This is a genomic window from Peribacillus sp. Aquil_B1, assembly GCF_022603275.1.
Classification (GTDB): Bacteria; Bacillota; Bacilli; order Bacillales; family DSM-1321; genus Peribacillus.
Map to the genome: position 1 here is coordinate 1 of NZ_JAKXEE010000004.1, position 57,671 is coordinate 57,671.

At 42.0% G+C, this 57,671-nt stretch carries 56 protein-coding genes, 2 rRNA genes, 1 pseudogene and 2 riboswitches (1 of these 61 running past the window's edge); of the genes and pseudogenes, 45 read left to right on the forward strand and 14 right to left on the reverse strand.

Going from position 1 to position 57,671, the window contains the following annotated elements:
• The 15 genes from MPH60_RS21305 to purD form a co-directional block, all read left to right on the forward strand.
• A 23S ribosomal RNA gene (locus tag MPH60_RS21305) occupies positions 1-119 on the forward strand; the annotation flags it as partial.
• Between the two features lie 64 nt (positions 120-183).
• A 5S ribosomal RNA gene (gene rrf / locus MPH60_RS21310) occupies positions 184-299 on the forward strand.
• Positions 300-812: 513 nt separating this feature from the next.
• On the forward strand, positions 813-1,013 hold the full coding sequence (locus tag MPH60_RS21315) for an NETI motif-containing protein (protein WP_095390347.1): 201 nt from the start codon (positions 813-815) through the stop codon (positions 1,011-1,013).
• Between the two features lie 74 nt (positions 1,014-1,087).
• A riboswitch (purine riboswitch) is annotated at positions 1,088-1,189 on the forward strand.
• A 179-nt stretch (positions 1,190-1,368) separates the two neighbouring features.
• Positions 1,369-1,857 carry a 5-(carboxyamino)imidazole ribonucleotide mutase gene (gene purE / locus MPH60_RS21320; RefSeq protein ID WP_076372819.1) on the forward strand — a complete coding sequence of 163 codons (489 nt, stop codon included), beginning with the start codon at positions 1,369-1,371 and terminating at the stop codon, positions 1,855-1,857.
• Positions 1,841-3,001: a 5-(carboxyamino)imidazole ribonucleotide synthase gene (purK, locus tag MPH60_RS21325; RefSeq protein WP_241590152.1), complete on the forward strand. Its 1,161-nt coding sequence runs from the start codon at positions 1,841-1,843 to the stop codon at positions 2,999-3,001. The genes purE and purK overlap by 17 nt, the downstream gene beginning before the upstream one ends.
• Complete coding sequence (purB, locus tag MPH60_RS21330; protein WP_034306123.1) at positions 2,998-4,290, forward strand: adenylosuccinate lyase; 1,293 nt, start codon at positions 2,998-3,000, stop codon at positions 4,288-4,290. The genes purK and purB overlap by 4 nt, the downstream gene beginning before the upstream one ends.
• Before the next feature lie 103 nt (positions 4,291-4,393).
• A complete protein-coding gene (gene purC, locus MPH60_RS21335) occupies positions 4,394-5,113 on the forward strand; it encodes a phosphoribosylaminoimidazolesuccinocarboxamide synthase (protein WP_241590151.1) in 720 nt (239 codons plus the stop codon).
• The gene (gene purS / locus MPH60_RS21340) at positions 5,106-5,360 is read left to right on the forward strand and encodes a phosphoribosylformylglycinamidine synthase subunit PurS (protein ID WP_034306118.1); all 255 of its coding nucleotides are present in this window, start codon (positions 5,106-5,108) and stop codon (positions 5,358-5,360) included. Before purC ends, purS begins: the two co-directional genes overlap by 8 nt.
• Positions 5,357-6,043 (forward strand): phosphoribosylformylglycinamidine synthase subunit PurQ, encoded by a 687-nt coding sequence (gene purQ, locus MPH60_RS21345; RefSeq protein WP_137018223.1) that lies wholly within the window; start codon positions 5,357-5,359, stop codon positions 6,041-6,043. The genes purS and purQ overlap by 4 nt, the downstream gene beginning before the upstream one ends.
• The gene (gene purL / locus MPH60_RS21350) at positions 6,027-8,246 is read left to right on the forward strand and encodes a phosphoribosylformylglycinamidine synthase subunit PurL (RefSeq protein WP_241590150.1); all 2,220 of its coding nucleotides are present in this window, start codon (positions 6,027-6,029) and stop codon (positions 8,244-8,246) included. Before purQ ends, purL begins: the two co-directional genes overlap by 17 nt.
• Positions 8,231-9,646: an amidophosphoribosyltransferase gene (purF, locus tag MPH60_RS21355; RefSeq protein ID WP_241590149.1), complete on the forward strand. Its 1,416-nt coding sequence runs from the start codon at positions 8,231-8,233 to the stop codon at positions 9,644-9,646. Before purL ends, purF begins: the two co-directional genes overlap by 16 nt.
• Before the next feature lie 42 nt (positions 9,647-9,688).
• Entirely contained in the window at positions 9,689-10,714 is a 1,026-nt protein-coding gene (purM, locus tag MPH60_RS21360) for a phosphoribosylformylglycinamidine cyclo-ligase (RefSeq protein WP_241590148.1), read from the forward strand.
• A complete protein-coding gene (purN, locus tag MPH60_RS21365) occupies positions 10,714-11,289 on the forward strand; it encodes a phosphoribosylglycinamide formyltransferase (protein ID WP_241590147.1) in 576 nt (191 codons plus the stop codon). Before purM ends, purN begins: the two co-directional genes overlap by 1 nt.
• An 18-nt stretch (positions 11,290-11,307) precedes the next feature.
• Entirely contained in the window at positions 11,308-12,843 is a 1,536-nt protein-coding gene (gene purH / locus MPH60_RS21370) for a bifunctional phosphoribosylaminoimidazolecarboxamide formyltransferase/IMP cyclohydrolase (protein WP_241590146.1), read from the forward strand.
• Positions 12,844-12,862: 19 nt separating this feature from the next.
• Positions 12,863-14,137, forward strand: coding sequence for a phosphoribosylamine--glycine ligase (purD, locus tag MPH60_RS21375; RefSeq protein ID WP_241590145.1), 1,275 nt, complete (start codon positions 12,863-12,865; stop codon positions 14,135-14,137).
• Positions 14,138-14,186: 49 nt separating this feature from the next.
• Here purD and MPH60_RS21380 read toward each other — a convergent pair whose 3' ends face one another.
• Positions 14,187-14,453, reverse strand: coding sequence for a YgaP-like transmembrane domain (locus MPH60_RS21380; RefSeq protein ID WP_241590144.1), 267 nt, complete (start codon positions 14,451-14,453; stop codon positions 14,187-14,189).
• 146 nt (positions 14,454-14,599) lie between these two features.
• Between MPH60_RS21380 and MPH60_RS21385 the strand changes: the two genes are divergently transcribed.
• The 16 genes from MPH60_RS21385 (at position 14,600) to MPH60_RS21460 (ending at position 32,708) form a co-directional block, all read left to right on the forward strand.
• Entirely contained in the window at positions 14,600-16,345 is a 1,746-nt protein-coding gene (locus MPH60_RS21385) for an adenine deaminase C-terminal domain-containing protein (RefSeq protein ID WP_241590143.1), read from the forward strand.
• A 43-nt stretch (positions 16,346-16,388) separates the two neighbouring features.
• Positions 16,389-17,426, forward strand: coding sequence for a DUF3048 domain-containing protein (locus MPH60_RS21390; RefSeq protein WP_241590142.1), 1,038 nt, complete (start codon positions 16,389-16,391; stop codon positions 17,424-17,426).
• Between the two features lie 26 nt (positions 17,427-17,452).
• A complete protein-coding gene (locus MPH60_RS21395) occupies positions 17,453-17,767 on the forward strand; it encodes a YerC/YecD family TrpR-related protein (protein ID WP_034306094.1) in 315 nt (104 codons plus the stop codon).
• 220 nt (positions 17,768-17,987) lie between these two features.
• Entirely contained in the window at positions 17,988-18,671 is a 684-nt protein-coding gene (locus tag MPH60_RS21400) for a heptaprenylglyceryl phosphate synthase (protein WP_063235730.1), read from the forward strand.
• A 61-nt stretch (positions 18,672-18,732) separates the two neighbouring features.
• Positions 18,733-20,979 (forward strand): DNA helicase PcrA, encoded by a 2,247-nt coding sequence (pcrA, locus tag MPH60_RS21405; RefSeq protein ID WP_241590141.1) that lies wholly within the window; start codon positions 18,733-18,735, stop codon positions 20,977-20,979.
• 101 nt (positions 20,980-21,080) lie between these two features.
• On the forward strand, positions 21,081-23,087 hold the full coding sequence (ligA, locus tag MPH60_RS21410) for an NAD-dependent DNA ligase LigA (protein WP_241590140.1): 2,007 nt from the start codon (positions 21,081-21,083) through the stop codon (positions 23,085-23,087).
• Positions 23,088-23,098: 11 nt separating this feature from the next.
• Positions 23,099-24,268, forward strand: coding sequence for a CamS family sex pheromone protein (locus MPH60_RS21415; RefSeq protein ID WP_241590139.1), 1,170 nt, complete (start codon positions 23,099-23,101; stop codon positions 24,266-24,268).
• 351 nt (positions 24,269-24,619) lie between these two features.
• Positions 24,620-24,910, forward strand: coding sequence for an Asp-tRNA(Asn)/Glu-tRNA(Gln) amidotransferase subunit GatC (gene gatC, locus MPH60_RS21420; RefSeq protein WP_137018236.1), 291 nt, complete (start codon positions 24,620-24,622; stop codon positions 24,908-24,910).
• A gap of 12 nt (positions 24,911-24,922) precedes the next feature.
• On the forward strand, positions 24,923-26,383 hold the full coding sequence (gene gatA, locus MPH60_RS21425; protein WP_241590138.1) for an Asp-tRNA(Asn)/Glu-tRNA(Gln) amidotransferase subunit GatA: 1,461 nt from the start codon (positions 24,923-24,925) through the stop codon (positions 26,381-26,383).
• A gap of 12 nt (positions 26,384-26,395) precedes the next feature.
• Positions 26,396-27,823, forward strand: a complete 1,428-nt coding sequence (gene gatB, locus MPH60_RS21430; protein ID WP_076372752.1) for an Asp-tRNA(Asn)/Glu-tRNA(Gln) amidotransferase subunit GatB — start codon at positions 26,396-26,398, stop codon at positions 27,821-27,823.
• A 166-nt stretch (positions 27,824-27,989) separates the two neighbouring features.
• A complete protein-coding gene (locus MPH60_RS21435; RefSeq protein ID WP_241590137.1) occupies positions 27,990-28,532 on the forward strand; it encodes an RNA polymerase sigma factor in 543 nt (180 codons plus the stop codon).
• Positions 28,529-28,996 (forward strand): hypothetical protein, encoded by a 468-nt coding sequence (locus tag MPH60_RS21440; protein ID WP_241590136.1) that lies wholly within the window; start codon positions 28,529-28,531, stop codon positions 28,994-28,996. Before MPH60_RS21435 ends, MPH60_RS21440 begins: the two co-directional genes overlap by 4 nt.
• Positions 28,989-30,053: a hypothetical protein gene (locus tag MPH60_RS21445; RefSeq protein WP_241590135.1), complete on the forward strand. Its 1,065-nt coding sequence runs from the start codon at positions 28,989-28,991 to the stop codon at positions 30,051-30,053. The genes MPH60_RS21440 and MPH60_RS21445 overlap by 8 nt, the downstream gene beginning before the upstream one ends.
• Positions 30,050-30,976: a LiaF transmembrane domain-containing protein gene (locus MPH60_RS21450; RefSeq protein WP_241590134.1), complete on the forward strand. Its 927-nt coding sequence runs from the start codon at positions 30,050-30,052 to the stop codon at positions 30,974-30,976. The genes MPH60_RS21445 and MPH60_RS21450 overlap by 4 nt, the downstream gene beginning before the upstream one ends.
• Before the next feature lie 179 nt (positions 30,977-31,155).
• Positions 31,156-32,070, forward strand: coding sequence for a diacylglycerol kinase (locus MPH60_RS21455; protein ID WP_241590133.1), 915 nt, complete (start codon positions 31,156-31,158; stop codon positions 32,068-32,070).
• 62 nt (positions 32,071-32,132) lie between these two features.
• Positions 32,133-32,708, forward strand: a complete 576-nt coding sequence (locus tag MPH60_RS21460; protein ID WP_241590132.1) for a GNAT family N-acetyltransferase — start codon at positions 32,133-32,135, stop codon at positions 32,706-32,708.
• Positions 32,709-32,752: 44 nt separating this feature from the next.
• Here MPH60_RS21460 and MPH60_RS21465 read toward each other — a convergent pair whose 3' ends face one another.
• Positions 32,753-32,971 carry a methionine aminopeptidase gene (locus tag MPH60_RS21465; RefSeq protein ID WP_101225004.1) on the reverse strand — a complete coding sequence of 73 codons (219 nt, stop codon included), beginning with the start codon at positions 32,969-32,971 and terminating at the stop codon, positions 32,753-32,755.
• Positions 32,972-33,160: 189 nt separating this feature from the next.
• Here MPH60_RS21465 and rlmD point away from each other — a divergent pair, with 189 nt between their 5' ends.
• Both rlmD and MPH60_RS21475 read left to right on the forward strand, forming a co-directional pair.
• On the forward strand, positions 33,161-34,531 hold the full coding sequence (gene rlmD / locus MPH60_RS21470; protein WP_241590131.1) for a 23S rRNA (uracil(1939)-C(5))-methyltransferase RlmD: 1,371 nt from the start codon (positions 33,161-33,163) through the stop codon (positions 34,529-34,531).
• Positions 34,532-34,656: 125 nt separating this feature from the next.
• Complete coding sequence (locus tag MPH60_RS21475) at positions 34,657-35,247, forward strand: YitT family protein (RefSeq protein WP_241590166.1); 591 nt, start codon at positions 34,657-34,659, stop codon at positions 35,245-35,247.
• 8 nt (positions 35,248-35,255) lie between these two features.
• On the opposite strand, the gene MPH60_RS21480 is transcribed toward MPH60_RS21475, so the two are convergent.
• The 4 genes from MPH60_RS21480 to MPH60_RS21495 form a co-directional block, all read right to left on the reverse strand.
• On the reverse strand, positions 35,256-36,116 hold the full coding sequence (locus tag MPH60_RS21480; RefSeq protein ID WP_241590130.1) for a DUF421 domain-containing protein: 861 nt from the start codon (positions 36,114-36,116) through the stop codon (positions 35,256-35,258).
• 30 nt (positions 36,117-36,146) lie between these two features.
• The gene (locus MPH60_RS21485) at positions 36,147-36,353 is read right to left on the reverse strand and encodes a DUF1657 domain-containing protein (RefSeq protein WP_187050408.1); all 207 of its coding nucleotides are present in this window, start codon (positions 36,351-36,353) and stop codon (positions 36,147-36,149) included.
• 198 nt (positions 36,354-36,551) lie between these two features.
• Positions 36,552-37,556: a stage V sporulation protein AD gene (gene spoVAD / locus MPH60_RS21490; protein ID WP_241590129.1), complete on the reverse strand. Its 1,005-nt coding sequence runs from the start codon at positions 37,554-37,556 to the stop codon at positions 36,552-36,554.
• 258 nt (positions 37,557-37,814) lie between these two features.
• The gene (locus MPH60_RS21495) at positions 37,815-38,018 is read right to left on the reverse strand and encodes a DUF1657 domain-containing protein (protein ID WP_241590128.1); all 204 of its coding nucleotides are present in this window, start codon (positions 38,016-38,018) and stop codon (positions 37,815-37,817) included.
• A 330-nt stretch (positions 38,019-38,348) separates the two neighbouring features.
• On the opposite strand from MPH60_RS21495, the gene MPH60_RS21500 reads away from it, so the two are divergent.
• Genes MPH60_RS21500 through MPH60_RS21510 form a run of 3 tightly spaced genes read left to right on the forward strand, consistent with a single transcriptional unit; the run spans position 38,349 to position 40,206 of the window.
• Entirely contained in the window at positions 38,349-38,660 is a 312-nt protein-coding gene (locus MPH60_RS21500; RefSeq protein WP_241590127.1) for a hypothetical protein, read from the forward strand.
• Positions 38,657-39,934 (forward strand): ammonium transporter, encoded by a 1,278-nt coding sequence (locus MPH60_RS21505; protein WP_241590126.1) that lies wholly within the window; start codon positions 38,657-38,659, stop codon positions 39,932-39,934. The genes MPH60_RS21500 and MPH60_RS21505 overlap by 4 nt, the downstream gene beginning before the upstream one ends.
• Positions 39,935-39,978: 44 nt before the next feature.
• Positions 39,979-40,206 carry a group-specific protein gene (locus tag MPH60_RS21510; protein ID WP_241590125.1) on the forward strand — a complete coding sequence of 76 codons (228 nt, stop codon included), beginning with the start codon at positions 39,979-39,981 and terminating at the stop codon, positions 40,204-40,206.
• Positions 40,207-40,484: 278 nt separating this feature from the next.
• Here the strand turns inward: MPH60_RS21510 and MPH60_RS21515 are convergent, their stop codons facing one another.
• Positions 40,485-40,922, reverse strand: a complete 438-nt coding sequence (locus MPH60_RS21515) for a hypothetical protein (RefSeq protein ID WP_241590124.1) — start codon at positions 40,920-40,922, stop codon at positions 40,485-40,487.
• A 249-nt stretch (positions 40,923-41,171) separates the two neighbouring features.
• Between MPH60_RS21515 and MPH60_RS21520 the strand changes: the two genes are divergently transcribed.
• From MPH60_RS21520 to MPH60_RS21540, 5 genes and pseudogenes are all read left to right on the forward strand, one after another.
• Complete coding sequence (locus MPH60_RS21520; RefSeq protein WP_241590123.1) at positions 41,172-41,828, forward strand: 5-bromo-4-chloroindolyl phosphate hydrolysis family protein; 657 nt, start codon at positions 41,172-41,174, stop codon at positions 41,826-41,828.
• A complete protein-coding gene (locus MPH60_RS21525; protein WP_241590122.1) occupies positions 41,825-42,997 on the forward strand; it encodes a toxic anion resistance protein in 1,173 nt (390 codons plus the stop codon). Before MPH60_RS21520 ends, MPH60_RS21525 begins: the two co-directional genes overlap by 4 nt.
• Before the next feature lie 11 nt (positions 42,998-43,008).
• Positions 43,009-43,578 (forward strand): nitroreductase family protein, encoded by a 570-nt coding sequence (locus MPH60_RS21530; RefSeq protein WP_241590121.1) that lies wholly within the window; start codon positions 43,009-43,011, stop codon positions 43,576-43,578.
• 623 nt (positions 43,579-44,201) lie between these two features.
• Positions 44,202-44,279 (forward strand): annotated as a pseudogene (locus tag MPH60_RS28005) (SEC-C metal-binding domain-containing protein); the annotation flags it as partial.
• Between the two features lie 319 nt (positions 44,280-44,598).
• Complete coding sequence (locus MPH60_RS21540; RefSeq protein ID WP_241590119.1) at positions 44,599-45,594, forward strand: S8 family peptidase; 996 nt, start codon at positions 44,599-44,601, stop codon at positions 45,592-45,594.
• A 51-nt stretch (positions 45,595-45,645) separates the two neighbouring features.
• On the opposite strand, the gene MPH60_RS21545 is transcribed toward MPH60_RS21540, so the two are convergent.
• The gene (locus MPH60_RS21545; protein ID WP_241590118.1) at positions 45,646-46,308 is read right to left on the reverse strand and encodes a YcnI family copper-binding membrane protein; all 663 of its coding nucleotides are present in this window, start codon (positions 46,306-46,308) and stop codon (positions 45,646-45,648) included.
• Between the two features lie 18 nt (positions 46,309-46,326).
• Positions 46,327-47,961: a copper resistance CopC/CopD family protein gene (locus MPH60_RS21550; protein ID WP_241590117.1), complete on the reverse strand. Its 1,635-nt coding sequence runs from the start codon at positions 47,959-47,961 to the stop codon at positions 46,327-46,329.
• A 297-nt stretch (positions 47,962-48,258) separates the two neighbouring features.
• Between MPH60_RS21550 and MPH60_RS21555 the strand changes: the two genes are divergently transcribed.
• On the forward strand, positions 48,259-49,785 hold the full coding sequence (locus MPH60_RS21555; protein WP_241590116.1) for a cadherin-like beta sandwich domain-containing protein: 1,527 nt from the start codon (positions 48,259-48,261) through the stop codon (positions 49,783-49,785).
• Between the two features lie 51 nt (positions 49,786-49,836).
• Here the strand turns inward: MPH60_RS21555 and MPH60_RS21560 are convergent, their stop codons facing one another.
• The 3 genes from MPH60_RS21560 to MPH60_RS21570 form a co-directional block, all read right to left on the reverse strand.
• The gene (locus tag MPH60_RS21560; protein WP_241590115.1) at positions 49,837-51,468 is read right to left on the reverse strand and encodes a PAS domain-containing sensor histidine kinase; all 1,632 of its coding nucleotides are present in this window, start codon (positions 51,466-51,468) and stop codon (positions 49,837-49,839) included.
• Between the two features lie 114 nt (positions 51,469-51,582).
• The gene (locus tag MPH60_RS21565) at positions 51,583-52,239 is read right to left on the reverse strand and encodes a TVP38/TMEM64 family protein (protein WP_241590114.1); all 657 of its coding nucleotides are present in this window, start codon (positions 52,237-52,239) and stop codon (positions 51,583-51,585) included.
• A 123-nt stretch (positions 52,240-52,362) separates the two neighbouring features.
• Positions 52,363-52,848: a QueT transporter family protein gene (locus tag MPH60_RS21570; RefSeq protein WP_048686195.1), complete on the reverse strand. Its 486-nt coding sequence runs from the start codon at positions 52,846-52,848 to the stop codon at positions 52,363-52,365.
• Between the two features lie 6 nt (positions 52,849-52,854).
• A riboswitch (PreQ1 riboswitch) is annotated at positions 52,855-52,899 on the reverse strand.
• A 171-nt stretch (positions 52,900-53,070) separates the two neighbouring features.
• On the opposite strand from MPH60_RS21570, the gene MPH60_RS21575 reads away from it, so the two are divergent.
• A complete protein-coding gene (locus MPH60_RS21575; RefSeq protein ID WP_241590113.1) occupies positions 53,071-53,592 on the forward strand; it encodes a YbaK/EbsC family protein in 522 nt (173 codons plus the stop codon).
• Between the two features lie 137 nt (positions 53,593-53,729).
• A complete protein-coding gene (locus tag MPH60_RS21580) occupies positions 53,730-54,542 on the forward strand; it encodes a hypothetical protein (RefSeq protein ID WP_241590112.1) in 813 nt (270 codons plus the stop codon).
• 81 nt (positions 54,543-54,623) lie between these two features.
• Here MPH60_RS21580 and MPH60_RS21585 read toward each other — a convergent pair whose 3' ends face one another.
• Positions 54,624-54,920: a DUF3892 domain-containing protein gene (locus MPH60_RS21585; protein WP_214745573.1), complete on the reverse strand. Its 297-nt coding sequence runs from the start codon at positions 54,918-54,920 to the stop codon at positions 54,624-54,626.
• A 274-nt stretch (positions 54,921-55,194) separates the two neighbouring features.
• Between MPH60_RS21585 and adhP the strand changes: the two genes are divergently transcribed.
• Positions 55,195-56,208 carry an alcohol dehydrogenase AdhP gene (gene adhP, locus MPH60_RS21590; RefSeq protein WP_076372823.1) on the forward strand — a complete coding sequence of 338 codons (1,014 nt, stop codon included), beginning with the start codon at positions 55,195-55,197 and terminating at the stop codon, positions 56,206-56,208.
• Between the two features lie 40 nt (positions 56,209-56,248).
• On the opposite strand, the gene MPH60_RS21595 is transcribed toward adhP, so the two are convergent.
• On the reverse strand, positions 56,249-57,671 hold the 3' portion of the coding sequence (locus MPH60_RS21595) for a sigma-54-dependent transcriptional regulator (protein ID WP_241590111.1). The gene runs 8 nt beyond the window's last position; 1,423 of the gene's 1,431 nt are visible here — the last part of the coding sequence; its start codon lies beyond the right edge, outside the window; the stop codon is at positions 56,249-56,251.

Here is a 57,671-nt window from a genome sequence, read left to right on the forward strand (position 1 = left end):
AGATTTCCCATGGCGCAAGCTAGTAAGATCCCTGAAAGATGATCAGGTTGATAGGTCAGAGGTGGAAGCATGGTGACATGTGGAGCTGACTGATACTAATAGATCGAGGACTTAACCAACGCTTTTTGAAAAATGAAATACCTTCTTATTATCTAGTTTTGAAGGAACAACGTTCCTCATATGTTTGGTGGCGATAGCGAAGAGGTCACACCCGTTCCCATTCCGAACACGGCAGTTAAGCTCTTCAGCGCCGATGGTAGTTGGGGGTTTCCCCCTGTGAGAGTAGGACGCCGCCAAGCCATTTCAAAAGATCAGCCATCCGGCTGGTCTTTTTTTGTATTGATATACTTTCGGCCTGTAGACTAATCTAGTCGGCCAGAAACGAAATAGTTATACCAGCGGACTATTAATTTCGACCAAAATTGGAAAAATCGACCTGGAACCTATTTAATTCGACCTATCGTTAACACTTGAATTGAAATAATTCATGACAGTAAGATACGAATATGTACCGGATCATGGAGCAATGGGTAATTTCATGAATCAGGCTATCCGTAATTCAGAGGGGAAGGAGGTAGGATATTGAAGGGGATGTATAATTAATGGGTGCAGGTACTTTGACGGAAGACAGGTATATCATATTCTGAGACATTATGGAATTTCCATTATAAAGTAATCGACTTTTTTGAAATGTATTCTTGTCTTTACTTGTTCTTTTCATTATACTAGGAAGAATTTATTAATGAGAATAATGCAAACTGGATGCTAAGGAAGAAAACAGACAAAATAGAACCAAGGAAGGGATCGGTATTGTGAGTAAAAAGAGTAAGGAAAAGTTTGAAGTTATCGAGGGCGAGACGATCGATGCATGTTTAGACCGAATTAAAGCGGCAGGGTACTTTCCTGTAAGGAGGACGGAAGAGCCTATCTTTGCCGAGAGAATCGAGAATGGCAAGGTCCATTATGTGCCAGTTGATCGAAAAATTGTATTCGAAGCAAAATTAATCGAGTAAAACACGAACGATTAATTAATATCATGTAAAAATATTCGATTTTAACTTGACATTAAAATGGCCGGAAGGTAAGATGAAGTTACATTAATACATCTCATATAATCATGGGGATATGGCCCAAAAGTTTCTACCTGATGACCGTAAATCATCGGACTATGAGAAAAGCATCTGACTATTTCGGAAACTAGCCAAGTCTTTTTGTGATTTTACAAAGGGCTTTCTGTTCCGGACAGGTTGCTTTCTCAATGAGGAAGCAACCTGTCCGGTTTTTTATTTTACATGTTATAGATAAAATGATAAGCGTCCGTCTGCATACCCGGGACGCCATAATATGAGTGTTGGAGGGAAAGATGATATGAAACCGCAAGTTGGGGTTATTATGGGAAGTGTCTCGGATTGGGAAACGATGAAATACGCTTGTGAATCATTGGAACAGCTTGAGATTCCCTATGAAAAAAGAGTCGTTTCCGCCCACCGGACGCCGGATTTACTATTTGAATATGCAGAGAGTGCAAAAGATAGAGATATTAAAGTGATTATTGCAGGAGCAGGCGGGGCTGCACATCTTCCAGGTATGACCGCAGCTAAAACGATTGTCCCTGTGATAGGCGTGCCAATACAGTCGAAGGCATTAAATGGGATGGATTCGTTATTATCGATTGTTCAAATGCCTGGTGGCGTACCGGTTGCTACGGTTGCGATCGGAAAAGCTGGCGCAGTCAATGCCGGTTTGTTTGCGGCTCAAATATTAGCGGCTTTTGATTCTGACATTGCTGATAGGTTAGAGGCTTTACGAAACGAAACCAGAGAAAAGGTGTTACAGAGCAGTGAACAACTTAAATAATACAATCATTTTACCGGGACAGACCATTGGAATAATCGGCGGTGGGCAATTGGGCAGGATGATGGCCTTATCGGCTAAGGCATCGGGCTTTAAGATAGCGGTCCTTGAGCCGACTGCAGAAGGTCCATGTGCTCAAGTGGCGGATATTGAAATCACTGGTGCTTATGATGATATCGAAGCATTGAAAAGATTGGCTGAGGTCAGTGACGTCATAACATACGAGTTTGAAAATATCAGCTCAGAAGCATTGGATTGGTTAAAGCAACATGCATTCCTTCCACAGGGCTCCGAATTATTAAAGCTGACACAGGATAGATTGACTGAAAAAAAAGCCATATCTGATGCGGGAGCTTCCGTTGCTCCATATCAGGAAATACAGGATATTTCAGAAATTTACCTTCATATAGAGAAATTAGGGTACCCTAGTGTGTTAAAAACGACGCGGGGCGGTTATGATGGAAAAGGGCAGTTGGTCATTAAGGAAGAAGCCGATATCAAAAAGGCTGAATCCCTGCTCAAAACAGGTAAATGTGTGCTGGAAGCCTGGATTCATTTCGTAAAAGAAATCTCCATTATCGTGACGCGCAAGGCAAATGGCGAGGCAAGTCATTTTCCGATTGCGGAAAACATTCATATTGAAAACATTCTTCATAAAAGTATTGTTCCCGCCCGTATTAGTCAACAAGCTGAACGGAAAGCTATTAATGAAGCTTTACAGCTTGCAGAGAAACTTGATTTGGTGGGGACATTGGCAGTCGAGATGTTTTTAACCGTTCAGGATGATATCATCATTAATGAATTAGCGCCAAGACCTCATAACTCAGGCCATTATACAATGGAAGCATGTGAGACTTCACAGTTCGAACAGCATATAAGGGCTGTCTGCAATTGGCCGCTCGGAAATACGGCGTTATTGAAGCCTGTGGTAATGATAAACATCCTTGGTGAGCATATCGGGCCCTTAATGGACGAAATTCCGACGCTTTCAGATTGGAAGGTTCACCTTTACGGTAAGAAAGAAGCCAAAATTAAGCGAAAAATGGGTCATGTGAATATTTTACGTCCAACGATTGAGGAAGCTCTTTTGGAAAGTGATCGAAGCAAAATATGGAATCAACAGGTTGAAACGGAGGAAGTAAAATGATTGAACGTTATACCCGCCCAGAGATGGGAAACATTTGGACAGAAAAGAACCGCTTTAATGCGTGGTTGGAAGTTGAAATCTTAGCTTGTGAAGCATGGTCTGAGTTAGGTGTCATTCCAAAAGAAGATGTGAAGCTTCTTCGTGAAAATGCCACATTCGATGTGGACCGTATCAATGAAATCGAAAAAGATACACGCCACGATGTTGTTGCCTTTACACGTGCGGTTTCTGAAACGTTGGGTGAAGAACGGAAATGGGTCCATTACGGACTGACTTCCACTGATGTGGTGGATACAGCTCTTTCATATGTGATAAAGCAAGCGAACGAGATACTTGCCAAGGATTTAAATAACTTCGTGGAGATCCTGAAAAACAAAGCGAAAGAACATAAATACACAGTTCAAATGGGGCGTACACATGGCGTTCATGCTGAACCGACCACTTTTGGGCTGAAACTGGCTCTTTGGTATCAAGAAATGAAACGCAATGTCGAACGTTTTGAAGAAGCAAGAAAGAACATAGAGGTTGGGAAAATCTCTGGAGCTGTCGGAACTTACGCAAACATCGACCCGTTCGTTGAAAAATTCGTTTGTGAAAAGCTTGGCCTTGAAGCAGCGCCAATTTCAACACAAACATTGCAGCGCGATCGCCACGCACATTATATGAGCACATTGGCTTTAATTGCGACATCAATCGAAAAATTCGCAGTGGAAATTCGCGGCTTGCAAAAAAGTGAAACACGCGAAGTGGAAGAATTCTTTGCAAAAGGACAAAAAGGATCTTCGGCAATGCCTCATAAACGGAATCCAATCGGTTCTGAAAATATGACGGGTATGGCTCGTGTCATCCGGGGTTACATGATGACAGCATATGAGAATGTACCATTATGGCATGAACGTGACATTTCGCATTCTTCTGCTGAGCGCATCATCTTGCCGGATGCAACGATCGCATTAAACTACATGCTGAACCGTTTCAGCAACATAGTGAAGAACTTGACCGTTTATCCAGAAAATATGAAACGCAATATGGACCGTACGCTTGGATTGATTTTCTCACAACGTGTGCTGCTTTCCCTTATCGATAAAGGACTTGTCCGTGAAGAAGCTTATGATACGGTTCAGCCGAAAGCGATGGAAGCATGGGAGCTTCAGGTTCCATTCAGAAGCCTGATCGAAAAGGATGATAAAATCACAAGCTTGCTTACGAAAGAAGAACTTGATGATTGTTTCGATCCTACACATCACCTGAAAAATGTTGATGTAATCTTTGATCGTTTAGGTTTATAAAAGTGAAGGCGGCAAACATGGCACCTCTAAACGGTGATATGTTTGCCAAGCCTGATCAATGGCAGGAAGATTCATAATATTCACAATGTGGGGGTCTTGACAGATGGAAAAACGAGAATTGTTGTATGAAGGAAAAGCGAAACAGATTTTTGCAACGGACAACAGTGAAATTGTTTGGGTGGAATACAAGGATTCGGCAACAGCATTCAATGGTGAGAAGAAGTCAGAGATTGCCGGAAAAGGTAAGTTGAATAATCAGATTACTAGCTTACTATTTTCAAAGCTTGCCCAAGAGAATATCCCGTCCCATTTTATTGAAATGCTTTCCGACCGGGAGCAGCTAGTCAAAAGGGTATCCATCATTCCGCTAGAAGTCGTTGTCAGAAATACGGCTGCCGGCAGTTTTTCTAAAAGAACTGGCATTGAAGAAGGCCAGCCTCTCAAGAAAACACTGATTGAGTTTTACTATAAAGATGACGAACTCGGCGATCCTCTGTTAACGGAAGACCATATTGAAGAATTGGAACTTGCAAGCAAGGAAGATGTAGCGATTTTAAAAGAAAAGGCACAAGAAATCAGTATCGTCTTGACTTCCTTCTTTAAAGAGTTGGACATTAAATTGATTGATTTTAAATTAGAGTTCGGTAAAACCTCGAATGGAGACATTCTGCTGGCAGATGAAATTTCACCTGATACCTGCCGATTATGGGATATTAAAACGAACGAAAAGTTAGACAAAGATGTATTCCGCCGTGATTTAGGAAGTTTAACAGATGCTTACGAAAAAATACTAGCAAAGTTGGAGGGCACTCAACATGTATAAGGTTAAGGTATATATCACACTACGCGAAAGTGTACTAGATCCACAGGGAGCAGCAGTGCAACAATCACTTCATAGTTTGACTTATAACGAAGTTAGTGATGTTCGAGTGGGGAAATACATTGAACTTACAATTAAAGATACGGATCGTGATTTAGATCAACTTGTGAAGGAAATGTGTGAAAAACTATTGGCCAATACGGTAATTGAAGCTTACCGCTATGATGTTGAGGAGGTTATCACCCAATGAAATTTGCTGTCATAGTTTTCCCTGGTTCCAATTGTGATGTCGATATGTACCATGCGATAAAGGATGCACTGGGGGAAGAAGTGGAGTATGTTTGGCACTCTACAGACAATCTAGATCAGTATGATGGGATTCTTCTTCCTGGAGGTTTCTCTTATGGAGACTACTTACGCTCTGGAGCAATTGCAAGATTTTCGAATGTAATGGCAGAAGTCGTAAAAGCGGCACAAGCAGGAAAGCCTGTATTGGGTGTCTGCAATGGTTTTCAGATATTACTTGAAGCAGGACTTTTACCTGGTGCGATGCGCCGTAATGAAGGCTTGAAATTCATTTGCCGCAATGTAGGACTGAAGGTTGAAAATAATCAATCGATGTTCACGACAGGATATGAATTGAATGAAACGATTACGATCCCTGTTGCCCATGGTGAAGGGAATTACTACTGCGATAATGAGACATTGGCTGAATTAAAACAAAATAACCGCATCTTGTTCACGTATGATGGTGAAAATCCAAACGGAAGCTTGGAGCAAATAGCGGGAATTACAAATGAACAAGGAAATGTCCTCGGAATGATGCCTCATCCCGAACGTGCTGTTGATTCGCTGCTTGGCAGTAAAGACGGCTTAAAGATTTTTCAATCCATCGTAAAAAACTGGAGGGAATCACATGTTATTACAGCTTGAACCAAGTCCGGAAAAAATTAAATCGGATCGATTGTACGCAACTATGGGACTATCCGATGATGAATTTGCAATGGTGGAGAAAATCTTAGGCAGACTGCCGAATTATACGGAAACTGGATTGTTTTCGGTCATGTGGTCAGAGCATTGTTCCTACAAAAATTCAAAACCCATCTTAAGAAAATTCCCGATTACAGGGGAGAAAGTTCTACAAGGCCCTGGTGAAGGAGCAGGTATCGTTGATATCGGTGACGATCAGGCAGTCGTTTTTAAAATTGAAAGTCATAACCATCCTTCGGCAATAGAGCCTTACCAAGGTGCCGCTACTGGTGTCGGCGGAATTATCCGTGATGTTTTCTCCATGGGTGCCCGTCCGATAGCGATGTTGAACTCGCTTCGCTTCGGTGAGCTAGACAATGATCGCGTGAAATATTTATTTAAAGAAGTGGTTGCAGGGATTGCAGGATACGGGAATTGTATCGGAATTCCAACTGTCGGCGGAGAAATTCAGTTTGATCCATCGTATGAAGGAAACCCTCTTGTCAATGCGATGTGTGTCGGGTTGATCGATCATAAGGACATTAAAAAAGGCCAAGCGCATGGAGTGGGCAACACAGTGATGTATGTGGGTGCCAAAACTGGACGTGATGGTATTCATGGAGCAACATTTGCATCTGAAGAGCTATCAGAGTCTTCGGAAGAAAAACGGCCTGCCGTACAAGTAGGCGATCCATTCATGGAGAAACTGCTTTTGGAAGCATGCCTTGAATTGATTCAAAATGATGCCCTTGTTGGCATTCAAGATATGGGAGCAGCAGGTCTTACAAGCTCATCTGCCGAGATGGCGAGTAAAGCTGGCTCAGGAATAAAAATGAACCTGGATTTAGTACCGCAGCGTGAAACAGGTATGACAGCATATGAAATGATGCTTTCTGAATCACAAGAGCGGATGCTGATCGTTGTCACTAAAGGACGCGAACAGGAAATCGTCGACTTGTTTACGAAATATGACCTAGAAGCGGTTGCTGTTGGTGAAGTAACGGATGATAAAAACCTAACCCTTTCCCATCAAGGTGAAATCGTTGCTGAGGTGCCGGTTGATGCATTGGCTGAAGAAGCTCCGATTTATCACAAGCCTTCTGCAGAACCGCAATATTTCCGTGACTTCCAAAGCATGACGGCAGAAGTGCCAGTCATTGAAGATTATAAAGAAACATTGGTATCACTATTGAAGCAACCGACAATTTCGAGTAAAGAATGGGTCTACGACCAATATGATTACATGGTCCGCACGAATACAGTCGTCTCACCTGGATCGGATGCGGCGGTAGTGCGTGTACGTGGTACGAATAAAGCACTTGCCATGACGACGGATTGCAACTCCCGCTTTATTTATTTAGATCCTGAAACAGGCGGCAAAATCGCAGTGGCTGAAGCAGCCCGTAACATCATTTGCTCGGGTGCGGAACCTTTAGCGATTACGGATTGCTTGAATTTTGGGAATCCAGAAAAACCAGAAATATTTTGGCAACTGGAAAAAGCGGCAGACGGTATGAGTGAAGCATGCAGAAGCTTAAGTACTCCTGTAATCGGCGGAAATGTTTCCCTTTATAATGAAACGAATGGTGAAGCGATTTATCCGACACCTGTAGTTGGTATGGTTGGTCTGGTCAGTGACCTTAAGCACATCACAACTCAAACATTTAAAAATGAATCCGATTTGATTTATGTGGTCGGCGAAGCGAAAGTTGAATTTGGGGGCAGTGAATTACAGAAAATGCTCGAGGGTAAAATCTTTGGACGCGCTCCGGAACTTGATTTGGCCGTTGAACAAAAACGTCAGCAGCAAATTCTGACGGCAATCCAAAAAGGACTTGTTGCATCAGCCCATGACCTTTCGGAAGGCGGTTTGGCAGTGGCTTTAGCTGAATCTTTATTCGGAACTAGCAAACTGGGGGCAAAAGTGAATATATCCGGCGAACCTGTATCCGAATTATTCAGTGAAACGCAATCACGTTTCTTACTGTCCATCAATCCTGAAAACCAAGCGTCATTTGAAGCTCTTGTTGAAGATGCGATTTGCATAGGTTCAGTTACGGCTGATAATAAATTAGTCGTGGCAACAAGTGATAGCAAAGTATTGGAAGCGGACGTTGAAGATTTACAAACAGCTTGGAAGGGAGCCATACCATGCTTGCTGAAATAAGAAGCCTAAACGAAGAGTGTGGTGTTGTTGGAGTCTGGGGACATCCAGATGCTGCACAGCTAGCTTACTACGGTTTGCATAGCTTGCAACATCGTGGTCAAGAGGGAGCTGGCATCGTCGTGACGGATGGTGAGCAGATGTCCATCTCTAAGGGCGAAGGACTTGTCACAGAGATATTCACTGCGGAAAAAATGCAGGCACTTTCCGGTAGCGGTAAAGCGGCAATCGGCCATGTCCGTTATACAACGGCGGGCGGCGGCGGGTATCAAAATGTTCAGCCTTTCCTGTTCAATTCGCATACAGGAGGGCTGGCCCTTGCTCATAATGGGAATATCGTCAATGCCCATCAATTAAAAGCACAGCTTGAAGGACAAGGAAGCATTTTTCAAACGACATCTGATACGGAAGTTCTGGCCCATCTGATTAAACGCTCGGGCTACTCGGATGTAAGAGATTCCGTGAAGAACAGTTTAAGCATGCTGAAGGGCGCCTATGCCTTTGTCATCATGACCGAAAACCAAATGATCATGGCAAGAGATCCGCATGGCTTCCGTCCGCTTTCCTTGGGGAAAATAGGCGATGCATATTTCGCTGCATCCGAAACATGTGCACTTGATATAGTAGGTGCAGAATTCATCCGCGATATTGAGCCGGGTGAACTCGTTGTCATTAATGATGAGGGAATCACATCCGAATACTTTTCGCTTTCCAGCCAACAGGCAATGTGCACGATGGAGTACGTGTATTTTTCCCGTCCGGATAGCAACATTGATGGCATCAATGTTCATACGGCACGAAAAAACCTTGGCAAACAAATGGCACTGGAAGCCAGAATTGAAGCAGATGTAGTTACAGGTGTACCTGATTCCAGCATTTCGGCAGCAATAGGCTATGCTGAAGCTGCAGGCATTCCCTATGAAATGGGTTTAATAAAAAACCGGTATGTTGGACGGACTTTCATTCAGCCATCACAAAGTCTGCGTGAACAAGGCGTAAAGATGAAACTATCACCTGTAAGAGGGGTAGTAGAAGGCAAGCGGGTCATAATGGTTGATGATTCAATCGTCCGTGGGACAACGAGCAGAAGGATTGTCCGCATGTTAAAAGATGCCGGAGCGAAAGAAGTGCATGTAGTAATCAGCTCACCACCGATCAAGAATCCATGTTTTTATGGCATAGACACGTCTAAAAAGGAAGAACTGATTGCGAGCTCTAAATCGGTGGAGGAAATAAGGGAAATCATCGGTGCTGATTCCTTAACTTTTTTAAGTGTCGAAGGTATGGTCGAAGCAATTGGACGACCGTTTCCTGGAGAAACGCGCGGTTCATGCCTAGCTTGTTTCACCGGAAATTATCCGACTGAAATTTTTGAATACGAACGAGAAAAGACAAAATGTTAATCAAGTCGGCAATGATGATTGATTTTCGGAGGAGGATTTCAAATGGCTAATGCATATAAACAGGCTGGTGTGGATATTGAGGCTGGTTATGAAGCGGTAAATCGAATGAAAAAACATGTAAAGCGCACATTTCGTCCAGAAGTAATGAATGGTCTGGGCGGTTTCGGCGGCATGTTTGATTTATCTTCCTTGAACCTTAAAGAACCTGTGCTCATTTCTGGTACGGATGGAGTGGGTACTAAACTTTTGTTGGCGTTCATGATGGATAAACACGATACAATTGGAGTGGATTGTGTAGCTATGTGCGTCAATGATGTTGTCGTTCAAGGTGCTGCACCTTTATACTTTTTAGATTATATTGCCTGCGGTAAAGCAGATCCTGAACGAATCGAAATGATCGTCAAAGGAATTGCAGATGGCTGTGAGCAGGCAGGCTGTGCTTTAATCGGCGGAGAAACGGCTGAAATGCCAGGCATGTACGAGACGGAAGAATACGATGTGGCAGGTTTCACTGTAGGTGCCGTTGAAAAATCACGTCTGATTACTGGTGAAGCAATATCGGCTGGTGATGTTGTCATTGGACTTGCTTCAAGCGGCATCCACAGTAATGGGTATTCCCTTGTTCGTAAAATCCTTCTTGAAGACTCAGGTATGGGGCTTCATGACTTCGTACCGGAACTGGATTGCAAGTTGGGAGAGGAATTATTAAAACCGACAAAAATCTATGTGAAGTCCGTTCTATCGACGTTGGAAAAATTTGAGGTTAACGGTCTTGCCCATATCACCGGCGGTGGATTCATCGAGAATATTCCGCGTATCCTTCCTGAGGGATGCGGTGTTGAAATCGAGCTTGGAAGCTGGGAAATTCCAACTATATTTTCATTCCTTGAAGAAAAAGGGAACCTTGTAAAAGAGGAAATGTTCAATATCTTCAATATGGGTATTGGAATGACGGCCGTCGTCAAAAAAGAAGTGGCATCGGATGTGCTGGCCCACCTAAAGTCTTGCGGTGAAGAAGCCTCAGTTATTGGAACGATCGTGGATGGAAATGGAGTGTCGTTCAAATAATGAAACGCCTTGCTGTCTTTGCATCAGGTAACGGTAGTAATTTTCAATCAATAGCTGAAGCAATAAAAAGTGGAAAGTTGGAGGCGGAAATCTGTCTTGTCGTTTGCGATCGTGAAGACGCATATGTGCTTGAGAGAGCAAAGTTTGAGAATATTGACACTTTCTCCTTTTCAGCAAAGAATTACTCCAACAAGACTGAATATGAAACGGAAATCCTGGAAAAACTTCGCCAGTATGAGATAGAATTCATCATTCTTGCTGGTTATATGCGTTTGATCGGTCCGACTTTATTACAAAAGTATTCACAAAGGATTGTGAACATCCACCCTTCACTTCTGCCTAGTTTTCCAGGCAAGGATGCAATTGGCCAGGCTTTTGATGCCGGAGTGAAGGAAACGGGAGTAACCGTTCATTATGTTGATGATGGAATGGACACAGGACCGGTCATTGCCCAAAAAGCAGTGCCAATTCTTGAAGGGGATACGAAAGATATCCTTCAGAAAAGGATTCAGGAAATGGAGCATGACTTGTATCCATCAGTTTTGCAGGAGCTATGCCACAAGAAACTTACTTAATGGAGGGACCAACATAACATGAAGAAACGCGCATTAATTAGTGTATCGGATAAAACAGGTATCGTAGAATTTGCTCAAGGTTTAATTGAGGCAGGTTTTGAAATCATTTCTACAGGCGGTACCAAAAAAACGCTTCAGGAAAATGGTATTGAGGTTATTGGAATCAGTGACGTCACCGGGTTCCCGGAAATATTGGATGGACGTGTTAAAACGCTTCACCCGAATGTCCATGGAGCAGTGTTGGCAAAACATGATGACAAAAATCACGCAGCACAGCTTGCTGAGCATAATATTGAACCCATTCAACTTGTCTGTGTAAACCTATATCCATTCCAAGCGACTATTTCCAAACCGGAAGTCACTGTGGAAGATGCTATTGAAAACATCGATATCGGTGGACCGACAATGCTTCGTTCTTCTGCTAAAAATCACGAATATGTGACTGTTATCGTTGATTCCAATGATTATCCTACCGTATTGGCTGAGCTGAAACAAAACGGCGGGGTAACAAAAACCACGAATCGCCGCCTGGCTGCAAAAGTTTTCCGTCATACGGCAGCATATGATGCAGTTATTTCAGAGTATATGACAGAGCTTGCCGATGAAGAAAATCCTGAATCATTGACTGTTACTTATGAATTGAAACAGTCGCTTCGTTATGGGGAAAATCCACATCAAAAAGCCGCATTCTATAAAAAACCGCTTGGTTCCGTTTTCTCAATTGCAGAGGCGAATCAATTACATGGAAAAGAACTTTCATACAACAACATCAATGATGCTGATGCAGCACTTCAAATCGTTAAAGAATTCAATGAACCCGCTGCTGTTGCAGTCAAACATATGAATCCTTGCGGCGTCGGTGTCGGTGCGACCATCTTGGAAGCATATGAAAAAGCTTATGAGGCAGATTCCACTTCCATTTTCGGCGGGATCATCGCTTTGAACCGTGAAGTCGATAAGGCAACTGCGGAAAAACTTCATGAAATTTTCCTTGAAATCATCATTGCCCCTGGGTTTACACAAGAGGCAGCGGAAGTATTGACAAGCAAGAAAAATCTACGTTTATTAACGATCGATTTCGACGCGGTCAAAAAGCCTGAACGTAAATTGACATCCATTGAAGGCGGATTACTTATTCAAGATCGGGATGCACATAGCTTAAAGGATGCAGAGGTAAAAGTGGCAACGAAACGTGAGCCTACCCCTGAAGAGTGGAAAGCCATGGAACTTGGCTGGAAAATCGTGAAACATGTCAAGTCGAATGCAATAGTGGTTTGTAACGATCAAATGACATTAGGTGTTGGCGCAGGTCAAATGAACCGTGTAGGAGCTGCAAAAATTGCCCTGGAACAAGCCGGGGAAAGAGCGACAGGAAGTGCATTGGCATCAGATGCTTTCTTCCCAATGGATGATACTGTAGAAGCGGCAGCAAAAGCGGGCGTCACGGCAATCATTCAGCCTGGTGGATCTGTTAAAGATGAGGATTCAATCAAGAAAGCTGATGAATATGGGATTACAATGGTGTTTACAGGAATTCGTCACTTTAAACATTAATCAAAAACGAGGTGCGATAATGAATGTACTAGTAATTGGCCGGGGCGGCAGGGAGCATGCCATAGCCCGCAAACTATTTGAAAGTAAACGGGTTGGGACTGTTTTTGCAGCACCGGGAAATCCAGGGATGACCGATGTGGCGACTCTTGTTCCAATTGATGAAAACAATCACGGGGAATTGGTTGCCTTTGCCAAAAAGAATGCAGTTTCATTAACGGTGATCGGGCCTGAAACACCATTATTGAATGGACTTGCCGATGACTTTACTGAAGCTGGCTTACAAGTATTTGGCCCTAATGGCCGTGCTGCTGTCATCGAGGGAAGTAAATCCTTTGCTAAAGATTTAATGAAGAACTACAGCATTCCGACAGCGGAATATGAAACATTCTCTGATTATGATTCAGCAAAGGCATATATCGAAAAAATGGGTGCACCCATCGTCATAAAAGCGGATGGTTTGGCTGCAGGAAAAGGTGTCGTAGTTGCCATGACGATGGAAGAGGCGTTGGACGCCATCCATGATATGCTTGTCGGAGCAAAGTTCGGGGAAGCCTCTGCGAAAGTCGTTATTGAGGAATTCCTTGATGGCGAGGAATTTTCATTGATGGCATTTGTTAATGGAGAAAAAGTGTATCCTATGGTCATTGCTCAGGATCATAAGCGGGTTTTTGATGGAGATCAGGGTCCGAACACAGGTGGAATGGGTGCATACTCACCGGTGCCGCAAATTTCAGATGAAATGATTCAGACTGCAGTCGAAACGATTCTTAAGCCCACGGTAAATGCGATGATTTCTGAGAATCGGAGTTTTACAGGAATATTATATGCCGGGTTGATCGCTACTGAAAAAGGCACAAAAGTCATTGAGTTCAATGCCCGTTTTGGCGATCCGGAAACTCAAGTTGTTTTACCGCGCCTAAAAACAGATTTCGTAGATACGCTTGAAGCGGTTCTTTCTGGAGCGGATTTACAACTTGAATGGCATGAAGAAGCCGTTCTTGGAGTGGTGGTCGCAGCTGATGGATATCCAGGGGAATATAAAAAGGGATCTATCATTAAAGGTTTGGAAAAGATTGATCCGAAAGCCCATGTTTATCATGCTGGAACGGCTCTCAATAATGAAGGGAACTTCATCTCGAATGGCGGACGTGTACTTCTGGTTGCTGCAAAAGGGAAAGATTTGGCCTCTGCCCAAGCTGAAGTATATAAAGAGTTAGGGTATATTGAGAAAGACGGCTTATTTTGGCGAACGGATATTGGCTATCGTGCAATAAAATACAATTTTTCATCATAATATAAAGAAGCTGACTCTAAGCGGAGTCAGCTTCTTCTTTAGAAAAAACTTAATATGTATCAAATTGATTAGATTCATTTTCCTGTTGTGGTTCACTTTTCATCAAGTTCTGTCCGTTTTCCATCGCATCGACGACAGGACAATAGCGAAGTATGCCTTCGCCTATTTTCATGGCAGAAAGCATCACCACGATTATATAAGATTGGTTTTTCCATGGTTTTTTCACCATTTTAGTCATAGCCCATGTTAAAAATGTAAAACCACAGGTAATTCGCATTAATGCATTTATTATACTGATATTTTGTTTAAACTTCATTTAAAGTCCATCCCTTCACAAAAATTTAACAATATTCTGGATTACATTACTGTTCTAATGGGGCAAGTATGTTACTATGAAATAAAATTGGATTGAAAATGGTTTTTTTTATACATCTTTTTCTAATAACTTATGGGGGAATGTTTATGCTTGAACAGCGCTATAGATGGAAAAATAAACATCTAAGAGAACATATAGATGTGCTGGATGGCAATAGGGCACCACACATTCTGCTTAAAAATACGACTTATTTAAATCAGGCTTTACGAAAATGGGTGAAGGCGAATATATGGATATATGAGGATCGCATCATATATGTTGGCGATAAGCTTCCAGATAATATAGACCGCTGTGAAATGGTAGACTGTACAAACCAGTACTTGGTCCCGGGTTATATTGAGCCGCATTCACACCCTTCTCAATTATATAATCCCCTTTCTTTTTCACGTTATGCATCACATTTTGGCACAACGACATTGATCAATGATAACTTGCCATTTCTATTGCAGTTAGATAAAAAGAAAGCGTTTTCTCTTTTGAAAGAATTACGTAACATTCCTGTAACAATGTATTGGTGGAGCCGTTTTGACGGACAAACGGAATTGATTGATGAAGATACGGTCTTTTCCCATGGCGCCGTTAAATCATGGCTGGAGCATGATGCCGTATTACAGGGCGGGGAACTGACTGGATGGCCGAAGCTTCTCGATGGGGATGACATGATGCTGCACTGGATTCAGGAAGCCAAGCGAATGAGGAAGAAAATAGAAGGACACTTTCCAGGCGCTTCAGAGAAGACTTTAGCAAAAATGACCTTATTCGGCGCTGATTGTGATCATGAGGCAATGACAGGTGATGAGGTCATGTCGCGCTTGCTGCAGGGCTATTATGTATCGTTAAGACATTCTTCGATCCGTCCGGATTTACCAAAGCTGATACAGGAAATCCATGAACTGGGCATCGATCATTATGACAAATTCTTTTATACGACAGATGGATCGCCGCCGTCCTTTTATGAAGGTGGTTTCATAGACTGCTTGATCAAAATAGCGATAGAGCATGGTGTTCCGGTCATTGATGCATACAATATGGCAACTATCAACATCGCACGATATTATAACATTGAATACCTTCATGGAAATATTGCCACAGGAAGGGTGGCGAACATCAACTTCCTGACCGATGTAAAGGAACCCGCACCGGTTTCGGTAATGGCAAAAGGGAAATGGGTTAAACGGGATGGTGAAATCATTCCGGATAAACAGGAAATCGAATGGAGCGATTTCGATTTTAAACCGCTCGATCTTGATTGGGATCTTAGTTTAAAGGAAGATTTTGAATTTTCCATGCCGTTTGGAATTGAATTGGTCAATAATGTCATTACGAAACCGTACTCGCTTGCCAATGATGTTGGCCATGAAGAATTGAACTTTGAGGATGATGAATGCTTTTTCATGCTTATCGATCGGGAAGGAAAATGGCGCATCAATACGATATTAAAAGGGTTTGCGGACAAATTATGCGGCTTCGCCGGCTCTTATACGAATACAGGTGATATCATACTGATCGGTAAAAGGAAAAAGGATATGCATTTGGCATTTAACCGGCTGAAGGAAATCGGCGGTGGAATCGTTTTAACGGAGCAAGGCAAGGTGATCCATGAACTACCTCTGAAATTAAAGGGAGTCATGTCCACCAAGGAGGTTCCTCAACTGATAGAAGAAGAAAATGAATTGAAACATTTGCTGCGTGAGAGGGGCTATCGCTTCGCTGATCCTGTGTACACCCTTTCATTCTTTTCGACAACCCATCTGCCATATATAAGGCTAACCCAGCGAGGAGTATATGATGTAATGAATAAAACTATACTCTTTCCTACTATAATGCGTTAAAATATAAGAGAAGAAATGGCTAATAAATCAGAGGAGTGGAAAGATGAACCTTAAGAGAGTTCTTTTCATCGTTATTGCTATTTTACTGCTGTCAGGCTGTTCTACGAAAGAAGATCCTGCATCGGATGACAATAAGCCGAAAGACCAAGCTGTCATCAAAAATACAGATGTGAAAAATGAACCTTCCAATGAGTTTCCACTAACAGGTATAGCCACCGATGCAGGCAGTGAGCGCAGGGCTGCAGCAGTGATGATTAATAATCATCCGGAAGCACGCCCACAATCGGGCCTCTCAGAAGCAGATATCGTCTTTGAAATGCTCGCAGAAGGTGACATAACCAGATTTTTAGCTATCTTCCAAAGTGAAATGCCAAGCCAAATCGGTCCGATCCGGAGTGCAAGGGACTATTATATCGAATTGGCTAAAGGCCTTGATTGCATCTATGTCTGTCATGGGAATAGCCCCGAGGCAAAAACCATGCTGGACAAAGGGTATATTGATAACTTGAACGGATTATATTATGATGGTACTTTGTTTCAACGTTCGGCAGATCGAAAAGCACCGCATAATTCCTACACCTCCTTTGATGACATCGAAAAAGGTGCGAAGGAAAAGGGATATGAGTTGAATGGTGCACCGGAGCCTTATGCTTTCCTTACAAAGGAAGAGGCAGCTGGACTTCAAGGGGAACCGGCAATGAAAACCGAGGTTTCCTACGGATCAGACGAGTATGATGTACAGTATGAATACGAAGCCACGGAAGAGAAATATAAACGTTATTCGAATGGAAAGCAAACAGTCGAGCATAAATCGAATAAACCTATTTTACTGGATAATATATTGATCATTGAGGCTGCTCATCAAGTGATCGACGATAAAGGGCGTCGTAAAATCGACTTGAAAAGTGGCGGAAATGGTTATTTACTTCAAAAAGGAAAAGCGAATGAAGTAGAATGGGTTAATAAGGATGGTCGGATTATACCAGTGAAAAACGATAAAGAAGTAGGGTTGATTCCAGGTAAAACTTGGATCAATATTATTCCGGATGAACCTGGTTTAGTAGGAGACGTCTCATTTTGATACCCATGAAATTGAGGGGGAGTAACATGCAAATTGATAAGTTAAGAGGAAAAGAAACGGATCAGCTGTTTAAGTCGATCCTTTCCTTGCGTGATTTAGACGAATGCTATCGATTTTTTGATGATTTATGCACAGTTAATGAAATTTCATCACTGGCACAGCGTCTTGAAGTAGCCCGCATGCTTGAAGAAGGAAAAACCTATCATAAAATCGAAACGGAAACGGGTGCAAGCACGGCTACGATTTCCAGGGTCAAACGCTGCTTGAATTACGGAAATGATGCTTATTCCATGGCACTTAACCGTATTAAGGATAACGTCGAGGAAACAACTGAATCCTAATTCTTTCGATCAAAATAAAAAGCCGGGGAATTCATTTCCCGGCTTTTTATTTTGAGTTCAGGACTCTCTTTTCCGGCTGTCTTTCAACCGTATCCATGTTATATTGGATTTTAGATTCAGAGGTTCCATTTGGTAATAACATTTTATCGGTACTTCTCTTTTTTAATGAAAAATCTTAATGCTATAATGGTGTAATGGGAAGTGTGAATGGAGGATTATAATGTATGATTTTCGCGAGTGGAAACATGTTTTCAAACTCGATCCAAATAAAGAAATAAGTGATGAGGCCCTAGAGAAAGTCTGTGAATCCGGTACTGATGCAATCATGGTCGGGGGAACGGATGGAATCACGCTGGAGAATGTGCTTCATTTAATGGCACGTGTCAGACGATATACCGTCCCATGTGTGATGGAAATTTCTTCTGTTGAAACGGTGACGCCAGGATTTGATTTATATTTCATTCCGAGTGTCCTGAATAGCACCAACCCGGATTGGATGATGAAACTGCATCAGCAAGCAGTCAAGGAATACGGATACCTTTTGAATTGGGATGAAATCTTCGTTGAAGGGTACTGTATCCTGAATCCTGAGTGCAAGGCGGCCCAGTTGACGAAAGCCAATACCGATTTGGATATGGATGATGTGGGTGCTTACGCGATGATGGCAGAAAAGATGTTCAACCTGCCGATTTTTTATTTGGAATACAGCGGTGATTATGGCGATGTCCAAATGGTGGAAGCGGCCAAAGAGAGCTTGGAGGATACCGTACTATTCTATGGCGGTGGGATAAAATCGGTTGAACAGGCCAAAGAGATGTCTAAGATTGCGGATGTCATCGTTGTCGGCAATGTGATATATGAAGATTTGAAAGTGGCACTTGCAACAGTTTCGGCAGTTAAATGAAAACATATAATAAATATAGTATACTAAAACAGAAACGAATGTTCGTATAGGTGGTGTGATAATGCAATATTTAGCGGAAAAATTACTAATAGGTTTGAATGAACAGCAACAAAAAGCAGTGAAAGCAACTGATGGCCCACTTTTAATCATGGCTGGGGCAGGAAGTGGAAAGACGCGTGTGCTGACTCACCGAATAGCTTACTTGATGGTCGAGAAGGAAATAGCGCCTTGGAACATCCTTGCAATCACGTTCACCAACAAAGCGGCACGTGAGATGAAGGAGAGGATCCGTGCCATACTTGGCGGTGCGTCCGAAGATATCTGGATTTCGACTTTCCACTCGATGTGCGTCCGTATTTTACGAAGAGATATCGACCGTATCGGATTTAATAGGAACTTCTCGATATTGGATACGACGGATCAGCAATCGGTCATAAAACAAATCATGAAAGACCGTAATATGGATACAAAGAAATATGATTATCGTGCCATTTTGGGTAGCATCAGTTCAGCGAAAAATGAATTGGTCGGACCGGAAGAGTACCTGAAGACGGCGTCTGATTATTTCACTAAAGTAACTGCCGATGTATATACGGAATACCAAAAACGGTTGCGTAAAAATTCAGCGCTCGATTTCGATGATTTGATCATGATGACGATTCAATTGTTCCAGCTCGTACCTGAGGTGCTTGAATATTATCAGCGTAAATTTCAATACATTCATGTTGATGAGTACCAAGATACGAACAGGGCTCAATACATGCTTGTTAAACTATTGGCTTCACGCTTCCGTAATCTCTGTGTTGTCGGGGACTCCGATCAATCGATCTATCGTTGGCGCGGTGCGGATATTGCGAATATCCTTTCATTTGAAAAGGATTATCCGAATGCTAACATGATTTTCCTTGAACAGAATTACCGCTCGACGAAAAAGATTCTTGCAGCGGCGAATAAGGTCATCGATAACAATCAAAACCGGAAGCCGAAAAATCTTTGGACAGAGAATGCAGATGGAAATAAGATATTCTATTACCGTGCAGACAATGAACAAGGGGAAGCGCAATTCGTAGCCGGAAAGATAAATGAGTTAGTCCAGGATGGGAGCCGGAAATACTCAGATATAGCAATACTTTACAGAACAAATGCACAATCACGTGTCATGGAGGAAGTTCTGCTTAAATCCAATATAAATTATGCAATTGTCGGGGGCACCAAGTTCTATGACCGTAAAGAGATTAAGGATTTACTTGCCTATCTTCGCCTTATTGCGAATCCTGATGATGACATCAGTCTTCGCCGGGTAATCAATGTACCAAAACGCGGAATTGGTGCAACTTCAATGGACAAAGTGGCAGATTATGCGGATCAATATGATGTTTCCATTTATAAAGCACTGGAATCGGTTGAAATGGTAGGGATAAGCGGGAAGGCTACCAAAGCGGCAAGGGAATTCCATACGCTGATCACTAACTATACAAATCAGCAGGAATACTTATCCGTGACGGAACTTGTGGAGGAAGTCATTAAGAAAACCGGTTACCGTGAGATGCTGCAGGCGGAAAAAACGATTGAATCACAAAGCCGCCTTGAAAATATAGATGAGTTTTTATCTGTTACGAAAGCATTCGAAGATAACAGCGAGGACAAATCATTGGTGGGCTTTTTGACTGACCTTGCGTTGGTTGCCGATATAGACCAACTTGATGAGAATTCCGAAGAAGCTACAAATACGGTAACGTTGATGACGCTGCATTCAGCGAAGGGACTTGAATATCCGGTGGTCTTTCTATTGGGCCTTGAAGAAGGGGTATTCCCTCACAGCCGCTCGCTTATGGATGAAGAGGAGATGGAAGAAGAACGCCGTCTGGCTTATGTGGGAATTACAAGGGCTGAAAATGAACTATTCATAAGCAATGCCCAAATGCGGACATTGTATGGACGGACGAGCATGAATCCCGTTTCACGTTTCATTGGTGAAATACCAGAGGAACTTCTTGAAGATCTAAAACCGAAACCGGCCCCTAGAGCTAGGCAAACACCTTTCAGTTCTTCGAGAACCGGATCTCCTTCAACTGCTTCAACTAGAAAAGTGCCTGCATTCGGAAGAGCTGTTTCTGCGCCATCCGCAACGGGCGGTGAAGAGATCGGCTGGGCTGTCGGTGACCGTGCCTCCCATAAAAAATGGGGTATAGGAACCGTGGTGAGCGTAAAAGGGGAAGGCGAAGGGAAGGAATTGGATATAGCCTTTCCAAGTCCAATCGGCATCAAGCGCTTATTGGCGAAATTTGCACCAGTTGAAAAAGCTTAAGATTAATATGTTTCCACTGGTAAAGAATAGGGATATCTGACTTTAGACACCGCTCTTCTATAAGAAGTGCGGTGGAGTCTTCTTTAGAAAGGATTGAACGTATGGACTTACAAGCTGCAGAGAAGAAAGTTCTAGAACTGCAAACGCTGTTGAACCAATACAGCTATGAATATTATGTGATGGACCAGCCATCAGTACCTGATGCTGAATATGATCGTCTGCTCCGTGAACTTATTGAGTATGAGGAGAAATTTCCGGAACTGCAAACGGCGGACTCACCGACACAACGGGTCGGTGGCGCCATTTTGGATATGTTTGAAAAAGTGGAGCATACCACACCAATGCTTAGTTTAGGCAATGCCTTCAATGAAAGTGACTTACGGGATTTTGACAGAAAGGTCAGACAATCCGTAGGTGACGATTTTTCCTATGTATGTGAATTGAAAATTGATGGACTTGCCGTCACTCTTCAATATGAGAATGGATATTTCGTAAGAGGGGCAACCCGTGGAGATGGAACGATAGGTGAAGATATTACCGCTAATTTAAAAACGATCAAGTCGATTCCATTGAAGCTGCGGGAGCCGGTTGCCATAGAAGTGCGCGGTGAGGCCTTCATGCCAAAAAAATCATTCGAATCATTAAACAAGGCTAAGGAAGAACGCGGTGAGGAACCATTTGCAAACCCAAGAAATGCAGCGGCCGGCTCGTTAAGGCAGCTTGACCCAAAACTTGCTGCGAAACGGAACTTGGATATTTTCCTTTATGCGATTGCCGATTTGGGCGAAACAGGGGTCCGTTCCCACAGTGAGGGCCTTGATTTATTGGATCGACTCGGGTTTAAGACAAATCGGGAAAGAAAAAGATGCTCGAATATAGAGGAAGTGCTGGCCTATATAGTAGAATGGACGGAACACCGTCCAAACTTAGCCTATGATATTGATGGAATTGTCGTCAAGGTGGATTCCCTTGAACAGCAGGACGAATTAGGATTTACTGCTAAAAGTCCGCGATGGGCGATTGCTTATAAATTCCCAGCTGAAGAAGTCATTACAACCCTAAGGGATATCGAGCTGAATGTTGGCCGTACGGGTGTATTGACCCCGACCGCCGTTTTGGATCCTGTTCGGGTAGCAGGTACCACTGTACAGCGAGCTTCCCTTCACAATGAAGACTTAATCCGTGAAAAGGACATCAGAATCGGAGATCAAGTGGTCGTGAAAAAAGCGGGAGATATCATTCCCGAGGTAGTCAATGTACTGGCAGAGCGCCGTACAGGGGAAGAAGTCGAGTTCCAGATGCCGACTGAGTGCCCGGAATGCAGCAGTGAACTTGTCCGGCTGGACGGGGAGGTTGCTTTACGCTGCATCAACCCGAAGTGTCCTGCACAAATACGGGAAGGCTTGATTCACTTTGTTTCCCGTACAGCAATGAATATAGACAGTCTTGGTGAGAAAGTGATTAGCTTGTTATTTAAAGAAGAACTCATACAAGATGTGGCTGATATTTATAAGCTTACATACGATCAACTGATTGCTTTGGAAAGGATGGGGGATAAATCCGTCAATAAACTTCTTCAAGCAATCGAATCTTCGAAGACCAACTCGTTGGAAAAATTACTATTCGGGCTGGGCATTCGCCATGTTGGTTCAAAAGCTGCCAAGACGCTTGCGAGGGAATTCGGGACGATGGAAGCCTTAAGCAAGGCGAGCCGTGAAGAACTAACGGCCATTAATGAAATAGGCGATAAGATGGCTGATTCCATCGTAGCTTATTTTGAATTGGAAGAAGTCCATGCATTATTGAATGAGCTGGATGCAGCCGGTGTGAATCTTACTTTCAAAGGGCAAAGAGCTGTTGCCATTGAAGATATCGACTCCATTTTTGCCGGTAAAACAGTCGTTTTAACGGGGAAACTGCATCAGTTAACACGTAACGAAGCAAAAGAGAAATTAGAGGCGCTAGGAGCTAACGTTGCTGGAAGTGTCAGCAAGAAAACCGATTTGGTCGTAGCAGGCGAAGATGCCGGTTCCAAACTGGAAAAAGCTGAAAGCCTTGGCGTCATGGTATGGGATGAAGAGAGACTGATTGAGGAACTAAATAAATAAGAGGTGTAGCTATGAGGAAACACTCTATTTTGGGGATGATTCTTATACTGCTTCTTGCTGGATGTGCGCCTAGTTTTGAGGAAAAGCAAGAAGTAGTTCAAGACTCCAAAGACAAAAAAGAAACGGCAATTATTCCGAAGTATAAAATTTCGGAAGAATATTATCAAACAATCCTACCGTTTGAACCATCAAAAGCACGCGGTTTGGTCGTATCGAATCTAAATACCCGATATGACATTGAAGAATTCGAAAATGGTTTGATGCGGTTGGCGCAAACCCAATTCGACCCGGAAGATTACCTGTTTCAAGAGGGTCAAATGCTAGATAGTTCCACCATATCTTCCTGGCTGAACAGAAAATATACCGATAGTCAGTTGAAAGAAAAGAAGAAGAAAGCCTCAGAGAACCTTGGCTTGAATCCGGTTGATCCAGGTAAAGGTGACATTGATAAGCGGAATGAAGAAAATCCAATCTATCTTGCCCATATTTTAGAACATAATTACTTGGTCAAATCAAAAGATAATTCAGTGAACCTTGGCGGAGTTGTAATAGGTCTTGCGTTGAATTCAGTGCATTATTATCAAAAGGAGGCATTCGGTGCCACCTATGAAAATAAAATCGATAGTAAAAAGCTAAAGCAAGAAGGGGAGAAAATTGCTGCAGAAGTCTTAAAAAGGCTGCGTAAAATGGACAAGCTGAAAAATGTTCCGATTACGATTGCCTTATTCGAGCAAAATGAAAAATCTTCAGTAGTCCCTGGGAATTTCATTTCCTATACGAATATCGATAAAAACTCTGACAATATTGGAAAATGGACGAACTTGAATGAAGAGTATTTCCTATTTCCTTCTGCAAGCGCTGAAAAAAAATACCGTGATGACGTCAATACTTTCACGAACTTTAAAGAAGATGTCGAAGAATACTTTCCTAACTTCAACGGAGTAATCGGCAGGGCGTTTTATATGGATGATCAATTGCAAAGTCTGAACATCGATATCCCGATTCAATTTTATGGGAACTCGGAAGCAATCGGCTTTACCCAATATGTTGCCGGGCTTGTAATGGAACGTTTTCCGAACTATATTGCCGTACAGGTATCCATCACCTCTGTAAATGGACCTGAAGCACTCATAGTCCGTGAAGCGAATCAGGACGAACCAACCGTTCATATATATGAATGAAAAAAGATGAAGCTTAGCGGCTTCATCTTTTTTGTGTCCCGCTTTTAAATGTAAAGTATCCAAAATGACCTTTAAACAGGAAGTAATCCCTTCCATTTCAGGGAGCAAATGCTTTAAAAAAGGGGAACATTTGTCGAATTTTAAAGGACTTATTGTCATTTCCCCGGAAATTCCGGCAACTTTCCCATATTTCCCGGAAAATATCTCTTTTTCCTTATGAAATAATTGAATTTCGACATGGTATCTCTTGTTGCTTTACTGTGTAATAGTTTGATATGATTTAAACGATGATTATATGGAGAAAAGCGACGAAATTCAGTCGATTTGGATATTTTTTCGGAGGTGAAGAGAATGTCACGTATTTCTATGGAACAAGTTAAACACGTTGCCCATTTGGCTCGTTTGGCCATTACGGAAGAAGAAGCACAACAGTTTCAGCATCAGCTTGACCAAATGATTTCATTCGCGGAGCAGTTGAATGAGCTTGATACGGATCAAGTAAACCCGACTTCTCACGTATTGGATATGAAGAATGTTATGCGCGAAGATGTCGCAAAACCGGGATTGCCAGTAGAAGAAGTAGTTAAAAATGCACCGGATAGCAAAGATGGATATATCCGTGTACCATCTATAATTGAATAAGGAGGGACAATGATGTCGTTGTTCGAACAAAAGGTTTCTGAGCTGCATGAACGCTTACATAAGAAAGAGATCAGTGTCACTGATCTTGTTAACGAATCGTATAAGCGAATCGGACAGGTAGAGGACAAGGTGAAGGCATTTTTGACACTTGATGAAGAAAACGCCCGCAATCAAGCAAAACGATTGGATGATCAATTGGTAAAAGGCGAGAACGAAGGCGCTTTATTTGGTATGCCGATCGGAGTGAAGGATAATATTGTCACTAAAAATTTGCGTACGACTTGTGCGAGCAAAATTTTGGAGAACTTTGATCCAATCTATGATGCAACCGTTGTTCAAAAGCTACAGAATGCAGAAACGGTTACGATCGGGAAATTGAATATGGATGAGTTTGCAATGGGTTCCTCCAATGAGAACTCCGCGTTTCAGGCAACTCGCAACCCTTGGAACACGGAATATGTGCCAGGTGGTTCTTCGGGTGGTTCAGCTGCATCTGTCGCTTCCGGTGAAGTCCTATTTTCTTTAGGTTCCGATACGGGTGGATCGATCCGCCAACCAGCGGCATATTGTGGAGTTGTCGGCTTAAAACCTACATATGGACGGGTTTCACGATTCGGACTTGTAGCATTTGCGTCTTCACTGGACCAAATCGGTCCGGTTACAAGAACCGTTGAAGACAACGCTTATTTGCTTGAAGCGATTTCAGGTGTAGATCCAATGGATTCGACCTCTGCTAATGTTGACGTGCCGAATTTTGTGAATTCATTAACAGGCGATGTTAGAGGATTGAAAATAGCTGTGCCTAAAGAATATCTTGGCGAAGGCGTTGGGGAAGAGGCGCGTAATTCCGTACTTGAAGCGTTAAAAGTATTAGAGGGGCTTGGAGCTGAATGGGAAGAGGTATCCTTGCCGCATTCCAAATATGCTTTAGCTGCCTATTATCTTCTATCTTCATCGGAAGCTTCGGCTAACCTTTCACGTTTTGACGGTGTGCGTTACGGACACCGTACAGACAATGCAGAAACACTTATAGAAATGTATAAGCAAACCCGTGCAGAAGGATTCGGTGACGAAGTGAAACGCCGTATCATGCTTGGAACGTTCTCCTTAAGTTCAGGTTATTATGATGCTTATTATAAAAAGGCTCAAAAAGTACGTACGTTAATCAAAAAAGATTTTGAAGATGTCTTTGAAAAATACGATGTCATCGTTGGACCGACTACACCTACACCTGCATTTAAAATTGGTGAAAAAGTCGACGATCCATTAACGATGTATGCGAATGATATCTTGACGATTCCAGTCAATCTTGCTGGTGTACCGGGTATATCCGTGCCATGTGGATTCGCAGCGAACGGGCTTCCGCTTGGACTGCAAATGATTGGGAAGCATTTTGATGAAAGCACGATTTACCGCGCGGCTCACGCTTTTGAGCAAGCAACAGATTTTCATAAACAATTTCCTAAGCTGTAAGGGGTGAAAAAAATGGACTTTGAAACGGTGATTGGTCTAGAAGTACACGTAGAATTAAAAACGGATTCTAAAATTTTCTCAGCGAGCCCGAATCATTTTGGTGCCGCTCCAAATAGTAACACGACTGTAATCGACCTAGGCTACCCAGGTGTATTGCCTGTCGTCAATAAAAAGGCTGTTGATTTTGCAATGAAGGCTGCAATTGCCCTGAATTGCGAAGTGGCGGAAATTACGAAATTCGACCGGAAAAACTATTTTTACCCGGACAATCCTAAAGCATACCAAATTTCACAGTTCGATCAGCCGATCGGTGAGCATGGTTGGATTGAGATTGAAGTGGGCGGCAAGAAAAAGAAAATTGGCATTACCCGTATTCATATGGAAGAAGATGCTGGAAAGCTGACACATAAAGGGAACTATTCACTTTGTGATTATAACCGCCAAGGTACGCCTCTAGTTGAAATCGTATCCGAACCGGATATCACTTCCCCGGAAGAAGCTTATGCATATCTGGAAAAATTGAAATCCATCATTCAATACACCGGCGTTTCCGATTGTAAAATGGAAGAAGGCTCACTTCGCTGTGATGCCAACATTTCCTTGAAACCTGTCGGCCAAAAAGAATTCGGTACGAAAACCGAATTGAAAAACTTGAACTCATTCAACTTCGTCCGTAAAGGGTTGGAGCATGAAGAAATCCGCCAAGCGGAAATCTTGAATGAAGGCGGCATAATCGAACAGGAAACACGCCGGTTCGATGAAGCTACAGGCAGAACGGTACTAATGCGAATTAAGGAAGGCTCCGATGATTATCGTTACTTCCCGGAACCGGACTTATTGACAATCCATATCGATGAAGAATGGAAAGCGCGTATCGCAGCTGAGATTCCGGAACTTCCGGATGCCCGGAAAAAACGCTATGTCGAAGAATTTGGCTTACCGGAATATGATGCAGCCGTTTTAACGGTAACGAAAGAAAGTGCTGATTTCTTTGAAGCGACAGTCGCTTCAGGCGCGGATGCGAAGCTGGCATCTAACTGGATCATGGGCGAGGTTTCCGCTTTCTTGAATGCAGAAGGTAAAGAGCTGCATGATGTCAAATTGACTGCTGAATCGTTGGCTGGAATGATCAAGCTTATTGAAGATGGCACGATTTCTTCTAAAATCGCGAAAAAAGTTTTCAAAGAATTGATTGAAAACGGCGGGGATGCTGAAACGATCGTCAAGGAGAAGGGACTTGTCCAAATTTCCGATGAAGGCGCATTGCGTACAGCCGTTGAAGAAGCTTTGAATAATAACCCGCAATCAATTGAAGATTTTAAGGCCGGTAAACAAAAAGCAATCGGCTTCCTTGTCGGGCAGATCATGAAAGCGACAAAAGGACAAGCCAATCCACAGCTTGTTAATAAAATTTTGGTGGAAGAAATCAATAAACGTTAATATTGACCGTATCACTTTTAAAGTGGTACGGTTTTCTCTTGATTAAGAAAAGAGTTACCGTGAAAAGGCGGAAAAATATTTTTGGTTTTTTTTTGAGTTATCTGTAGGGGTAACTCCTTTTTGTGCGTCTATTACATGAATGATTAAAAGGAAAGGGGGAAGAGAAGTGACGGATGAGTTAGTTGAAAAGGTAAGGGCTGGGAATGATCATGCATTCCGAATGTTGATTGAAACATATAAACAGTCGATTTATCGGACTGTCTATTCCGTTTTGCGGAATCAAAAGGATGCAGAAGATGTTACCCAGGAAGTCTTTATCAAAATCTACACCTCTCTTCCTCAATATAAGAACCAAGGCTTCAAAACCTGGATTACCCGAATTGCGGTCAATCATGCTATCGATCTAAAGAGAAAGAGGGAACGTCAAAAGGAAGATTTGCAGGAAGAACATTCATCGGAAGCTAATTTGGGCTTAACGGATGATGCCGAGGCCGTATTCTTTCGGAATGAAAGGCGAAAGCAAGTATTACGGAAGCTGAATGACATTCCAGAGGGATATAGGGATGTTGTATATAGCTATTACATAAAGGAAAAGACATTCAAGCAAATTGCAGAGGAACAGCATATTCAAGTGAAATCTGTCGAGGTAAAGCTATATCGGGCAAGAAATTGGATGAGAAAACATTGGAAAGAGGAGGATTTTTCATGAATCATGTTCCTGAAGCAGAGTGGGTTGCATATTTGGCAGATGAAATACCAGAGGCTCTAAAAATTGAATATGAAAATCATCTATACTCCTGTGACAAGTGTTTGTCCGCCTATATGGAAGCGATGGAAAATGAAGAAACCAGTTTGGACATCGAAGGATTTGATATTGCAGGTCCTATCATGGACTCGATTAGCCTATTGAAAGAAGGTTCTGGTGAAGAGGCTAAGCAACACCGAAAAGAGAAATCACTTCGGACGATTACAAGACATTACCTGATTGCGGCCGGGTTTACGATTTTATTGATGGCAGGCGGAGTATTTCAATCATTGACGGAATACGTGGATTCTGTGGAATCAAGCAGCGGAAAGGAAACGCAGTCCTTAACCGATGGGCTTATTGATAAAACATTTAATTGGATGGACACAATCGAAAAGAAAAATAAGGAGGGGTTTAGAAATGAATAAAAGTCCGGTATTAGCTTTTTTATTATCGTTTCTGCCAGGTTTCGGACATTTTTACCTAGGAAGGAAATATAAAGGGTTATTTTATTTTCTTGCCACGGCTGGATTGGGGCTTGGAGGTCTATTTCTTTCGTTAATCAGTCAATCGGATGCGTTTCTGGCTTTTTCCGTTGTTGGAATGGTGTTTTATTTTATCAGTATATTTGATTTGGTGGTCACTTCACTGAGGAATACTAAAAGTGAAGAGAATGTAGGGGCCGATCAGCCGGAGGCGGAAAGATTTTATGTAATCATCCTTTCATTCGTTCCAGGATTAGGGCATTTTCAGCTGGGTCTCATGAATCGGGGACTCATTTTTCTCATCGGCTTTTTAGGCCTTGGCATCATGGTGGTATTCATCAGTGTGATGACACAAATGGAAGGTCTGTTAATATTCATGGCATTATTGCCTGTTATCTGGATTTACAGCTTTTTTGATTCTGTACAACAGCTGAATAAAAAGCAAAGAGGTGAGGAGCTTATCGATCAGACCGTTTTGGAAGATTTCGAGGAGAGAAGGGAATCCGGGAAGAAGAGTAAATCGGTCGCGACTTTATTCGCCATTTTTCCTGGTGCAGGTCACTTATATTTAGGGCTGCAAAAACGTGGGATTCAATTGATGGCAGGCTTTTTATTCGCCATTTACATACTGGATTTGCTCCGGTTAGGTTTCTTCTTTTTCCTTATTCCGATTATCTGGTTTTATAGTTTTTTTGATGGATTGCAAAAAGCCTCGAAAATGGAAGAGGGTCCAGTAGAGGATACGCCCATCATTTCTGGTATGGTCAATCACCAAAAATGGCTAGGATTAGGGTTGGTGGGAATTGGAATCTATTTCTTGGCCAGTAATATAATCGTCCCGGCCATTGCCCCTCATTTAGATGAATGGATTGGAAGCAACTTGGAGTATTGGTTTAGAGATTATTTTCAAAAAGGACTTGTTTGCATCCTTCTCATAGGCGGGGGAATCAAATTGCTGTCGGGAAGTAAAAAAGGGAGAGTCGAGGAGGAGAAAAAATGAGAACATGGAGAGTCGGAACGATTTCGATGGGGATCTCCCTGGTTGGTTTGGGTTTGGTTTTACTCGTTTCTCAAATTGCGGATATGAATTTGACGACGATTCTGCTATCGTGGTGGCCGTTGCTGTTCATTATCTTGGGGGCAGAGATTCTCTTCTATATTTATTTTTCCAGAAAAGAAAGTTCTTTTGTAAAGTATGATATTCTTAGCATTCTTTTCGTGGGATTGCTGGGAACGACGGGAATAGTTTTAATTCTGCTTACTTCCAGCGGATTGATGGATCAAGTTAGGGCTGCCGTTAATAGTGAAGAGAAAACGGTCAATTTGCCTGGTTTTAATCAAAAGGCAGGGAAGGGCATACAGAGAGTGGTCCTGGACACTGGCTCATACCCATTGACAATTGAAAGTGGTAAGGACGAAGAAGTTTCCGTTTTTGGAACATATGGTGAGCGGGTAATGGAAGATGCTGATTCATTGTTGAACAAGGCGGAAGATTATTTACTTGTTGAAAGAAATGGTGATACTCTTTATATTAGCTTCAAGGATTTGCCGAGTAAAAATGGACTTTTAGACAGTGGTACAAGGAATCTTAAGGCCACCCTTATAATCCCTGCTGAGTTGGCAGTGGAGATAGACGGACAAAGTACCGATCTTGTCTTGAAGCCTAGAAAGCTCTTGAATGACTGGAGTGTGAAGGACAGCGGAAGTCTAAGTGTATTCCTTCAGGATAATAGTGATATCAAGATAGATGCCAGAGGGGTTGAGGAACTTGAAGGCCCTAAGAGTGGCTGGAAGGTGACTGAAGTGAAAGAAGGAACAAGTGAAGAAGGCATTGTAAAAAAGAACGGGATATTCAATACTGGTGAAGGGAAACATACTTTAACGGTTACCGATACATTTAACGTGAACGTTCAATATCCATGATTGAAATCATTTACTAGAATAAAATTGAAAAAAGCATTATAATTTCCCTGATACGATTTCTAGTAAAATGTAAAAGATATGGACCGAAATACGGTCCTCTTTTTTTCGAATATTGCTTTTCATGTAACGAAGGATTAAGATGTAAATTATGGAATCAATATGTATAAGGATGATGGGAAATGAAAAGAGCAAGGTTGATTTACAACCCGACTTCGGGCCGGGAAGCCATTAAGAAGAGCCTGCCAGGTGTGCTAGCAAAACTCGAAGAAGCTGGTTATGAAGCTTCTGCACATGCGACGACCGGTGCCGGGGATGCGACGAAAGCGGCTAAGATAGCGATTGAACGCGGCTATGATGTAGTTATTGCAGCAGGGGGCGACGGTACGATTTATGAGGTTGTTAATGGACTGGCCACTGCAGAGAAACGTCCGAAACTAGGTATCATTCCGACGGGTACGACCAATGATTTCGCACGGGCGCTGCATTTACCGAAGTCGATCGAAGGAGCAGCCGAAATTATTGCAAGTGGGCATACGATGCCGGTCGATATTGGGAAAATGAACGATAAGTATTTCATCAATATTGCTGGCGGGGGCAGATTGACCGAATTGACCTACGACGTGCCGATCAAGCTGAAAACCATGCTTGGTCAGCTAGCGTACTATATTAAAGGAATTGAAATGCTTCCTTCAATTAAGCCGACGGAAGTTTCTATTGAATATGATGGAAAGCTTTTTGAAGGAGAGATCATGCTTTTCTTGGTGGCTAACACGAATTCGGTCGGGGGCTTCGAGAAATTGGCACCTGACGCCTCTTTGAATGATGGGATGTTCACGTTGCTTATTTTGAAAAAGGCAAACCTTGCTGATATTGTCCGTGTCGCAACATTGGCAATGCGCGGTGAACATATTCATGATAAAAACGTCATTTATGAAAAAGCCAATCGAATTAAAGTACATGCCAAAAAGGACATGATGCTTAACTTGGATGGGGAATTTGGCGGGATGGCCCCAGCTGAATTCGTGAATCAGTACCGCCATTTTGATGTATTCATCCCTCAAGGAATACTGCCGGACGATCCGGCAAATAAATAGGTTGAAGAGGCCACTGAATCTGGTGGCCTTTTCAGTTTAATGAAGCAAGGAGAATTACAAACATGTATATCAGGAAAGCGACGCCGGAGGATGCGGAAAAGGCAGCCGTATTGACCCGGTTAGCGATTAAGGAAATTGCAGAGGTTTTGACAGGTGAAACGGAAGAAGAAAAGATACTTTCCGTTCTTGCCGATTTGTTCAGGAAAAGTGGGAATCGGGTCAGCTATGAAAATACGCTTGTCAGTGAACATGATGGACAAGTATCTGGATTGATCATTGCTTACCATGGCAAGGATGCAGAAAGCTTGGATGAACCGATAGTGAAACAATTAAGGATGAAGATGAAAGACCCAAGCGTTACGCTCGATAAGGAAGCGGAAATGAGAGACTTTTATTTGGATACAGTATCCGTCGACCCCGATTTTCAAGGAAAAGGTATTGGCAGTGCACTGATTCAATATGTTGAGGGATACGCTAAACATAAGGGATACCCAAGGATTTCTTTAGTCGTTGAAAAGGAAAATAAAGCGGCGAATCGTCTCTATAGCAGATTGGGGTATGCGGAAATTAAAACGATTTCGATTAGCGGTCATGAATTTCGCTATATGGTAAAGGAAATAGAAGAACCTCCTGTTTAACAGGGGGTCCTTTTTACTTATTTGAGATTTGGCACTGTATGCGATTACATTTGCTGTCCATTCATGGCGGCCCAATCAGCGTAAGCTCCGGTGCCATTACAGCCGGGACAGTCGTGTATATCGGAAAAATGATATTCCGTAGGTACGAAGGAGCTGTATCCACGTCCGTAACAATCCGGACAGAGGCCCTTTTCCTCCATACTTGCACGATGTTTTTCTAACCTTGTAGCATTCCAGGCCGATATAGAGTTAAATAAACCCATTTCCTCACCTCATCTGTTTTTCCTTATTTTTCTTTTTTTAGTGAACTTTTATTCATGGAACTATGAAAAATCCGTAGTTCCTTCCACTATATTTTTATGAAAACCAAGGTAAATTGGTGAGTGGTTTTGTGACAAGGCCTCTATTGTGGTAAAATACAGGCTAGCATAAAAAAGAAAAGAGAAGATGATATGAAAAAAACAGCACCAGTTGCTAAAAATGATATTATAGAAGTTTTATTTGAAGATTTAACACATGAAGGGGCTGGCGTCGCTAAAGTCGATGGCTACCCGATCTTTGTTCAGAGCGCCCTTCCAGGAGAAAAAGCAAAAATTAAAGTGATGAAGGCTAATAAGGGTTATGGCTTTGGCCGCTTGATGGAGATTATCGAAAACAGTCCATACCGTGTTGAGGTCACGACCGAAGATTACCCTAAATACGGTGGTTGTCAGCTGCAGCATATGAGCTATGAAGGTCAGTTGGAATTCAAGGAAAAGCAAGTCCGTGAAGTGATGACACGCATCGGGAAACTTGAGGATGTGAAGGTTCACCCAATCATCGGGATGGAGAATCCAACCCATTATCGCAATAAAGCGCAAGTGCCTGTTAGTGAAAAGGATGGCAAGCTAATAGCAGGGTTCTTCAAACCGCGGACACATGAAATCGTTGAAACGAAAGAAAGCATTATTCAAAATGAAGTGATCAATGAAGCCGTTCAAGTTGTTAAAGAGATTTTCAGTAAACTTGGTATCCCTGCTTATAATGAAGAGGCACATAAAGGTGTTTTGCGGCACATCATGGCCCGTTATGGCAAGCAAACAGGCGAATTGATGATCGTTCTTGTTACAAGAACGAAGAGTATCCCTTTCATCGAAACCATCGTGAAGGAAATCGTTGAACGTCTTCCACAAGTGAAATCCATCGTTCAAAACGTAAATTCCAAGAAAACGAATGTTATCTTGGGCGATAAAATGACTGTACTATGGGGCGACGAAGTGATCCATGATATGATCGGTGAAGTGAAATTTGCGATTTCAGCAAAATCTTTCTACCAAATCAATCCAGATCAAACGAAAGTCCTTTATGATAAAGCACTTGACTATGCAGGGCTGACTGGTGAAGAAACGGTGATTGATGCCTATTGCGGCATTGGGACCATCTCTTTATTTTTAGCTAAAAAAGCGAAAAAAGTAATCGGTGTCGAAGTGGTCGAAGAAGCGATAGAAGACGCACGCCGCAACGCTGAATTGAATGATATCTCAAATGCAGAATTCATGGTTGGCGATGCAGGTAACGTTATTGCCGAATGGTATCAAAAGGGTAACACTGCGGATGTCGTTGTCGTGGATCCTCCTCGCAAAGGTTGTGAAGAGTCCCTTCTGAATACGATCATCGAGATGAAGCCAAACAAAGTCGTCTACGTATCATGCAACCCAGGCACTCTGGCGCGTGATCTTCATATCTTGGAAGAAGGCGGATATAAAGCAGTTGATATCCAGCCTGTTGATATGTTCCCGATGACGACACATGTTGAAAATGTAGTGTTATTAGAGTTGAAATGATGGAATGGGGCCCGGTCTAAATGACCGGGCCCTTTTTCACGTAGTTAAATCGAAGTAAAAGAAGGGGAATTTTTTTTTGAATGGATATTCTTGACGCCCTGACTTGGACATATAGTAAGAAATATATGAAATGTGAGGCAGGTGATTTTATTAATTTTCAAAAAGCGGTTGCTGTAATTGTTGGTAGCTTTTTGGTGGGTATTGGAATCAATGGCTTTTTAGTTCCGCATCATTTAATAGATGGCGGCGTTATTGGGATTGCACTCATCCTTCATTATTTCTTTGGTTTTCAAACAGGGCTATCCATGTTGATCCTTAGTATTCCTATATTTTTATATGCCTGGTACTATGAACGGCCTTTTTTCTATAGCAGCGTTCACGGATTGCTTCTGACATCCCTTTTTATGGATTGGCTTAATCCATTGAAAAAGATCTTTTCCATGTCGATACTAACAAGCTCTTTGATTGGCGGTGCCATCATAGGGATGGGGATAGGACTCATGCTTCGATATGAGACAAGCAGCGGGGGAACGGATATGTTAGCTAAAATCATCTCAAAATCTACCTCCATGGATATTGCCTTGGCGATTATCGTCATAGATACACTAATCATTTCAGCTGCAGCATTCACCTTAGGTATCGAAATATTTCTTTTTTCATGTGTGACGATCGTCATCATTGGACTGATCACATCGCTTATGAAAGTGAGGAAGTGAATATATAATCAGTTCCTTAAAATATGGGCTACTTTATCTATTGCCCTTTGAAGCTTTTCGCTATTTTTGCTAAACATCTCTTTAGCTTCCTTTGATTCAGTTCCAAGGGCAAATAACTCTAAGTCCGCTTGGCATTTTTTCAAAGTCGCGAGCAAAAGAGGTTTTTCTTGAGGAGAAGGAACTTTAAGTTTATCATCATAAAGGTCCACAGTTAATTCCCCGTTAGAATTAGCTTGACCAAGAAACACATTTTCCAAGAGTACACCCAACTTATCCAGTTCAGTATGAAGCCAATTTCGGTTCAGACCAATCGTCGAAAGCGGTTCATCAAGTATGCTGCCGTCCATAATGATGGTTTGCGGCTCCTTTACTGCAGCCACTGGCAGGTTAAGGTCCTTAGGTGTTATAGGTTGATTTTGCTTCTTTAGCATTACGGAAAAATCCCCGTTGGCTTCCAATAAGGCAAACTCAACTTCAGAAATGTCGAAAACATCCTTTTTCCGGAGCAATCCCAATAATTCATCGATGGTATATTTCTCTTTTTTTAGATTATCTTCCATTACTTTCCCATCTTTGATGAAAACCGATGCTTTTCCTTCCACAAGATCACGGAAGGTTTTACTTTTTAGGGATATTGATCCTGCAATGAAGGGTGCTATGGCAAAAACGAGAATGGACAGTACCCCATGTATAATATTGCCCTCCACTTTCGTAGCTAATTCTGCCCCGACATTACCAATGGTTATGCCCGTTACATATTCAAAAAAGGAGAGCTGGGACAATTGCTTTTTGCCTAACACTTTTGTGATCACAAAAAGAACAATTAAAAAAAATAATGAACGCAAAACAATTTCTATCCAATCCGGCATTACCAAACACCTCCTGCTTGATCATTGTATTTAAAAACCTTTATATTGTGGTTCTTCCCGTTCTAACTCTCCCACGCGCTTCTGTACATCCTTCATAACTTCATTCACCACCAGCATCGTTTCATGCAAGATGCGTTTAGATTCATCATCTTGAGTCCGGAGTGCTAAGCTGGATAAACCTGCTTCAATTCCTTTAAGGCTAGAGACACATTGTTTTACATTAGAAGCTATTGTCATGCAGCATCCTCCTAATTTTAAGTTCATGGGTCGGTACACTCCAGGCTGTTATCCATGCGAGTGACAACAACCGAACAATCCCATTCTTTTCCGCATCCGCTAACGCTTCCGAAACCATCTCCGCAGCCAAGAATGTTCATCTGGTATGAGCAGAGTGCATACTTCAAACCCGTTAAACAAGTAAATCATGGTTGTGGTTCACTCATTTTCAATCGATACGGCATGGGCAATGCATGGAATCGTCTCATTTTGTTGAAAGGATAGGGGAGATAACAAGGCACCGGTAGCCACGACGAGCAATCGTTTTATCTCTCCCCTTTTCATGCGATTTAATAAATGACCATAAACAACGGTTGCGGAACATCCAGGGCCACTTGCCCCGGATAAGACCGGTTGACCATCCCTGTATATCATTAAACCGCAATCTTTATATTGCTCTTCTTTAATCGGCGTACCGTGTTTTTCAAATAATGCCAGAGAAACTTCATGTCCAATCTTTCCTAAATCCCCAGTCACTATTAAATCATAATAGGATGGGTCGAGGTTTCTTTCTCTTAAATGGGCTTCAATCGTATCCACGGCGGCCGGGGCCATGGCACCACCCATATTGAAAGGGTCAGTCAATCCCATGTCGATGACACGGCCTATCGTAGCCGAAGTGACCCTTGGACCTTCCCCGGCGCTGCTTAATAAGGCCACGCCGGCTCCCGTAACGGTCCATTGGGCTGTTGGAGGTTTTTGCCCTCCGTATTCAGTTGGGTAGCGGAATTGCTTTTCCACTGCGGCGTTATGACTTGATGCTCCTGTCAATAAGTACTCTGCTCCTTTGGTATTGACAAGGTAAGCACCAAGCGCCAATCCCTCCATGGAGGTGGAGCAGGCGCCAAATAAGCCGAGATAAGGTGTTCCCAGTGTTCGGCAGGCAAAACTAGTAGGCGTTATTTGATTGATAAGGTCTCCTCCAAGGAAAAATTGTATCTGTTCCTTCTGAAGACCAGCCTTTTCGATTGCTTTTGTGCTCGCTTCTTCCAATAAAACTTTATGTGCCTTTTCATAGGTATCTTGATTTATCCATAAATCGGAATGGAGAAGATCGAAATCATCCGCAAGCATACCGTCTGCTTCAAATGGACCGCCGACAGTTCCTGTGGAGACGATGACAGGCTTTTGATCAAACACCCATGTACGATGCCCCGTAAGCATTATAAACCACCCCAATGTATGAGTATTGTCAGTGCTAAGGTAAAACTAATAAAATAAATGCTTCAACAATTTGACTATTGGTGCCATTTCCCTAACATAGATAGCTGCATTACTGCCAATTCCATACACCACAAGTCCGGTAAGGAACTGGGATTTTCGCAAAAATCCTGTCTTACGGAAAAACGCTTGATATAGAAAAGGAATGAATGGATATAAAAAAGGGCTGGTTGTCTTAACCACCCTTTTTTATATGAATGATTATTGCTTATATTGAGGTTCCTCATTTTGAATCTCTTCAATTCGAGGAGTGATGCTGTCAACGATCGTTTGTGTTTGTTGGGCAGCTTGCTGATACAATTGTTTCGCTTGCTCATTATCTGTGGAAAGGGCGAAGGTTTCAAAGTTCGCTTGAGCACTTTTCAGCCCTGCTAAAGTTGTTTTGACATCGTTTATTACTGTCATATATGAACCTCCCTAATTTATATCTTCTTTTTTAGAGTAAGAAAAAAATGATTATCTATACCTTCCAAATTTCTCTAGGAATTGAATTAATCAAACGTTTGATTAATGACAAGAAGTGTGGTTAAGAGCATTCTTTACGCAAAGTGTTTTTATTGTTTAATTATTGACTGAATTCAGAATTATTAATATAATGAGAAAACATAACGTGAATACGTGAGGTGATGTAACATTTATATTCGTGATGATTTATATAGTAGAGTTGTTTTTGAAATTTCATCTGAAGAAGTTGTAAAAGGACTGCTATTCCATAAAAGCAAACAAGAGTCGGAAATGGAATCGATCAAAGGTAAAATTCATAAATATGAGCAAAAACGAAGAGCTGAGGAAGCTTGGTATCAATCCCTATCACCATTTAAACGTTTTTTTACAGGGCGTGCTCCAAGTCATCACCAGGCCGTTGAGCATTTGGTGAATGTTAAAGATAGGTATAAACAAATCGAGAAAATAAAACAGAAGGTCGCTTTTTTAAATGAGATGATCGGTCTACTTGAAGCAGAACCGGAAAAACGGGAAATGAATTTACCATCTGACATCATTAACGAAATAATGGCCTGGCAGAAAGCGGAGGGAACGCCAAGATGACACTAGAAACGTTAAACGCTGGCTTGGATACGATTTGGGTGGTTCTGACAGCAGCCATGATTCTATTGATGGAGGGCGGGTTTGCTTTATTGGAGGCAGGGTTCGTCCGAACGAAGAATAATGTGAACATCATCATGAAGGTTTTTGCCGATATTACGATTGGAACGCTTTGCTATTTCGTCGTTGGTTTTGGCTTAATGTATGGAGCGGATGTATTTGGAATTATTGGAGCAAGCGGCTTTCTGCTGAAAGGAGATTTGTCGCATATAGACCTTACGATTTCCATCGACGCATTTTGGTTATTTCAAGGGGCATTCGTCATCGCCGTCATTTCCATCGTTTCGGGAGCCGTTGCAGAAAGGATCAATTTTCGGGCGTATCTTATTTTTGTCGTAATGATGACGGCATTTATCTATCCGATTGCCGGTCACTGGGTATGGGGCGGTGGCTGGTTAAGCAGGTTGGGCATGCAGGACTTCGCAGGGTCTGCGGTCATTCATGCATTAGGCGGTTTTTCTGCACTTGCGGCTGCCATTGTAATTGGACCGAGAGCAGGAAAATTCACTTTACGGGGGCCTAGCTCCATTTCACTGCCGAGCAATCTCCCACTTGCATCTGTTGGGGCATTTCTTTTATGGTTTGGCTGGTTTGGGTTTAATGCTGGAAGCACCTTGCAAGCTACTGATGGACGCATTGGCCATATTGCCATTGTCACGATGCTCTCAGCTGCATCAGGGGGAGCGGCGACCTTGCTTTATACACTTTTTAGATATGGACGCTCGGATGCACCTTCTGTCATCAATGGCTCACTTGCAGGTCTTGTCGGGATTACGGCTGGCTGTGCATTCGTAAGTGATCTGGCGGCATTGTTGATTGGAGCGGTATCGGGAATGTTGATGTTAGCTGCGACAAATTGGCTGGAAGCCCGAAAAATCGATGATCCGGTTGGTGCCTTTCCCGTACATGCGGCATCAGGGATGTGGGGTACGATAGCGGTAGGGCTTTTCTCCACTGAAAATGGATTGTTTGCCGGTGGGGGATGGCATTTGCTCGGAGTTCAAACATTAGGATTAGCAGTGTTATGCATTTGGGGCTTTTCAGTGACATGGCTCGTTTTTAAAGTTATAAATGTTTGGCTGCCTATAAGATCCACTGAAGAAGAAGAAGAACTTGGGTTGGATATCAGTTATCATGGCATCATGGCCACACATACCTCGCCGGAGTTCATCAAGGTAGAGGACTACTATAAGCAGGATGAAGAATTGACAAGGTAATGTCCATCATACAATGGTAGAATCAATTAAGAGGTGAATTTTAAATGAGTGCATGCAATCTTAATCATTCGCAGCAAGATGTCAGGATGAAATTTAAGAGTCAAAAGGCATTTTTACCATCCGAATTGAGTCAAACATTAGATCGATATCTTGAAAAAAGTAATTCGCAGGAAACATTGAATGAACTTTTTCATCTATTGAAGAAGTATGACTTGTCTACCCAGGAGGAACAGGAATCAAGAAACGAAAAGTTGAAACGGATAATTCTGTAAACGAGAAAGAACGAGGGTGCAAGTATACTCCCGTTCTTTTTTGTTTTTTGCAGCATTATGGAAACTTCTGTTGAATTCCACGGGAATGTGGCTAACTAGCATTTTCTTTTTATTCAGCGCTTCAGTAATCATTTTAAGTAACGCGGACAAGGGTTAAGTGTAGCTTTAAAGATCTAATCAATCGTTTGATTAAATCTCATGAAATGACTGCCAGGCCTTCAATAAAAGCATGGAGAAAATAAAAAAGCGGGAGCCCATAAGGAGCTCCTGCTATTTCTTTAAAAACCATCATCTGTTGCGGTGAAGGGGATGTTAAGGTTTCGTTCAACGGCACGAAGTCTTTGATTTAGTCGATTCAGCCTATTCGTTTGACGTTGATCATTTTGACTCAGTCTGGTTATTTCTTGGTTTACACGGTTCACTTCTCGATTTATCCTTGTAATTTCTTGGTTCAGCCGAGTGAGTTCCCTCGATTGGCGCTCGTTTTGACGCTCAAGTTCCCGGACTCTTCTTTCAAGTTGTTGAGGCTGTCTTTCAACATCGAATTGGTCGGGCACCTGGCTATATGGATTTTCTTGTACCTGCTGAAGGTTCCAATCTTGCTGTGGCATGTAATCAAATCGTTCAGGCTGTTGGAAATATGGGTTATAATTAGGCTCAAAGTACTGGTAATTTCCATTTTGTTGTGGAAAAGGGTAAAATCCGTATGAATTCATGGTCAACTCTCCTTTTTTAATCAGGATGGATACGTTATAACTTATGTAAGTTCCGGTGAAGTGACTAGGCATTAGCCCATAAAAGCGGGGAGAAGAGTTAATTTACAGAAAAAATTTCAATAAATTTGCAGAAACCATCCGGTTCCTATATCGTTTAGGATAGGAGAAATTCTTTTAATCCATCTTGAAACCAATTCCAAGGATAATCCGTATATATAGAAAAGAGTGTAAGTCAGGAGTGTAATGATTATGAATCGATTTCTTGCTGATTTTTTTCCGATATTGATCGCATTTCCAATGGTTTTGCCGGTTTGGATAATTAGCTATTTTGTATTGAATCAACCGTTTGCCCTGTCCGTTGCCATATCTTTAGCAGGAGGGGTGCTTGCATACTGGCTAAGTTCCGTATATTTTTCATCAAGATACCTCAAGAAACATGAATTGACGAGAAAAGAATATCAATATATAAAGAAAAATTTAACTGAAGCAAAACCGAAGATTTGGCGGGTGCAAAAAGCACTAATCTCGGTCAGGCATATCTCTTCTTTCAAACAGAGGAAGGATATGATTAAAATGATCAGGAAAATATATAGTCTGACGAAAAAAGAACCGAAGCGGTTTTATAAGGCGGAACAATTTTATTACTCGCATTTGGATTCCGCCATGGAGCTTGCGGAGAAGTATGTTTTTTTAGCACAGCAGCCAAAAAAGAATAGGGAACTCGAACTCTCCTTAACAGAGACTCGTAAAACTTTAAAGGAACTCACTAATACGATAGAAAAGGATTTATATAAAGTGATTGCCGATGATATCGATCACCTTAACTTCGAATTGGATGTTGCTAAGCAATCCATTAAAACGAGAAAAGAGTCACAAGTAATTGATGAAAGCAGGAGGTTAAAATGAATAACAATGATCCAAACCTGTTGAATAAAACGAACAATGCCAGTTTGATCGATGACCTTTTAGCCAATCCATTTGAAGGGGTTCAGGAGCTGGAGAAAGCATCTTCACAGGAAGCGAAACCGGTTAAACTGATTGATGTCATTCCTGAGGAGAACAGGGCAAAGGCTTATCAGCTTGCCGAACAAATCGACCCAACGAATCACCAGGCGATGATTTCCTATGGTACACCCGCCCAATCAAAGCTCCTGACCTTTTCTAATTCCATGCTTGAGCATGTCCAGAAAAAAGATGTGGGTGAAGTGGGCAACATTATCAGTGATTTAATGAAAAAGTTAAACGAGCTTAGCCCGGATGAGCTAAAACCGGATAAGCCCTCATTCTTTGCACGTATGTTCGGGAAGCTCTCGGGATCTGTACAGGAGGTGCTATCCAAGTATCAAAAAACAGGGGCCCAAATTGATCGTATCAGTGTGAAACTCGATCGGAGCAAGAATATCCTGCTATCGGATATCGTAATCCTTGAAAAGCTATATGAAACGAATAAGGATTACTTCCAGGCATTGAATGTCTATATTGCAGCCGGGGAAATCAAACTCGAAGAAATCCATGGGAAAACGATTCCGGAGCTAAGGAAGTCCGCTGAATCAAGCAATGATCAAATGAAGTTTCAAGAAGTCAATGATATGCTGCAATTTGCTGAACGGTTGGATAAAAGGCTTCATGATTTGAAATTGAGTCGCGAAATCACGATTCAAAGCGCACCGCAAATCAGGCTGATCCAAAACACGAATCAGGCGCTAGTCGAGAAAATCCAATCTTCGATCATGACGGCGATTCCGCTTTGGAAAAATCAGGTTGCGATTGCATTGACCCTAATCAGGCAAAGGCATGCTGTAGAAGCACAAAAACAGGTTTCCAAGACTACGAATGACTTGTTATTGAAGAACTCTGAGATGCTGAAAACGAATACCATTGAAACGGCTAAAGAAAATGAGCGCGGACTTGTCGATATTGAAACATTAAAGAGAACTCAAGCTAACTTGATTTCCACGCTTGAGGAAACCATGAGGATTCAAGAAGAAGGAAGGCATAAACGCCGGCAAGCCGAACAGGAATTGGCTTCAATGGAAAATGAACTGAAACAGAAACTATTAGAGATAAAGGGATAAGGGGAGATAACATGGAAACTATCGAGGCTATAAAAACGAGAAGAAGCATTGGAATCGTTAAGCAAGATCCGGTACCTAAGGAAATGATCGAGCAAATCATTGAAGCTGGAACGTATGCACCCAATCATCATCGAACGGAGCCTTGGCGCTTTTTTGTATTGACAGGAGAAGGAAGAAATAAACTTGGCCAGGTGTTCGAAGAAATTACAAGAATTGAAAATGCTGATGATACCCCTGAAAGTTTAATCAGCAAGCTCGAACGGCAAAAAAAGAATCCATTAAGGGCTCCAGTCATCATCGCAGTGGGCATAGAGCCTAGCGATAAGAATAATGTCCTTGTGGCAGAAGAATATGCGGCAGTGAACAGTGCCATTCAAAACATGCTTCTTGCAGCACATTCCCTAGGTCTGGGAGCAGTATGGAGAACGGGGAAAATAACTTATCATGAAAAGGTCCGTGAATTTTTCAATTTATCCTCTAAAGGAGAGGTATTGGCTTTCATATACTTGGGTTATCCTGACATGGAGCCGAAACCTGCTAAGAAAACACCGTTTGATGAATTGACCACATGGATCGGATGAAGGATTGAGGGGCAGCTGCATCAGTGTATAGACACTGATGCAGCTTTTTTTTTGCCGTCAATAAGGCTTCCTTAAAACTGATTTTGCTGAAAGGGATTTGGATCCGTCAGGCTTCGTTTCAAGTGACGATTGATGAATTAGGTTGTACAATACATAGGAAGAATAAATTTTGATGAATTAGGATGTGTCTATAGATGAGAACGATTGATCCATTTGAGATACTTGATGGAAAAGCGATAAAATATTTGGATGTTTTTGGCGTGGAGGATGGAATTGCTTTAAAGAGTAAGTATGAAGATAAAACGTATTGGATATATGATTATTATTGCATGCACCAGACTTGTGATTGCCGGGAAGTATACCTTGAATTCGTTGAGGAGCTTAAAGGCAATAAACAGGCAGGACAGCATTTTGGAGTGAGGGTTTCTTTCGGTGATAATCAATTTGTCCTGGAGGATTATAATATTTCCAAGCAAAAGGCGATGGATATTGCGGAAGATACGTTAAAATACAGTAAAGATGTTATGGATTTATTTAAACAGCGGTATCAGCAAATGAAGGAAAAAGGCACGCAAATCATCATGGAAAGTGCAAAGGCGGCTAAAATGCCGCATGTTCATACAGAACCGGTCATTGGCAGAAACGAACCTTGCCCGTGCGGAAGCGGGAAAAAATACAAAAAATGCTGCGGCGCGGCTTAACATCTCATGGAAGCTGACTCGATTTGGGGTCGCTTCTTTTTTATTTGGGAAAAAATTGAGTAATGAATAAAAAAAATATGGCATTTAACGAACGTTTGTTCTATAATTAGAGTACCAGATAATAACACAAAAAGAAATAAAAAGTAGTCATTTAGACGGAATTTTCCAAAAACTTCTTTTTTATTTTCATAAATCTGGTATATATAAGAGAGAAGAGTTTTTTGATCTCATCTCTTTCAACGGTAGACGGCAACCAGACGGGATGAAAATCCCCCACTGATGGCAGTTTAACTTATTGAACGAAGGAAGGGGTAATCAAATGACAAGAGAAAAAAGATTAATACCTTACAAAGTTCTTGAAGTAATGGAAGCGGTGAAAGAGAAGATTCCTGAGGGTGTCGAGCTTGTGAAAGCACCGGCGATTTGGGAAAAAAGCAATTATGGTGAGGGCGTGGTAGTTGCCGTCATCGACACAGGCATTGACAAGGGACATCCAGACCTCAAGGAAAGAATCATTGGCGGGAAGGATTTTACCAATACTGGGGATTATCAAGATGATAACGGACATGGGACACATGTCAGCGGTACGGTTGTGGCTGCCATTAATAATGCTGGCGTAGTGGGAGTGGCTCCGAAAGCGAGCATATTAGCGTTAAAGGCCCTAAATGGTCAAGGGCAAGGCGATATAGATTGGATTAATGGGGCTCTAGAGTATGCAATCAATTGGCGGGGACCTAATGAAGAAAAGGTTTCGGTTATTTCTCTTTCACTTGGCGGACCTCCGGATGAGACTGAACACAAACTCATTCAAAAGGCCCTTCAGAACGATATCCTTGTTGTTTGTGCAGCCGGAAATAGCGGTGATGGGCGTCATGAAACGGATGAATTGGATTATCCAGGAGCATATCCCGAGGTAGTGGAAGTCGGAGCTGTGGATTTAAGCAGAAATTTAGCGGATTTTTCAAATACGAATGATGAAATTGACTTGGTGGCGCCAGGGGTCGATATTCTTTCTACGTATCCAGGGAATAAATATGCCAGGTTGAGCGGAACGTCAATGGCTACGCCTCATGTAAGCGGTGCAGCAGCCCTCTTGAAAGTGATTGCCGAAAAGGAATTTGAACGCAATTTAACTGAAGCGGAATTATATGCACAGCTGGTGAAGAGTACGGAAGATCTGGGAATAAGCAAAAAAGCACAGGGAAATGGATTGCTTAACTTAACGATAGCGGACCAAAGAGCTGATAAATCGATTAAGATTACCATAGAATCAGAAAATATTAAGTTACCGAGTAAATCGGTGGTCATGGAATAATAGAAGAGAAAAAAGGTGCCTCAAGAATTTTTGGGGCACCTTCCATAATGATTATTTTTTAGTTTTCCTTAGAGCTGCAAAAAGCGCTACAATGGACAGAATTAGTGAAATGACAGCGAGAGTGATGATCAGTGTTTGATTGCCATCACCTTCTGTTGTTGCTGAATCCTTTGAATTGTCAGTTGCCGTGGAATCATTAGTGTCTGCTTCATCTTTGTGGCCATGGTCCGCAGGTTCTGCATCAGCCTTGGGCGCAACTGTAATCTCCGTTACAGAATGCGGTAGGTCTGAGCCTTCATCACCGCTCCATTCAACAATTTCACCATCTTCGTAATACTGAAATGCATCCCAGGCAACTTTCGTTTCTTCTTTAGGATTTTGTGCTACGAAAGAGAATTGCTGGAATTGTCCAGCTGCTATTCCTTCATCAGTTGCTGCCCAAGTTACCGATTTTACATGCCCATCTTTGTCACTCTCTGTCGTTACTTTCCACCCCGGTACAGGCTGATAGCTTTCAAAGGTAACCCCTTCAGGAACTTTTAAAGTCACCTTTGTCGTGGCAGTTTCTTTTTCTACTGGTACTTTGAGTGTATAAGTTTCCCACGCCTCAGGTGCAGATGAACTAGGCTTGACTGTAACGTGAGCATATGCTGAACCGGAAAAAATGAAAAATGCGGCAAATGTAAAAATAAGAAGCTTTGAAATGTTTTTCATTAGTATTAATCCCTCCTGTTATGAATTTCCTATAAAAATTATAAAATCAGCATTGATTGAATCCAGGCTTTCAGTTAATCCGTGAACATGGATACTCCACTTTCCTGGCATGGTTAATATAGACTTTGATGTAAATGTACCTTTGTTTTTCTCCTTCATCTGCAGCTTCATTTCACCATTTGGCGTATCTAATGGCTGCATTGTGATTGTAAGCTGCTCTATATCAGCAATTGGCTTACCTTCATTGGAAAGGTTTACTTGAATCAGGTTATCTCCAACTTCATTGGGGGTCACCATTAATGTAACCTCATTATTTTCTTCAGTCAGTAAGGTCTTTTCAATGGGACCGGGAGAAGACATGGCAGTTTGGATATTTGTCAATAAAGCTGCAACGAGAAGTATGACGACCCCTAAACCAAACTCCATTCCCACACTATAACCAAGTTTTTTCGTTTGCTTTTTCCCTCGGAGAAAATGAAAGCCTCCTAGAACGATCATGACTAACATGAGACCGACTTTCGCTAGTAACAATTGGCCATATGTTGTGTTAAACAATGAATGGATAGTCGGTACATGCTGTAAACTGCTATATATCCCGCTGACAATCAGTATGATTACAAACAGAAATGCCCATTTGGAAAACCTTGAAATGATTGACCAGTAAAACGTTTTCTTATCTTCTTGAACTGCCTGCCGATCGGCAAGCCCAGGCAAAATCACCAATAAGGCCATAAGGCCGCCGAGCCATAAAGCCATGGACAATAAATGAAGGAAATCCATCAAAACGGCCAGTACCTGATTAGGAACGGCTGCTGTATGTCCAGTTAAAGCCTTACAAATCATCAAACAGGCAATTATGATGAAAGAAAGGTAAGGTAGTGATTTTTTCAGGGAGTTCTCGAGCATGAAATAAATCACTAAAAATAGAAGCAGCAATATTAGAATTTCAATGATCCAGACCGATCCAAAGTTTGTCCCATTCAATACTTCTTTTATATAACTAACTTTAAATGCATCAGTCCAGCATACGCCAGCATCAATCGTTACTTTTAAAGGCAGACTGCAGAAGATGGAAAATGCTAAACCTGCATATGAAAGCCAAAGGAATAGACGAGTTCTTCTGCTAGCTTCAAAAAGTCTAGAATCCTGCATTAAAGATAATCTAAAAAAAAGGATTCCGGTTAGGGCAGCGAAGCATATGTATTGAAGACTTTGCAGGATTACATTGAAGGAATTCGGAAAGCTTGCATTCACTTCGGAATTTTCTTGGTCTGAAAGACCAGCTGAGTCCCCGAATTGAAAGGGTATTGTTCCTTCAATGGGATGGCCATCACTCGAAACCACTCTCCATTTAATGTAGTAAATCCCTTCATCGATAGTGCCCTTCCATTTAGCTTCCAGTACTTTTTCACTTTGTTCCGAGATTGCACTGTCTTGGATTTGAATTTTGTCCCCATCTTGGCTGAATACCTCAAGCGAATGGAAAGCTGGTTGTATATTCTCACTGAATTGAATGCTGATTTTTTCAGGAAGAGTATCCATCGCTTCATTCGGGCTAGGGTTAGAGCTTATTATTGTAGCATGACCAAAAGCCATTGCCGGGTTTAAAAGCAAAACGAACAGACTGACTATCAGCCAAAAATATTTTTTCATCTTTGTGTGCCATCATCCTTTCATCAGATTATGTAAGCTTATTATAAAAGGAAAATGTGAAAAAACAGTGAAAATAAATTAGTTATCTAAAGGCAGTTTAAGAGGTTCGCTAGAAAAGTGATAACAATAAGGTAAGATGACCTGCCTCCCTCCATTATAACCATAGTATTGGTTGGCGATTCCGCTTTGCACCAAAGCCATCAAAGGTATCCTCAAAAAAATCCATTAAGAAATAATTAAGGTTCCTTTGGTAACCTGGCCCTATCATGTTTGCAGGAATTATAGGAGGGAAAGGCATTGCTAAAGAAGGGATTAAAAGAAAAAAGTGTGAAGGTGATCTTGGTTGGTTCCCTTGTGGGGATGGGAACATCCATCTATATGCCCGAGGCAAGGGCAGCGGAAGGCACTTCTGTCATTCAGGAAGAGGCAAAAACGGTAAATAGTCTTTCAAAGCTAGAAATAGAAGGGATAGCACTGGATCAAAAATTTTCAGAAGATGTACACGATTATAGTTCGGCAGTGGGGAATGATGTGGAAAAAATCACATTGCTTGCAGCAAGTTCTAACGAGAATGCAGCCATATACGTGAATGGTCTAAAAATGACAGAGGGGAAGGTGAAGGACTTACCGCTTCAAACTGGTATGAATACGTTTGAAATCACCGTCAGCGATGGGGAAAATGAAACGTTTGCCTATACCCTCAATGTCGAAAAACTTGAAAGTGATGATAACCTTTTAACATCGATTGGATTATCAAAAGGCTCATTTACATTCGATTCTAAAGTGACAGCTTATAATGCTTCAGTTGAAAATGAAGTCCAGTCCATTACAGTAACTCCGACATTGAGTGACAGTACCGCAATTGTAAAGGTGAATGGAAAGGATGCAACCGGTGCAGGTGTAAAGGTTACCCTTCCAATCGGTAAGACAACGGTGAAGATTATCGTTACAGCAGAAAATGGAGATGAAAAAACATATACGCTTACGATTACACGGGCGACAGAAACCGAATCGAAAGATGCTCCTAAAGAGAGTGAAGTTCAAAAGGAGCCTTCAACAGAAACAAGTAAAGCTCAACCTTCATCCGAAAAGGGGAATAAATCTTCTTTAACATCAGCAGAATCCTCGGATAAGGGGAGTAAATCATCATTAACATTAGTGGAATCCTCGGATAAGGAGAGTAAATCATCATTAACATCAGTGGAATCCTCGGATAATCTAAAACCAAGCAGTGGTGCCAGCCAAGTACCGAAAGCACAGCAACTTGAAAGTAGTTCAACCCAAAAACTGAAAACGGATTCTATAGAGAAGGTAGCGTCAGCAGATTCTTTAGGCAAGGAAGGCAATAATGCACCAGTGTTGAACAATCTGACTGTATCAACCGGAGTATGGAACAAATCTTTTGAATCTAATGAGCATACCTATCATATCGAGGTCGATAATGATATTTCTTCAGTCGAAATGGATGCAGCGACAAATGCCAGCGGAACAACGATTGAATATGACGGTGAGAGCAGTAAACAAGTGAAGATCAAGGATAAAGCGAAGACGGCCATTTCCGTTACCGTATCAAAGGATGGGGAGCGCCGGACTTATGTCCTTGTTTTTGAAAAGGATATGGAGGTGGAGATGGATGAGGAAGAAACCGTGGATGATGTCAAAACAAAAGAAGCTGAAGTTGAGGCAACACAAATGAGTACGGCTGGCAAGAAAGTGAGTGATACATCCAATGAAACAGAAGGCCAGGTTAATGTGAAACAGCCTGTCGAGACTGTGTCATTCTTTGGGAATATAAAGGATTTCTTCACCTCCCTGTTTAAATAGGATCGTACTGAATCCTGCAAAAAAGGACAAGGTTTAGGCTTGTCCTCGGATTCAAAATTTTATGGGCAAAATGATTTGGACCTCGGTTCCGTGGTTTAGTTCGCTGTTAAAGCGGACCTTTCCCCGATGCGCCTCGATGATTCGACAACTGACTGTCAGTCCTAATCCGGTTCCTTTTTCTTTAGAAGAATAGAAAGGTTCACCAAGATGCTTTATCCGGTTTTTTTCAATTCCGCTTCCATTATCTTTGATGGTGATGGAAAGGTTATGGTCCATGCGTTCGAAATCAATCCAAATATGATCGGCGGATGCCTCCATTGAATTTTTGAGCATGTTTATGAAAACTTGTTTTAGTTGGTTTCCCTCACATAATAGAAGCGGTATTTCGTTTTTAACAGATATTGATATTTGGGTGGGGTACGAGTCCGCCTCCGGTTTCAACAAGGTTTTGACATCATTCATCAGGTCGATGATTTGATGTTTGCTGAATGGAAGTTCCTGTGGTTTTGCCAGAACGAGTAACTCGCTTACAATAAGATTGATCCGGTCCAACTCACTTAACATGATTGTGTAGTAATGTTCATAGGGATGGTCGCTCTTTTTAAGCAGCTGGACGAAACCTTTTAAAGAAGTCAGCGGGTTTCGTACCTCGTGGGCCACACTTGCGGCAAGTTCGCCGACTATCGATAATTTTTCGGTTCTTCTTAAGCGTGCTTCGGTTTCCCGGATTTGAGTGACTTCTTTAGCATAAGTAATGATTCCGACTAAATCCTCGCCAACCATCATCGGGACAAACGTACAAGAAAGTAAGATGGGCGTCCCGTACTTCGTCAGAAATTCTATATCTTTCCCTTTTTTGATCCCCTTATGATTTTCCATGACATATTGGCAAGATGTACGGATCAATTCCGCGTCTTCTGCGGAGAAGTTCAAATTAATGAATGAGGCTCCATGTATTTCTTCCTGTTGAAAGCCTGTTACCGTTTCAAATCTAGGATTCACGGTTGTGATCATTCCATTTAAATCAAGCATCAGCATCGGATATGGGTTGTGTTCAAACAATGATTTATAGCGTTGTTCACTTTCGAATAATTGATTCTCCGCGACAACCCTTTCAGAAATATCCCTGCCAATGACGACTAAGCCTTTTCGTGAACCATCCTCATTGAACAAGGGAACCTTGATTGTATCAAAGGTCTTGTGATTTCCATCGGGAAGAGGGATGATTTCCTCACACCGTGTGATTTCCCCTTTTACCCACGTTTCTTCATCGGAAACTTCACAGTAGATCAACGACTCTTTATAAAATTCCGAGTATTCTGCGAGCTCACTGTCTCTTTTTCCCTTATAATCTACATGCTCCAATTGAAATAATTGCAGCCCGAAGGTATTGGATTCAAGCCATCGGCCATCACCATCCTTGAAGTTAACGAAATCCACCATTGAATTGATGAGTGTACGCCGACGTTGTTCCGCTTCTTTTAATCGTTTGAATTCTTCCCTTTTAGCTAAATAAAGATATAAGACCAAGCCTATCGATAAAAGGAAAACAAAGCCTTCCACTCTTTGAAGTTGAATAAAGACCTGTTTGTTTTGGATATTTGTAATTAAAAAGTAGTCGAACACGACTAATGTAAGAATCCCGGATAGGATATATATTGCTAAGATGGAGCGTTTGGACATGGAGATTCTCCCTGATTTTAAGACATTACAAAGGTAAAATTACATACACATTTTAACAAACTATCGGAAAAAAATATATGCAGAATCCTAAATAAAAAAACAGGGCCAATGTGGTCACCTGTTTTTTCTGAAGAAGGTAAGTTTCTTTTTCTTTTTTGCACGCTTATAGATAATGAAAAATAGTAAGAAGAGGAGTGCGAGTGCAGCTAGCGTATATTGGTTCATTTCAACAGATAGCAGTCCATAGGGAATCAGCGATAGGAAGAAAAAGTATATAAGGTTGCCAAGGGCCGTCGCTAATAAAAAATCCTTGTACGTGACAGTGCTGACTCCAGCTGCCAAGTTAATTAAGCTTGTTGGGATAAGCGGGAAAATCCTGCCTGTAAAAACGTACATGAAGCCATGCTCCACAACGGTTTCTTGCCACTTTTCGCCAATCTTCTTTAAGAGAAGCTCCTGAAACCAGTTTCTTGCTGCATAAAAAATGAATCCTGAGGCAACAACACTTGTAAACCAACTCCATAGATAGCCATATATGAATCCGAATATCGTGACATTGATAGTCAGGAGCAAAATTAAGGGGATGATTGTAAAAGAATTTTGTACAAACATCAATACGAATGTCACAATAAATGTAAGCAAAAGGTTTTCCTTCAATATGCTAATAACAGAATCCAGGTCACTTTTCCAAACCAAAGTGAACAGCTCTGCATTAGAGTATATAAATATTGCAATTACAAGTAGACCGATTATGGTCAGGACTTTTTTCAAAGGGCCACCACCATTCTTACTATTAGTTTATCATTTTCGAGTTCATTGGTGAAAAAAAAGAGCTGCCGCATCATGCAGACAGCTCTTTTCCATTATAGTGGCTTAACGGTTCGAAGATTCCTTTTAAAGCCACTTTTCAAACTGAATTCTTTTGTTCATTCCATAAATGATTGGCGCTCCAATCAGGAGGACAACGAACTCACCGACAGCCGTGGTCATCCAGCTTAGCCAGAATGGCAAGCCAAAGGCAAGGTTCAGTTCAATTGCAATTAAAAACATTGTGAACGTGAAAAAGATAATCGTGGCGATCATCCGTCCTTTAATGCCTTTTATGAAACGAGAAACATAAATGACAAGCAATAAGGCGAGCAGGGATTGCCCCACTCCAAAAATCAAATCATATGGCACCATCGGTGAAAAGAGCAGATTCGATATGAAGACTCCGCCAACGATACCGTAGATATACTTTTTATTGAATACAATCAGATGATTCAGCATTTCCGGTACACGGAATTGGAACATCTCAAAAGCTATTGGTTTAAACACCAATGAGACCGCAACATACAAGGCAGCCAATAACCCGTTTATCACGAGTGTACGAACATTCATTTTACTCTCTCCCTAGTTTTTTATCGTGGGATGGTTACGAACCACGTGTAGGCGTTTACCCAATGTTTAATAGTATCTCATGTAAGCTTGTTTCGTCAATTTGTAAAGAATGGTTTTAATTTATAAGTTTCCAAGCAGGAGTAAGTAGTGCAATGGGATTTTGATTTATTGCAATGAAGGATGATATTATTTCAATATGTATGTCAAAGGAGTGAATATAATATGTCGATCGAGAGTGTCAAAAGCCATTTTAAACAATGGAATCGGGAAGGCGACGTAAAGGAGTTCGAAACATCGAGTGCTACGGTGATTGAGGCAGCGGAAACCATCGGTGTTATACCAGCGAGGATTGCTAAGACTCTTTCCTTTAAAGGGGAAGGTGAACACGCGATTTTGGTGGTTGCCGCAGGGGACGCCAAAGTGGATAATAAGAAATTTCGTCAGACATTCGGCTTCAAGGCACGAATGCTTGCGCCTGAAGAAGTGCTTGCACAGACAGGCCATGCAATCGGAGGAGTTTGCCCGTTTGGTCTGGCAAACGATTTAGCTGTTTTTCTTGATGTATCGATGAAGCGCTTCGAGTCATTGTTCCCGGCTTGCGGCAGTGCGAACTCTGCAATAGAACTTACACTCGCTGAATTGTTTGAATATTCAGGTGCGAAGGATTGGGTGGATGTTTGTAAGGGTTGGGAAGAAAAGGGGAATGAGGAAACGGCAGTAGGCAATGCAGTTGATGGCATTTGATTAATGGTTGCCAAAAAATTAGATCCACATGATTGGGATTGAGTCCACTGCAGTGGACTTTATTTGTGGGGGCCGCATGCATTTCTATGATTAAAGCGGAAAAAGGGCAGAAAGTGTTCCTGAGCGGAGGTTGAAAGATGTTAAATGGAAGCGAAAGAAAAAGCAATAGTAGCTATCTTAGTCTTAAAACTCTTTATGAAGAAAATATAACGGTTAAGAGCATTGCCCAGGAGCTTGAGTTTTGCCATAAAAATGATCTGGCACTGGATATTCAGAAAGCATTGGAAAAAAAGAATTTTGATATATTGGCAGTCCAAGATCAAGGGGAAATCATCGGTTATATCGAAAGACAAGAACTAGGTGAAGGAACTATTTCTGAATATTTGAAAAACTTTTCACCAAGGGAAATGGTTTCGGATTCAACCCCTTTGATCCAGCTTCTCCATATTTTTAAGAATAAAACAAGGGTGTTCGTATTGGAGAATAATTCAATTAAAATGCTGATTACCCATGCCGACCTTCAAAAGCCTCCGATCAGGATGCTGATATTCGGATATATTACCTTATTGGAAATGAGGATGAGTGATATCATCCTGGATAGATTCGGCGATGGCAGCTGGTATCCAATGATCAGCGAAGACCGTTTAGAAAAGGCAACCGAATTATATAGAAGGAGAATCGATAAAAATGAGGATATCAATATAATAGAGTGCCTGCAAATCAGTGATAAATTCGATATTATACATAAAGATAAAGAATTGAGGTGCTTCTTCCAAATCCCGTCGAAAAGTAAAGGGAAGAAGGATGCGAACGCCATCCGGAAATTACGGGATAAGATTTCCCATGCTAATGAACTGGGTCTGGACATGTCATGGATGGAAATCATCGAGGTTGTCGAGTCCTGCGGCCGACTGCTCGAAATCTCTGAATCCTATCCTTACGAAAAATAAGATCCGGCTAATCATGCTGGTTCTTTTTTAGCTCATCCAGACAGAAAAAAACTGCCCATATCAGGCAGTCTCCCCGAAAATTCAAAACTCCGGCAGTTGATCCAGGTTATTTTCTTTTATCCCATCGGGCTCACTCCGCAATATGTCACGTCCATATTTATGAAAGACGTCAACATTGGCAAGGTTGCCCGCCTTTGCTTCCGAAAGGGCTGTGGGGTAGTCGAGTTCGCGGCCGGAGTTCGTCTTGATGGCGATAATATTGTCCTCTTCATTTTTCCTTACAGCGATGATTTCTTCTTTTCCTGCTGAATCAGGTTGGTTTGCTTGCGGTGTTCCCTGCTGTTTATATGATTCATAGGCTTTTTCAAATTGGTCCATGTTTTAGACACCTCCTATTTATAGGGTGAGCCATTTTTTCTGCAATATACAAACCGGATTTCGTCCAACTTGAGCCGTTAATTCGTCCAAATGGGCCGATTTTTCGGCACTTTTTTTTGTGATTGTTGTCTTCTTGGCCTTTTTGCAGTGGCATGGCACTTGCATCTTGTAAGTAGTAGTAAGAAATAATATCCACTGGATTAAGGGAGGAAAATGGATCATGAATGTAAAACAAGGGGCAAGCACTGTAAATAAGAAACAACAGGTCAAGACAATGAAAGCGGCGGTCGTCAATGAATTTAACCAAAAACTTGAGATTAAAGAAGTTCCCATCCCAGAGTTGGAATATGGTGAGATATTAGTGAAAATTAAAGCATGTGGCGTGTGTCATACCGACTTGCATGCGGTACATGGTGATTGGCCGGTAAAACCCAAGCTTCCGCTTATCCCCGGACATGAGGGTGTGGGCATTATAGAAAAGGTGGCAGAAGGCGTAACTTCCTTGAAAGTAGGTGACCGTGTTGGGATCCCATGGCTTTATTCGGCTTGTGGCGATTGTGAATACTGTCTGACCGGAAGGGAAACGCTTTGCTTGGATCAATTGAATGCAGGCTATTCCGTGGACGGTGGGTATGCTGAATATTGTAAAGCACCCGCCAAATATGTGGTGAAGGTTCCTGAAGGGCTTGACTTTGCGGAGGTTTCACCAATTTTCTGTGCAGGTGTAACGACCTATAAAGCGCTTAAGGTATCAGAAGCAAAGCCTGGTGATTGGGTAGCGGTTTATGGAATTGGCGGATTGGGACATGTTGCCCTGCAATATGCGAAAGCGATGGGCTTTAATGTCATTGCTGTCGATATTCAAGATGATAAGCTTGATCTTGCAACGGAACTTGGGGCGGATTACACGATTAATGGACTGAAGACCGATCCTGTACAGGCTATAAAGGATAAAGTTGGCGGTGTGCAGGCATCCATTTCTGTAGCGGTTACGAAAAAAGCTTTCGAACAGGCTTACAGTTCAGTCAAGAGGGGCGGGACACTTGTCGTAGTCGGATTGCCGAATGATGAACTTCCAATCCCGATTTTTGATACAGTGCTAAATGGGGTAACTGTAAAAGGGTCAATCGTCGGCACGAGAAAAGATTTACAGGAAGCTGTTCAATTTGCGGCTGAGGGTAAAGTCAGAACGAATATAGAGACGAGGAAACTTGATGAAATAAATGATGTGTTTTCAATGATGGAAAAGGGAGAAATCAACGGACGCATCGTATTGACGTTAGAATAGGAACAGAAGAGGATGCCCCCGGAACGGGGCATCCTCCTTTTTATGTCTGGTTCTTCTCATTTAATATATAACGTAATTTCCTTATGGATATCTGCAAGCGTTTGGCTGCTTCATTCCGGTTACCGTAGGTTTTTTGCAGTGCCTGCATGACGAGCTCCTTTCCAATTGTGGATTGAAGCTGTTTGATTTCCGTAAGAATTTCTTCAAGCATCAGTTCATCCTTCTCATTAAAGTCAGCCACCAGTCTTTTTCGCCATTCTTCAAGAAGGTTTTCAGTTGATTGAATCCCACTAGTGGACACGTTTTTGGCAGGGGCGATCTGGCTGTTAGTGAGAGAGATATCATTGGCTGATATTACCGACTTATGGTCTGCGAGAGTTAATGTGCGCATGACCACATTAGATAGTTCGCGTATGTTACCTGGCCAATTGTATCGCTGTAATTTTTCAATGGCTTCATTGGAAAAAGAGATATCTCCATGACCATTCCTCTCAATCAAGTGACGGACAAGCAAGGGAATATCCTCTTTTCGGTTCCTTAAAGGCGGGATATTGAGAGTCACGACGTTCAGTCGGTAAAATAGGTCTTCCCGGAATTTATTTTTGTCCACTGCCTGCTGCAAATTTTCATTGGAGGCCGCCACTAACCGGGCGTTCGTCCGTAATGTCCCGCTGCTGCCAACCCTCATGAATTCCCGCGTTTCCAAAACTCGAAGCAATTTGACTTGGATGGCGGGACTCGCATCCGCAATTTCATCAAGAAAAAGCGTCCCGTTCCCGGCAATTTCGAAAAAACCCTTTCGCAGCTGGGTCGCTCCCGTGAACGCACCCTTTTCATGACCGAATAATTCGCTTTCGAGCAGGGACTCGGAGATTGCTCCACAATTGATGCCGATAAAAGGTTCATGGTTTCGGGGGCTGGCAATGTGAATGAAGCGTGAAAGCACTTCTTTACCGCTTCCGGTTTCTCCCTCAATTAATACATTGACGGTTTTTTGAGCCACCTTGAAAGCCATTTCAATCAAATTTTTCATTAAAGGACTTTCGCCGACAATGAGTCCTGAATCCTCGGCCAGTTTATGGATGAAATGCTGATTCAAATCTTCATTTTCATTCAAAAGGTTGTCAATCTGCCTTTCCAGCACTTCAATATCCACAAAGGGTTTTTCCATATAATCACTCGCGCCAAGTTTCATTGCATCAACAGCGGTCTTGACGGTGCTGTATCCGGTCATGATCAGTACCTTGCAACGCGGCTGCAGCTGTTTTAGATGCTGCAGGAGGGAAAGTCCATCACAATCCGGAAGCTTCAGGTCTATCATTGCGACATCGAAACGCTGCTGATTCCAATCGATTTCATGAAAATCCTTCCCGCTATTCACAACTTGTACGATATAACCTTTCATCGTAAATAGGCGGGATAGAAAAGTTCCAACCTCTTTCTCGTCGTCTACCACAAGTAAA

What these genes read in the sequence shown, in the direction of transcription:
- purE (WP_076372819.1), top strand. Translation starts at nt 1,369, where the DNA reads ATGAAACCGCAAGTTGGGGTTATTATGGGAAGTGTCTCGGATTGGGAA.
- purB (WP_034306123.1), top strand. Translation starts at nt 2,998, where the DNA reads ATGATTGAACGTTATACCCGCCCAGAGATGGGAAACATTTGGACAGAA.
- purC (WP_241590151.1), top strand. Translation starts at nt 4,394, where the DNA reads ATGGAAAAACGAGAATTGTTGTATGAAGGAAAAGCGAAACAGATTTTT.
- purS (WP_034306118.1), top strand. Translation starts at nt 5,106, where the DNA reads ATGTATAAGGTTAAGGTATATATCACACTACGCGAAAGTGTACTAGAT.
- purQ (WP_137018223.1), top strand. Translation starts at nt 5,357, where the DNA reads ATGAAATTTGCTGTCATAGTTTTCCCTGGTTCCAATTGTGATGTCGAT.
- purL (WP_241590150.1), top strand. Translation starts at nt 6,027, where the DNA reads ATGTTATTACAGCTTGAACCAAGTCCGGAAAAAATTAAATCGGATCGA.
- purF (WP_241590149.1), top strand. Translation starts at nt 8,231, where the DNA reads ATGCTTGCTGAAATAAGAAGCCTAAACGAAGAGTGTGGTGTTGTTGGA.
- purM (WP_241590148.1), top strand. Translation starts at nt 9,689, where the DNA reads ATGGCTAATGCATATAAACAGGCTGGTGTGGATATTGAGGCTGGTTAT.
- purN (WP_241590147.1), top strand. Translation starts at nt 10,714, where the DNA reads ATGAAACGCCTTGCTGTCTTTGCATCAGGTAACGGTAGTAATTTTCAA.
- purH (WP_241590146.1), top strand. Translation starts at nt 11,308, where the DNA reads ATGAAGAAACGCGCATTAATTAGTGTATCGGATAAAACAGGTATCGTA.
- purD (WP_241590145.1), top strand. Translation starts at nt 12,863, where the DNA reads ATGAATGTACTAGTAATTGGCCGGGGCGGCAGGGAGCATGCCATAGCC.
- MPH60_RS21380 (WP_241590144.1), bottom strand. Translation starts at nt 14,453, where the DNA reads ATGAAGTTTAAACAAAATATCAGTATAATAAATGCATTAATGCGAATT.
- MPH60_RS21385 (WP_241590143.1), top strand. Translation starts at nt 14,600, where the DNA reads ATGCTTGAACAGCGCTATAGATGGAAAAATAAACATCTAAGAGAACAT.
- MPH60_RS21390 (WP_241590142.1), top strand. Translation starts at nt 16,389, where the DNA reads ATGAACCTTAAGAGAGTTCTTTTCATCGTTATTGCTATTTTACTGCTG.
- MPH60_RS21395 (WP_034306094.1), top strand. Translation starts at nt 17,453, where the DNA reads ATGCAAATTGATAAGTTAAGAGGAAAAGAAACGGATCAGCTGTTTAAG.
- MPH60_RS21400 (WP_063235730.1), top strand. Translation starts at nt 17,988, where the DNA reads ATGTATGATTTTCGCGAGTGGAAACATGTTTTCAAACTCGATCCAAAT.
- pcrA (WP_241590141.1), top strand. Translation starts at nt 18,733, where the DNA reads ATGCAATATTTAGCGGAAAAATTACTAATAGGTTTGAATGAACAGCAA.
- ligA (WP_241590140.1), top strand. Translation starts at nt 21,081, where the DNA reads ATGGACTTACAAGCTGCAGAGAAGAAAGTTCTAGAACTGCAAACGCTG.
- MPH60_RS21415 (WP_241590139.1), top strand. Translation starts at nt 23,099, where the DNA reads ATGAGGAAACACTCTATTTTGGGGATGATTCTTATACTGCTTCTTGCT.
- gatC (WP_137018236.1), top strand. Translation starts at nt 24,620, where the DNA reads ATGTCACGTATTTCTATGGAACAAGTTAAACACGTTGCCCATTTGGCT.
- gatA (WP_241590138.1), top strand. Translation starts at nt 24,923, where the DNA reads ATGTCGTTGTTCGAACAAAAGGTTTCTGAGCTGCATGAACGCTTACAT.
- gatB (WP_076372752.1), top strand. Translation starts at nt 26,396, where the DNA reads ATGGACTTTGAAACGGTGATTGGTCTAGAAGTACACGTAGAATTAAAA.
- MPH60_RS21440 (WP_241590136.1), top strand. Translation starts at nt 28,529, where the DNA reads ATGAATCATGTTCCTGAAGCAGAGTGGGTTGCATATTTGGCAGATGAA.
- MPH60_RS21445 (WP_241590135.1), top strand. Translation starts at nt 28,989, where the DNA reads ATGAATAAAAGTCCGGTATTAGCTTTTTTATTATCGTTTCTGCCAGGT.
- MPH60_RS21450 (WP_241590134.1), top strand. Translation starts at nt 30,050, where the DNA reads ATGAGAACATGGAGAGTCGGAACGATTTCGATGGGGATCTCCCTGGTT.
- MPH60_RS21455 (WP_241590133.1), top strand. Translation starts at nt 31,156, where the DNA reads ATGAAAAGAGCAAGGTTGATTTACAACCCGACTTCGGGCCGGGAAGCC.
- MPH60_RS21460 (WP_241590132.1), top strand. Translation starts at nt 32,133, where the DNA reads ATGTATATCAGGAAAGCGACGCCGGAGGATGCGGAAAAGGCAGCCGTA.
- MPH60_RS21465 (WP_101225004.1), bottom strand. Translation starts at nt 32,971, where the DNA reads ATGGGTTTATTTAACTCTATATCGGCCTGGAATGCTACAAGGTTAGAA.
- rlmD (WP_241590131.1), top strand. Translation starts at nt 33,161, where the DNA reads ATGAAAAAAACAGCACCAGTTGCTAAAAATGATATTATAGAAGTTTTA.
- MPH60_RS21475 (WP_241590166.1), top strand. Translation starts at nt 34,657, where the DNA reads ATGAAATGTGAGGCAGGTGATTTTATTAATTTTCAAAAAGCGGTTGCT.
- MPH60_RS21480 (WP_241590130.1), bottom strand. Translation starts at nt 36,116, where the DNA reads ATGCCGGATTGGATAGAAATTGTTTTGCGTTCATTATTTTTTTTAATT.
- MPH60_RS21485 (WP_187050408.1), bottom strand. Translation starts at nt 36,353, where the DNA reads ATGACAATAGCTTCTAATGTAAAACAATGTGTCTCTAGCCTTAAAGGA.
- spoVAD (WP_241590129.1), bottom strand. Translation starts at nt 37,556, where the DNA reads ATGCTTACGGGGCATCGTACATGGGTGTTTGATCAAAAGCCTGTCATC.
- MPH60_RS21495 (WP_241590128.1), bottom strand. Translation starts at nt 38,018, where the DNA reads ATGACAGTAATAAACGATGTCAAAACAACTTTAGCAGGGCTGAAAAGT.
- MPH60_RS21500 (WP_241590127.1), top strand. Translation starts at nt 38,349, where the DNA reads ATGGAATCGATCAAAGGTAAAATTCATAAATATGAGCAAAAACGAAGA.
- MPH60_RS21505 (WP_241590126.1), top strand. Translation starts at nt 38,657, where the DNA reads ATGACACTAGAAACGTTAAACGCTGGCTTGGATACGATTTGGGTGGTT.
- MPH60_RS21510 (WP_241590125.1), top strand. Translation starts at nt 39,979, where the DNA reads ATGAGTGCATGCAATCTTAATCATTCGCAGCAAGATGTCAGGATGAAA.
- MPH60_RS21515 (WP_241590124.1), bottom strand. Translation starts at nt 40,922, where the DNA reads ATGAATTCATACGGATTTTACCCTTTTCCACAACAAAATGGAAATTAC.
- MPH60_RS21520 (WP_241590123.1), top strand. Translation starts at nt 41,172, where the DNA reads ATGAATCGATTTCTTGCTGATTTTTTTCCGATATTGATCGCATTTCCA.
- MPH60_RS21525 (WP_241590122.1), top strand. Translation starts at nt 41,825, where the DNA reads ATGAATAACAATGATCCAAACCTGTTGAATAAAACGAACAATGCCAGT.
- MPH60_RS21530 (WP_241590121.1), top strand. Translation starts at nt 43,009, where the DNA reads ATGGAAACTATCGAGGCTATAAAAACGAGAAGAAGCATTGGAATCGTT.
- MPH60_RS21540 (WP_241590119.1), top strand. Translation starts at nt 44,599, where the DNA reads ATGACAAGAGAAAAAAGATTAATACCTTACAAAGTTCTTGAAGTAATG.
- MPH60_RS21545 (WP_241590118.1), bottom strand. Translation starts at nt 46,308, where the DNA reads ATGAAAAACATTTCAAAGCTTCTTATTTTTACATTTGCCGCATTTTTC.
- MPH60_RS21550 (WP_241590117.1), bottom strand. Translation starts at nt 47,961, where the DNA reads ATGAAAAAATATTTTTGGCTGATAGTCAGTCTGTTCGTTTTGCTTTTA.
- MPH60_RS21560 (WP_241590115.1), bottom strand. Translation starts at nt 51,468, where the DNA reads ATGTCCAAACGCTCCATCTTAGCAATATATATCCTATCCGGGATTCTT.
- MPH60_RS21570 (WP_048686195.1), bottom strand. Translation starts at nt 52,848, where the DNA reads ATGAATGTTCGTACACTCGTGATAAACGGGTTATTGGCTGCCTTGTAT.
- MPH60_RS21575 (WP_241590113.1), top strand. Translation starts at nt 53,071, where the DNA reads ATGTCGATCGAGAGTGTCAAAAGCCATTTTAAACAATGGAATCGGGAA.
- MPH60_RS21580 (WP_241590112.1), top strand. Translation starts at nt 53,730, where the DNA reads ATGTTAAATGGAAGCGAAAGAAAAAGCAATAGTAGCTATCTTAGTCTT.
- MPH60_RS21585 (WP_214745573.1), bottom strand. Translation starts at nt 54,920, where the DNA reads ATGGACCAATTTGAAAAAGCCTATGAATCATATAAACAGCAGGGAACA.
- adhP (WP_076372823.1), top strand. Translation starts at nt 55,195, where the DNA reads ATGAAAGCGGCGGTCGTCAATGAATTTAACCAAAAACTTGAGATTAAA.